The sequence below is a fragment of the Thermococcus celericrescens genome, assembly GCF_001484195.1.
Lineage (GTDB): Archaea > Methanobacteriota_B > Thermococci > Thermococcales > Thermococcaceae > Thermococcus > Thermococcus celericrescens.
This window is the reverse complement of record NZ_LLYW01000011.1, coordinates 1-42,874: the sequence shown is the minus strand read 5'-3', so window position 1 is coordinate 42,874 and position 42,874 is coordinate 1. Positions and strand designations below refer to the sequence as shown.

The 42,874-nt window shown below is 53.9% G+C and carries 47 protein-coding genes, 1 tRNA gene and 1 pseudogene; 32 read left to right on the top strand and 17 right to left on the bottom strand.

Annotated elements, in window-relative coordinates; all coding sequences use genetic code 11:
• From APY94_RS03650 to APY94_RS03635, 4 genes are all read right to left on the bottom strand, one after another.
• Positions 1 to 287, bottom strand: a 287-nt coding sequence (locus APY94_RS03650) for a thiolase family protein (protein WP_449353210.1), incomplete at its 3' end; no start/stop codon positions are given.
• 10 nt (positions 288 to 297) lie between these two features.
• Positions 298 to 1,350, bottom strand: a complete 1,053-nt coding sequence (locus tag APY94_RS03645) for a hydroxymethylglutaryl-CoA synthase (RefSeq protein WP_058938343.1) — start codon at positions 1,348 to 1,350, stop codon at positions 298 to 300.
• 129 nt (positions 1,351 to 1,479) lie between these two features.
• Positions 1,480 to 2,160, bottom strand: a complete 681-nt coding sequence (locus tag APY94_RS03640; protein WP_058938342.1) for a fibrillarin-like rRNA/tRNA 2'-O-methyltransferase — start codon at positions 2,158 to 2,160, stop codon at positions 1,480 to 1,482.
• Positions 2,161 to 2,165: 5 nt separating this feature from the next.
• Complete coding sequence (locus tag APY94_RS03635; RefSeq protein ID WP_058938341.1) at positions 2,166 to 3,443, bottom strand: C/D box methylation guide ribonucleoprotein complex aNOP56 subunit; 1,278 nt, start codon at positions 3,441 to 3,443, stop codon at positions 2,166 to 2,168.
• A 299-nt stretch (positions 3,444 to 3,742) separates the two neighbouring features.
• Here APY94_RS03635 and APY94_RS03630 point away from each other — a divergent pair, with 299 nt between their 5' ends.
• The 3 genes from APY94_RS03630 (at position 3,743) to APY94_RS03620 (ending at position 7,477) form a co-directional block, all read left to right on the top strand.
• Positions 3,743 to 5,020: a cysteine peptidase family C39 domain-containing protein gene (locus tag APY94_RS03630; protein WP_058938340.1), complete on the top strand. Its 1,278-nt coding sequence runs from the start codon at positions 3,743 to 3,745 to the stop codon at positions 5,018 to 5,020.
• Positions 5,017 to 5,973: a hypothetical protein gene (locus tag APY94_RS03625; protein WP_058938339.1), complete on the top strand. Its 957-nt coding sequence runs from the start codon at positions 5,017 to 5,019 to the stop codon at positions 5,971 to 5,973. Before APY94_RS03630 ends, APY94_RS03625 begins: the two co-directional genes overlap by 4 nt.
• Before the next feature lie 124 nt (positions 5,974 to 6,097).
• Positions 6,098 to 7,477: an NCS2 family permease gene (locus tag APY94_RS03620; protein WP_058938338.1), complete on the top strand. Its 1,380-nt coding sequence runs from the start codon at positions 6,098 to 6,100 to the stop codon at positions 7,475 to 7,477.
• Positions 7,478 to 7,518: 41 nt separating this feature from the next.
• On the opposite strand, the gene APY94_RS03615 is transcribed toward APY94_RS03620, so the two are convergent.
• Together APY94_RS03615 and APY94_RS13610 are read right to left on the bottom strand one after the other, a co-directional pair.
• Positions 7,519 to 7,956 carry a metal-dependent transcriptional regulator gene (locus tag APY94_RS03615; protein WP_058938337.1) on the bottom strand — a complete coding sequence of 146 codons (438 nt, stop codon included), beginning with the start codon at positions 7,954 to 7,956 and terminating at the stop codon, positions 7,519 to 7,521.
• A gap of 238 nt (positions 7,957 to 8,194) precedes the next feature.
• Positions 8,195 to 8,356 (bottom strand): hypothetical protein, encoded by a 162-nt coding sequence (locus tag APY94_RS13610; RefSeq protein ID WP_245610402.1) that lies wholly within the window; start codon positions 8,354 to 8,356, stop codon positions 8,195 to 8,197.
• 200 nt (positions 8,357 to 8,556) lie between these two features.
• On the opposite strand from APY94_RS13610, the gene APY94_RS03605 reads away from it, so the two are divergent.
• From APY94_RS03605 to APY94_RS03530, 16 genes are all read left to right on the top strand, one after another.
• Positions 8,557 to 8,632: transfer RNA gene (locus APY94_RS03605), tRNA-Gln, on the top strand.
• A 405-nt stretch (positions 8,633 to 9,037) separates the two neighbouring features.
• Positions 9,038 to 9,253 (top strand): hypothetical protein, encoded by a 216-nt coding sequence (locus APY94_RS03600; protein WP_058938336.1) that lies wholly within the window; start codon positions 9,038 to 9,040, stop codon positions 9,251 to 9,253.
• A 4-nt stretch (positions 9,254 to 9,257) separates the two neighbouring features.
• Positions 9,258 to 9,692 carry a DUF7344 domain-containing protein gene (locus APY94_RS03595; RefSeq protein ID WP_058938335.1) on the top strand — a complete coding sequence of 145 codons (435 nt, stop codon included), beginning with the start codon at positions 9,258 to 9,260 and terminating at the stop codon, positions 9,690 to 9,692.
• Positions 9,693 to 9,822: 130 nt separating this feature from the next.
• Positions 9,823 to 10,521, top strand: a complete 699-nt coding sequence (locus APY94_RS03590) for a DUF1102 domain-containing protein (RefSeq protein WP_245610401.1) — start codon at positions 9,823 to 9,825, stop codon at positions 10,519 to 10,521.
• Positions 10,522 to 10,526: 5 nt separating this feature from the next.
• Complete coding sequence (locus APY94_RS03585; RefSeq protein WP_058938333.1) at positions 10,527 to 11,063, top strand: DUF1102 domain-containing protein; 537 nt, start codon at positions 10,527 to 10,529, stop codon at positions 11,061 to 11,063.
• A 68-nt stretch (positions 11,064 to 11,131) separates the two neighbouring features.
• Complete coding sequence (locus APY94_RS03580) at positions 11,132 to 11,641, top strand: DUF1102 domain-containing protein (protein WP_058938332.1); 510 nt, start codon at positions 11,132 to 11,134, stop codon at positions 11,639 to 11,641.
• On the top strand, positions 11,638 to 12,702 hold the full coding sequence (locus tag APY94_RS03575; RefSeq protein WP_058938331.1) for a signal peptidase I: 1,065 nt from the start codon (positions 11,638 to 11,640) through the stop codon (positions 12,700 to 12,702). Before APY94_RS03580 ends, APY94_RS03575 begins: the two co-directional genes overlap by 4 nt.
• A complete protein-coding gene (locus tag APY94_RS03570) occupies positions 12,699 to 14,075 on the top strand; it encodes a COG1470 family protein (RefSeq protein ID WP_058938330.1) in 1,377 nt (458 codons plus the stop codon). The genes APY94_RS03575 and APY94_RS03570 overlap by 4 nt, the downstream gene beginning before the upstream one ends.
• Positions 14,076 to 14,131: 56 nt before the next feature.
• Complete coding sequence (locus APY94_RS03565) at positions 14,132 to 15,094, top strand: DUF5305 family protein (RefSeq protein WP_245610400.1); 963 nt, start codon at positions 14,132 to 14,134, stop codon at positions 15,092 to 15,094.
• Between the two features lie 109 nt (positions 15,095 to 15,203).
• Complete coding sequence (locus APY94_RS03560) at positions 15,204 to 15,740, top strand: inorganic diphosphatase (protein WP_058938328.1); 537 nt, start codon at positions 15,204 to 15,206, stop codon at positions 15,738 to 15,740.
• 37 nt (positions 15,741 to 15,777) lie between these two features.
• Complete coding sequence (locus tag APY94_RS03555; protein WP_058938327.1) at positions 15,778 to 16,338, top strand: DNA-directed RNA polymerase; 561 nt, start codon at positions 15,778 to 15,780, stop codon at positions 16,336 to 16,338.
• Positions 16,338 to 16,526 carry a transcription elongation factor subunit Spt4 gene (spt4, locus tag APY94_RS03550; protein WP_058938326.1) on the top strand — a complete coding sequence of 63 codons (189 nt, stop codon included), beginning with the start codon at positions 16,338 to 16,340 and terminating at the stop codon, positions 16,524 to 16,526. The genes APY94_RS03555 and spt4 overlap by 1 nt, the downstream gene beginning before the upstream one ends.
• Positions 16,526 to 17,056 (top strand): GTP-dependent dephospho-CoA kinase, encoded by a 531-nt coding sequence (locus APY94_RS03545; protein ID WP_083500607.1) that lies wholly within the window; start codon positions 16,526 to 16,528, stop codon positions 17,054 to 17,056. Before spt4 ends, APY94_RS03545 begins: the two co-directional genes overlap by 1 nt.
• Entirely contained in the window at positions 17,046 to 17,342 is a 297-nt protein-coding gene (locus APY94_RS03540) for a 30S ribosomal protein S24e (RefSeq protein ID WP_014012711.1), read from the top strand. Before APY94_RS03545 ends, APY94_RS03540 begins: the two co-directional genes overlap by 11 nt.
• Before the next feature lie 10 nt (positions 17,343 to 17,352).
• Positions 17,353 to 17,526, top strand: a complete 174-nt coding sequence (locus APY94_RS03535) for a 30S ribosomal protein S27ae (protein WP_014012712.1) — start codon at positions 17,353 to 17,355, stop codon at positions 17,524 to 17,526.
• A 72-nt stretch (positions 17,527 to 17,598) separates the two neighbouring features.
• Entirely contained in the window at positions 17,599 to 18,189 is a 591-nt protein-coding gene (locus APY94_RS03530) for a HemK2/MTQ2 family protein methyltransferase (RefSeq protein ID WP_058938324.1), read from the top strand.
• On the opposite strand, the gene APY94_RS13325 is transcribed toward APY94_RS03530, so the two are convergent.
• Entirely contained in the window at positions 18,167 to 18,304 is a 138-nt protein-coding gene (locus APY94_RS13325; protein WP_168188361.1) for a hypothetical protein, read from the bottom strand. The genes APY94_RS03530 and APY94_RS13325 overlap by 23 nt on opposite strands.
• Positions 18,305 to 18,467: 163 nt before the next feature.
• Here APY94_RS13325 and twy1 point away from each other — a divergent pair, with 163 nt between their 5' ends.
• From twy1 to APY94_RS03475, 11 genes are all read left to right on the top strand, one after another.
• Entirely contained in the window at positions 18,468 to 19,469 is a 1,002-nt protein-coding gene (twy1, locus tag APY94_RS03525; RefSeq protein WP_058938323.1) for a 4-demethylwyosine synthase TYW1, read from the top strand.
• Between the two features lie 83 nt (positions 19,470 to 19,552).
• Entirely contained in the window at positions 19,553 to 21,796 is a 2,244-nt protein-coding gene (locus APY94_RS03520; RefSeq protein WP_058938322.1) for a prenyltransferase/squalene oxidase repeat-containing protein, read from the top strand.
• 7 nt (positions 21,797 to 21,803) lie between these two features.
• Positions 21,804 to 22,976 carry an FtsZ/tubulin family protein gene (locus tag APY94_RS03515; protein ID WP_058938321.1) on the top strand — a complete coding sequence of 391 codons (1,173 nt, stop codon included), beginning with the start codon at positions 21,804 to 21,806 and terminating at the stop codon, positions 22,974 to 22,976.
• Positions 22,969 to 23,598, top strand: a complete 630-nt coding sequence (locus APY94_RS03510) for a hypothetical protein (protein WP_058938320.1) — start codon at positions 22,969 to 22,971, stop codon at positions 23,596 to 23,598. The genes APY94_RS03515 and APY94_RS03510 overlap by 8 nt, the downstream gene beginning before the upstream one ends.
• Positions 23,599 to 23,636: 38 nt before the next feature.
• Positions 23,637 to 24,344 (top strand): class III signal peptide-containing protein, encoded by a 708-nt coding sequence (locus APY94_RS03505; RefSeq protein WP_058938319.1) that lies wholly within the window; start codon positions 23,637 to 23,639, stop codon positions 24,342 to 24,344.
• Position 24,345: 1 nt separating this feature from the next.
• A complete protein-coding gene (locus APY94_RS03500) occupies positions 24,346 to 24,795 on the top strand; it encodes a hypothetical protein (RefSeq protein WP_058938318.1) in 450 nt (149 codons plus the stop codon).
• Positions 24,770 to 25,276: a class III signal peptide-containing protein gene (locus tag APY94_RS03495; protein WP_058938317.1), complete on the top strand. Its 507-nt coding sequence runs from the start codon at positions 24,770 to 24,772 to the stop codon at positions 25,274 to 25,276. The genes APY94_RS03500 and APY94_RS03495 overlap by 26 nt, the downstream gene beginning before the upstream one ends.
• Positions 25,273 to 27,162: a hypothetical protein gene (locus tag APY94_RS03490; RefSeq protein WP_058938316.1), complete on the top strand. Its 1,890-nt coding sequence runs from the start codon at positions 25,273 to 25,275 to the stop codon at positions 27,160 to 27,162. The genes APY94_RS03495 and APY94_RS03490 overlap by 4 nt, the downstream gene beginning before the upstream one ends.
• Positions 27,147 to 29,774: a hypothetical protein gene (locus APY94_RS03485; RefSeq protein ID WP_157065456.1), complete on the top strand. Its 2,628-nt coding sequence runs from the start codon at positions 27,147 to 27,149 to the stop codon at positions 29,772 to 29,774. Before APY94_RS03490 ends, APY94_RS03485 begins: the two co-directional genes overlap by 16 nt.
• On the top strand, positions 29,774 to 30,871 hold the full coding sequence (locus APY94_RS03480; RefSeq protein WP_058938314.1) for a hypothetical protein: 1,098 nt from the start codon (positions 29,774 to 29,776) through the stop codon (positions 30,869 to 30,871). Before APY94_RS03485 ends, APY94_RS03480 begins: the two co-directional genes overlap by 1 nt.
• An 18-nt stretch (positions 30,872 to 30,889) precedes the next feature.
• Positions 30,890 to 31,648: a DUF2101 family protein gene (locus tag APY94_RS03475; protein WP_058938313.1), complete on the top strand. Its 759-nt coding sequence runs from the start codon at positions 30,890 to 30,892 to the stop codon at positions 31,646 to 31,648.
• Here APY94_RS03475 and APY94_RS03470 read toward each other — a convergent pair.
• The 9 genes from APY94_RS03470 to purD form a co-directional block, all read right to left on the bottom strand.
• Positions 31,603 to 31,890 (bottom strand): TonB-dependent receptor, encoded by a 288-nt coding sequence (locus tag APY94_RS03470; protein WP_245610399.1) that lies wholly within the window; start codon positions 31,888 to 31,890, stop codon positions 31,603 to 31,605. The genes APY94_RS03475 and APY94_RS03470 overlap by 46 nt on opposite strands.
• A gap of 148 nt (positions 31,891 to 32,038) precedes the next feature.
• A complete protein-coding gene (locus APY94_RS03465; protein ID WP_058938311.1) occupies positions 32,039 to 32,608 on the bottom strand; it encodes a GMP synthase subunit A in 570 nt (189 codons plus the stop codon).
• 9 nt (positions 32,609 to 32,617) lie between these two features.
• The gene (guaA, locus tag APY94_RS03460; RefSeq protein WP_211259695.1) at positions 32,618 to 33,544 is read right to left on the bottom strand and encodes a glutamine-hydrolyzing GMP synthase; all 927 of its coding nucleotides are present in this window, start codon (positions 33,542 to 33,544) and stop codon (positions 32,618 to 32,620) included.
• Positions 33,545 to 33,612: 68 nt separating this feature from the next.
• Positions 33,613 to 34,608, bottom strand: coding sequence for a formate--phosphoribosylaminoimidazolecarboxamide ligase (locus tag APY94_RS03455; RefSeq protein ID WP_058938309.1), 996 nt, complete (start codon positions 34,606 to 34,608; stop codon positions 33,613 to 33,615).
• Complete coding sequence (gene purL / locus APY94_RS03450; protein ID WP_058938308.1) at positions 34,605 to 36,746, bottom strand: phosphoribosylformylglycinamidine synthase subunit PurL; 2,142 nt, start codon at positions 36,744 to 36,746, stop codon at positions 34,605 to 34,607. Before purL ends, APY94_RS03455 begins: the two co-directional genes overlap by 4 nt.
• Positions 36,747 to 36,750: 4 nt before the next feature.
• Positions 36,751 to 37,422 (bottom strand): phosphoribosylformylglycinamidine synthase I, encoded by a 672-nt coding sequence (gene purQ, locus APY94_RS03445; RefSeq protein WP_058938307.1) that lies wholly within the window; start codon positions 37,420 to 37,422, stop codon positions 36,751 to 36,753.
• Position 37,423: 1 nt separating this feature from the next.
• Positions 37,424 to 37,666 (bottom strand): phosphoribosylformylglycinamidine synthase subunit PurS, encoded by a 243-nt coding sequence (purS, locus tag APY94_RS03440; protein ID WP_058938306.1) that lies wholly within the window; start codon positions 37,664 to 37,666, stop codon positions 37,424 to 37,426.
• Positions 37,667 to 37,676: 10 nt separating this feature from the next.
• The gene (locus APY94_RS03435) at positions 37,677 to 38,819 is read right to left on the bottom strand and encodes a formate--phosphoribosylaminoimidazolecarboxamide ligase family protein (RefSeq protein ID WP_058938305.1); all 1,143 of its coding nucleotides are present in this window, start codon (positions 38,817 to 38,819) and stop codon (positions 37,677 to 37,679) included.
• A gap of 10 nt (positions 38,820 to 38,829) precedes the next feature.
• Entirely contained in the window at positions 38,830 to 40,146 is a 1,317-nt protein-coding gene (purD, locus tag APY94_RS03430; RefSeq protein ID WP_058938304.1) for a phosphoribosylamine--glycine ligase, read from the bottom strand.
• A gap of 105 nt (positions 40,147 to 40,251) precedes the next feature.
• Here purD and purE point away from each other — a divergent pair, with 105 nt between their 5' ends.
• Entirely contained in the window at positions 40,252 to 40,683 is a 432-nt protein-coding gene (purE, locus tag APY94_RS03425; protein WP_058938303.1) for a 5-(carboxyamino)imidazole ribonucleotide mutase, read from the top strand.
• A gap of 240 nt (positions 40,684 to 40,923) precedes the next feature.
• Here purE and purT read toward each other — a convergent pair whose 3' ends face one another.
• On the bottom strand, positions 40,924 to 42,219 hold the full coding sequence (gene purT / locus APY94_RS03420; protein ID WP_058938302.1) for a phosphoribosylglycinamide formyltransferase 2: 1,296 nt from the start codon (positions 42,217 to 42,219) through the stop codon (positions 40,924 to 40,926).
• A gap of 230 nt (positions 42,220 to 42,449) precedes the next feature.
• Between purT and APY94_RS03415 the strand changes: the two are divergent.
• Positions 42,450 to 42,874 (top strand): annotated as a pseudogene (locus APY94_RS03415) (DUF4855 domain-containing protein); the annotation flags it as partial.

The window sequence follows — 42,874 nt, the reverse complement described above, 5'->3', positions numbered from 1 at the left end:
GCCTTAGCACCTTCCTGCACCGCGGCACCGCCGCTGGCACAGGCGGCCTCGACCTTAACGGCGGGGATGTTCCCGAGTCCGGCCCAGTCCGCTATGAGCGCACCGAGGTTCTCCTGCTCGACGAAGGAGCCGGACGCCATATTTCCAACGTACAGGGAGTCAACCTTATCGATTCCGGCGTCGTCCATCGCGTTGAGGAGGGCCTCAACTGCAATGTCCCTAAGTGAGAGCTTCCAGTGCTCGCCAACCGGAACCATTCCGGCACCAATTATGACCGCCTTCCTCATCTCGACCACCTCAGACGATGTACTTCCTCCTCGCCTTCGCGTAGAGGGCATAGTCGATGTACTTCTTCCTGTTCACGTAGTCCATCGTCTTTGGAGCCAGATCCCTCTTTTCCTCGATGGCGTCCTGCACGACGAGACTGAAGGCGTCGCTTCCGGCACCGCTTCCGAAGCTCACCCAGAGAATCCTGTCGCCGGGCTTGGCTATGTCGAGGACGGCTGAGACACCGACGAGGGTCGCGCCGCTGTAGGTGTTGCCGATGACTCCACTGAGGAGTCCCGGAAGAACCTTCTCCTTCGGGATTCCAAGGATCTTGGCGGCAGTGAGCGGGAACTTGACGTTCGGCTGGTGGAAGACGGCGTAGTCAAAGTCGCTCGGGCTGTAGCCCATCTCGTCCATTAGGGCCTTGGCGGCGCTTATTATCTGGTGGAAGTAGGCCGGCTCACCGGTGAAGCGGTTGCCGTGCCTCGGATAGTGCTCGTGCTGCCTCCTCCAGAAGTCTGGCGTGTCTGTAACATAGGAGTAGCTCGCCTCGAAGTAAGCGAGGGTGTCGGAGCTCTTCGGGCCGACTATGTAAGCGGCACCACCCGCTGAGGCCGTGAACTCCAGATGGTCGCCGGGCCTCCCCTGTGAAGTGTCCGCACCGATCGCCATCGCGTAGTCAGCCATTCCAGAACCGACAAATCCTATGGCCGCCTGGAGAGCCTCGGTTCCAGCCTTGCAGGCAAACTCAAAATCTGCTGCGTTGAGGTCTGGGGTGGCACCGATGGCCTCCGCTATAACGGTTCCGCTCGGCTTGACCGCGTAGGGCTTGCTCTCGGTTCCTAGCCAGATGGCTCTTATCAGCTTGGGATCAATCTTAGCCCTCTTGAGGGCGTTCCTCGCCGCTTCAATTCCAATGGTTATCGTGTCCTCGTCGAGACCCGGAACGGACTTCTCCTGGATGGGGTAGCTGCTGACCCCCCAGACCCTTCCGATCTCCTCGGCCTTGATTCTATACATCGGCACGTAGGCACCGTAGCCGACGATACCAACCTCACGGTTTGGCTTCAGGAGTTTTCCCATGGGACATCACCTACAAAAGTTGAACATAACTTCGCCTAAGGTTAAAGGGGGAGTTATAAAAGCCTTTCGGTAAAAGTAAAAGAGTTTTTCGACAATAAGCGATAAAAATGGCAAAAACGGGTAAAACTTTCACGGCTTCCTGACAACGAAGAGCGCGTGGTCCTTCTCGTAGGGTTCCAGTGAGAGCCTCTCCACGACCTCGAAGTAGGTCGAAAGCTCCTTCTCGACGTCCCTGAAGACCTGCTCGGGCTCCTTCGTGACGTCGATGCTCCTGCTCTTAACCGATATCATGGCATAGCCGCCACTCTTCAGGAAGACCTTCGCGTTGTCTATGAGTATCTTCGCCTGCGTCGGCTGGGCGACATCTTCGAAGATAACGTCGACCTTGGGAACCAGCGCGCGGTAGCCCTCCGGCTTGGTGGCGTCGCCGAGTATCGGGACGAGGTTCCTGCGCTCCTCCACGAGGGGCACCAGCTCCCTCAGGACGCGCGGGGAGAACTCAACGCCGAATACCTTACCCTCCCAGCCAACGACGTCGCTGACGTGGCTGGCGGTGGTTCCGCTCGCGACTCCGAGGTAGAGAACCTTTGAGCCTGGCTTTATCGGGAAGTTCTCGAGACCGTTCAGTATGGCCGCACCGAGCTTCGACCTGCTCGGATTCCATATCCTGTACTCCTCACCCTCAGACTTTATCAGCCTCTCGCCGTAGACCTTCTGGCCCGGAACGAGGTTCTTGGTGGCTATCCTCTCGCTCCCGTCCTCATCAACGAAGACGTAAACACCGGGGAACTTGTGCTTCTTAATCCTCATCTACCTCACCTCTTGCCGCCCTTCTTCTTTTTCTTTCCGCCCTTCTCGCCCTTCTTACCCTTTCCGGCCTTTTCCTTCTTCTTGCCGCCGAAGCCCTTACCCTTCTTCTCCTTGCCCTTGAACTTCTTCTTTTTCTTCTTCTTTTCAGGCTTGGCCTTCCTCTTGGGCGGGTTCGGGTACTTCTGCTTTATCTCCTGGATGCGCTGCTCTATCTCCTGCTTCAGCTCCTCTGCTATGTACTCGCCGGAGAAGTAGTCAACGCGCGCCGCTATGGCGAGCTTTCCTGCCAAAGCTCTCGCGATCTTACCCCTCTGCCACCACGGCGAGCGGTTTATAGCTGGATACTGGAAGATGACGCCGTGCTTCGGAGGTTTGGCACCGCTCCTCAGGTGCCTGAAGAGGGCCTTCTCGGCACCGAGGACCTGTATCGTCGAGGCGGGCATTATGGCGAGCTCCTTGAGACCTCCCGCGAGGCTCATAAGGCGGGCGGCGAGCTTGGCACCGACTAAAGCTTTCAGGTTCGGTGCGACCTCGTCCATGGCCATCTCCAGGTAGTCCTCTATCTCCTTCCTGAGCTTGTAGAGGTCGTTTATCTCGCTGGCCAGCTTCATTATGATGTCGCTGTCGAACTTGCCGAGCGGAGCACCCATTGACGTTTCCGCAGCCTTCAGTATCTTCTCCACCTTGGAATCCGGGAAACCAAGGCTCCTGAGCCTCTCCTCGCTGACGTTGTCCCTCGAGCCAACGGTCTTGACGAACGCCACGTACTGCTCGTGCCTCGGGAGTATCTCATCGAGCTCCGGGAAGTGCAGGCCGTACCACTCCCTCAATCTGGAGACGAGGAGGTTGGTGACCTTGTCTATGTCGTCAAGGGCCTCGATGGCCTGGATTATCATCTTGTCCCTTGCCCCGCTCTGCTCCTGTATGCGGAGCCTGGTCAAGGAGACGCCAACCCCAAAGTACTCGTCGAACCAGTTCTCGCCGAGGAACTCCTCCGGGCTTGAGCGGAGCTTCTCTCCGGCGATGTTCGGGAACTCGGCGGTTGCGTTGTAGCCGAGCTCCTTCAGCGCCCTTCCCAGCTCAGAGTCCTCCACAACAAACTCGTCGTAGCCCCTCTCCCTAAGCTCGTCAAGGAAAGAAACCAGCTCGTCGCTTGGCTCGCCCCTCAAAAGCCTGTCGAGGCTCACCTCCGGCCTTCCGGAGAAGACCTTCTGATCAATGAGATTACCGCTCTCGTCAAAGGCATAGATGCCCCTGACGTTCTCAGCCACGTAAGCTTTCATCATCATCACCCTCTCAGTTTTTGTTTCCGAAGTATAAAAGGGTTAGGCGTTTTAAACCCTTGCGTGTATTCGTTCGGTATTAACCTTTGTGGGGATGCGCCGGGCATTTGAGAAATCCGGTTGGTCCGGGTTTTTAAGGGGGCATTAATCCACATCACACAAGGTTACATATGTGCAACGGTCTGATGTTCATACTAGTATAACTTGGTTTTGGCTGGAGTTTCACTTCGAGTGATAGAAAGGGTTAAATAATCCAACAGTATATTTTGTAATGCAATTTTCCATTGGAGGTGCAGGTTATGAACTGGAAGGCCCCTGTGGTGTTACTCATCGGACTTCTTTTGTTAGAGGGGGTCGTGACGGCAGTCCCATTTGACAAGCCAGAGGCAGTGCCCTTAGCCACGGTTAAAGCACTCGCACTCAGGGAACTCCACAAGTTCCCTGAATTCAACGGGGCAATCCCAACCAACCCAACACCCCTCTACTTCCCCGACGGTAGATTAGCAGCTTACGAATTCAGAATGGTCAAGAATGGAAAAACCATAGGCTACATAATAGTGTCAGCCAACAGGAACCTACCACCGGCAATCCTGGAGGCAGGCTTTGGCGAGAAGACCCCAAGCGACCTAATGAAAGAACTCGCCACGAGAAAAGGAGTAAAAACCTACCGCCCCGCATACTTCAGCGGACTGAACTACGGCATTTTAACTGGAGACAAGATTGTGGACATGAAGGGCAGGGAATACAGAAAACCAAGCAGATACACTTTGGCTTTGGAAAACAAAGCAGAGGACAATCAGAAGCAGTGGGTAACTGTTGAAACGTTAACCTCAACTGACAAAATCGACTACATTGCACCACTGGCAACAATAACTTCCCAAAAGATAATCTACGGCGTCCCAGCATGGACATCAACTGATCTGGGGACAAAGTCCAACATTCCCCAACCTCGCGATGCTGACCCGTGGGAGTACATAGGACCCGCCGAAGATCCATGGAAGGATTGGGACGGTTGTGCACCGATAGCAGCATCAATGATAGTTGGATACTATGAGATCCAATACCGAAGTGATTGGTATAGAGAAGCAATAATAGATATTCTCCACCGTACAATGAAAACAAGTGATGACATCGAGGCAAGAACTGCTACCTCAAATATAGGACCAGGAATTGAGAACTTTTATTGGGAGGCCAAAGAAGTGTTACCAGATCCTCCTAGGTATCTCTACACTACTACAACGTACAATGACTTGAATGAAAACAGTGTATTTTCAATAATAAAAAACGAAGTTGATATGGGAAGACCAGGGATTCTGAGTGCATATCACTTTAATTTCGTGAATGAGCTGCCAGTTAACGACTTTCATTCAGTAACTTTCGCTGGATATCGTGAGTACAGTGATGGCACCCGTTATATTTACGTTCATACTACATGGGCACCGTGGCTTAATGGCAGACCAACTTCCGACTGGGTGATCGTTGACAGCCTACCGGGAGCAACAATAGTTACTGTCAAACCAAATTCCTGTCCATCAGGAATATGCCCAACTTCACTGGAGGAGGTACCCCGAAAATGAATAAGACTCTTTATATTATTTCAGTGCTTTTTGTTATTTTTATTCTGACTATTACTTACGCAGATCACGAAGCGAGTAACAATAACGTCTCCAGTCATGGTAGTCTGCCAAGCCAGATTAATGTTTCCCAAAGTCAAGGCCATCAGAGTGAGAAGCACTATCTGATGGAAAATCAATGCAAAAATGATGTGAATACTATCCCAAGATTAAACTCTTTTGGGAACATTATTATATCAGAGAGACTTCCCAATAATTCAGCTGTAAGATTTAATGAAAACATAATAATAATTCCAAAGACAGACCTAAATAAATCCATAACAACAGGAAAGATGTACCTTCAAAACTGGACTCATGAAATTGGGATAACCGTTCCATGTTACATCCAAGGAGGAGAAGCTACCCTAGATAACAACTCTACAAGTAAGGGTTTTCACGATTTGGGCCTATGCATATCAACCTCTTCCCAGATCGACCTTACAAACGAGAGATGCATATTTCTAAAAACTGTAAACTATGAATCAGAACTGCCACCCGGAAGGGTGCATATGGCAACATATGCCATTCCACTGGCTAATACTAGTTGGGACAAATGGGATCATGTTTATTGCAGTAAAGTAATCGACTATCTAAGTGTCTGTGGCCATCCAGAACTGTGGGTGAAGAACTTTACGAGCCCCTGTTACTGCAACAGCCACACAATTATCAAAAAGGTTTTGGACGAAATAGACGAGGCAGGTTTTAGCACGATGGTATCTAGTGAAAAGAGTACCCCCAACGAAATATTTTCACAAATAGAGATATACATATATCGCAAAGGCGACGAATACCTCTACGTGGAGTTCGCCCAGGTGAAGGGTCTGGACCTGGTCAGGGTTCTCATGATACTCGGTGAGGGAGAGGAAGTCGTGAAGGCCTACGCGGAAGGTTTCACCGCGGTGGGCGGTAAGGGTTAAGGTTCCGCCCGTCCAAACAGTGCCCACGCCCCATCTTCCCTTTCTTTTAACATTTTTCCGTCAAAAAATCTTTAAAAAACCAAGTTATTAGGCAGAAACAAGTCAAAACGATGGGGTGAAGCTCATGGGATGGTTCGAGAACTACTTCGAGTTTGATAGACACGGCACGGATATGAAGACCGAGATCCTGGCGGGCGTTACCACCTTCATGACGATGGCATACATTCTCTTCGTGAACCCCTCCATACTCAGCGATGCCATGGGTAAGGATGCCTTCAACTCCCTCGTGGCGGTTACCGCCCTGGCCGCTGGCTTCGCGACCATTCTGATGGGCCTCTATGCCAAGAAGCCCTTCGCCCTCGCGCCGGGAATGGGGTTAAACGCTTACTTCGCCTACAGCGTCGTCCTCGGTATGGGCTACGACTGGCGCGTTGCCCTCGCGGCGGTCTTCGTGGAGGGACTCATATTCATAGTCCTCAGCGTCACAAAGGTTAGGAGCGCGATAATCCACGCGATTCCACTGAGCCAGAAGTACGCGATAGGGGCAGGAATAGGGCTCTTCCTGACCTTCATAGGCCTCAACGACGTTGGCCTTCTCTCCGCCAAGGTCGTGGCCCCCCAGGGTTCAGAGCTTGTCATAGATGGCCAAACCCACCTGATAGGAACGCTCCAGTTCACCGGGTTGAACACCTCCGCTCTGGCGAGCGGCGACATACTGCTGTTCTTCTTCGGCCTCTTCCTCGCGATGGTTCTCATCGCGCTCCGCGTTAAGGGCTCGCTCCTGATATCCATCATAACTACGAGCGTCATCGGCTGGATCACCGGCGTCGCCCCCTGGCCCGAGCACCTGTTCTCGACCCCCGACATCAGCTACACATTCATGCAGATGGACCTCCAGGGCCTCCTCAACGTAGGGGCGCTGGGAGTTGTCTTCGCATTCTTCATGGTGGACTTCTTCGACACACTGGGAACGGTTACGGGTCTGAGCGCCAAGGCAGGCTTCATCACGAAGGACGGAAAGGTTCCCGATGCCGAGAAGGTTCTCCTCACCGATGCGATAGGCACGACCGTCGGAGCCATCCTCGGAACCTCAACGGTCACGACCTACATCGAGAGCGCAGCCGGAATAGAGGAGGGCGGTAGGACTGGAATGACGGCACTCGTTACCGGCCTGCTCTTCCTCGGCATAGGCCTCTTCATAGCGCCGCTGGCGGGGGCGATTCCGGCCTTTGCAACCGCTCCGACCCTCGTCATAGTCGGTTACTACATGCTCAGCGCCATAAAGGATGTGAACTTTGCCGACCACACCGAGGCCATCCCGGCCTTCCTCGTGCTCATAACCATACCATACACCTACTCGATAGCCGACGGAATAGGCATCGGCTTCATCAGCTACACGATACTCAAGCTCTTCAGCGGCAGAAGGGACGAGATACACCCGCTGATGTACGCCCTCTCGATAATCTTCCTGGCCTACTTCGCCTACCTGGGCGGGGCCTTCTGAGTTCTTTCATTTTATTAGACAAGAAGAGCAAAAAGGGAGCGTCACTCAGACTCCGCGTTCTCGGCCAGCTTCTCTTTGATGAACTGCTTGAGAACGTAGGGACACTGCTCCTGTATGTACTGGGCAAACTCCCTTATCCTCTGCACGGTTATCTCGCTGACGTAGTGCTCGAACTGGCATGCGTCGTGCTCGGCTATCTCCGGCGGGATGCCGAGGATGTCAATGAAGAACTGCGTGAGGAGCAGGTGCTTCGAGTAGGTTGCCCTGGCTATCTCCCTGCCGGCGTCCGTCAGCAGAATCCGGTCGTACTTCTCGTACTCCACCAGACCTTTATCCGAGAGCTTCTTCAGAGCATCGACGACGCTCGGTGGCTTGACGCGCATCATCTTGGCGATGTCCTTGACGCGGATAATCCCCTTGTTCTTGTGAAGGATGTACATGGTCTCGAGGTATTCCTCTTCCCTTTTGCTTACCTCCAACGACCTCACCTGATTAGGCTACCCAAAAATGTTTAAGTAGTTTTCGGGACAGTGCGGACTTCCCATCCACTGGAAGGACGAGCTTGAAAAAGAAATCTCACCAAGTTCGCGTCAAACATGGCTTACTGTATCCTCTACGTTTTATATACAGCTTAAACGTCGAATCAACCCCTGCGGCGCAGAATTTGATGTTACATTTTTTCTCCCGAAAGCCTCGCCCTTTAAGGCAGGGAGGATGTCAGTTTTCCTCGTTCCAGTCTTCAACGACATGGGTCTGTCTCGTCTTGTCGGCGAAATTCCAGAACTTCGGAACGACCATCCATGCAATGCCCACGGCGAGCACCAGCACCGCTATAACCGCGGCCGCAATGCCGCCACTGCTGAAAGCCCAGAAGGTCATCACGAAGGGCGCGAGGACTATCCCGAGTATTGCGGCCCCAAAACCAGCGCTAGAATCCTATAACCGTACCGCTCCACGAAGAGGGCGAAGTCCACGGGTCCCACCGGTTACTATTTTGGGTGAGGAAGATTATAAGCTTTCCGAACGGCCTGGGGAAGGATAAAATTTATAAATCCATACCGGAACCTATCAACGGGTGCAGCCCCGTGGTGTAGCGGCCAAGCATAGGGGACTCTGGATCCCTTGACCGGGGTTCGAATCCCCGCGGGGCTACCATTCAACTGGGCTCCAGACATTCGAACCCCGCTTTCTCCCCTATCCCAAGTTCTAGTTTCGAACTTCAAATTACACCGCAATGCGTATCATGTGCCATTGTTAGGATGTGCGTCCCTTTTTTAATATCAGGGGATTCCGCGAGATTGCAGAAAAATCGCTCATATTCTGCCGCAGATTAACTAAAGTATTGTAAAATATCCAAAAAATCCCGCAGAAACGACATTCGAAAGTCGAAGGAACGGAGACAGAAACCAGTTTTATCTGCTTGTAGGACCCATATCAACTGAATAAGCCATTAAACTACCGAAAATTCAAAAATCGAACTTTTCAGGAACCCTTAAATAGAATGTCACCCCACTTTTAAAGTGATGTTACACACCGATTGCCTAACATGGAGGTGAAGGCATGAGCAGCACCATCAGCTTGGAGAGTGAAATCACCAACCTGCTCAAGGTTCACGGTTCACTAAGCGTAGCGTTCATAACCAGGTTCCTCAACGAGATGGGACTTGATTGCACGCGGCAGAAGGTGGAGAGAACCCTGAGGAAAATGGTTGAACAAAAAAAGGTTGAAGCATTCTACACGAATGGAAATAAGCGCAAGCACTACAGGTTACGGTGATAGCATGGGGGCAACGACTGCAATACTCGGGAACGACAGACGGATGCTCATGATAGAGTTCCTACAGGAGAAGGACGGTCATGCGGAACTGCGGGACATAGTCGAGTATATAGCCGAAAAAGAAGGCGACACCGATAGAAGGCACAGGAAAAGCGTGTACGTCAGCCTGATGCAGACCCACATCCCGAAACTGGAGAGGGAGGGGGTTATAGCGTTCAACCACGGTGTCGTTACGCTCCTGAAAATACCGGACGATGTTACCGTTTACATGGAAGTGGTGAACAAACACGACATCAGCTGGAGTGCCTTCTACATGGGTACCTCGCTGATATTCATAGCCGCAGGGTGGTATCTGGAAAACCTGCCCCTGCTCCTCGCAGCCATCGTGTACCTGGCCATTAGCGTGGTGCATCACAGGAAGATAAGCAGGCTGATTTAGCCCAATGAGGCCCTAATTGGGTTTTTCTAATCAGTTGGAGCGGTTCTGCTTCAGGTAATGAGGCATTACCATGCAGTAACCCGGAATTTACTATATATCAGAAGCATCCTAATAAGGTACAAGTGTCTCGGTGACGTGCCGTCAAGTGACGGTGTCGAGGGATGCCAACTTTGATATTCGGGAGGAAAACACCATGAAGAAAATTTTGGCCCTCGGTATGCTGGGGCTGATGATCGCGGCGGCCTTTGCTTTGGGCACGAGCGCGACCTTCAGGGACTACCGCGTCCAGAGGAGCTCACACATTGCCGTCGTTCCTGACGACACCGAGCTCATTGACCTGACGCCGGTTCAGCCCTACGCCTACATCAACGATGGGGGGCAACTTGTTATTGACTTCTCAGAGAACAACCCGAACTGGCCCGGGCACGATGACCCGAACTGGGCAGAGTACCAGGGAGAACTTGAGGGATACATAGGCAAGGGAATCGGCCTGAGCCCACAGAGCAGGTACAACTTCGACCACGTTTTCAACGTGAGCAACCACCTTTGGGAGAACAAGGTTATAGTCGTCGAGATCATATCCTCGGATCCCGGCAGGGTCTCATTCTACGACCCTGAGGAGAACATGTACAGCACGTATGGCAACGCCATCCCGTACAACTCAGACACCGCAGTTGGGGACGTTTGCTTCTACCTTGAGCCCGGAGAGGCCCTCGGTGTTGGCATGGAGCTAGCGGCAGGAAACACCCTGGGCAGCTACGACGTGACCATAACCGTTAAGGCCTGGCCGGCTGACGACGCACCCATTGACTGCGGAGGGGGCAGGTGATCAAAATGAAAAAGATAATCGGACTTTTCGTCCTTATAGCAGGACTACTGATAGCGGTCACCGCCAGCAGTGCCAACTTCGCTTACTTTGAGGCAGACAGGAACGTTCATATCCAGATCGTCCCTGACGACAACGAGCTCATTGACCTGAGGCCAATCCAGCCCTACGCCTACATCAACGACAACGGAATGCTCGTCATAGACCTCAGCCACAACAACCCCAACTGGCAGGAAGGATTCGGTGAGGGCGTCAGCCCGAACAGCACCTACGTGTTCGAGGAAGTATTCGGCGTGAGCAACGACCTCTGGGAGCAGATGCCTATATGCATGGAGATCACCTACAGTGGAGGCGACGAGGTTACGTTCTTTGAGGGCGACTACGTGCCCGGCCAGACCGTCGGCACCAGCAGCCTTACCCTAACCGTTATGCCCGGCGATGTCGTCAGGATCGGAATGATCATCAACACCACCGGAATCAGCGCGCCCGACTCACTGGACGGCCAGATACAGTTCTACGCCGAGGCCGGCGAGTGCGAGAGCTGATTAAGCAGATAGAACTTTCATTATGGAGCGTTTGCTCCTCTTTCTAAATTCTTCAAGGGGGAAGAGAGATGGGGACAAAGACAGAGATCATTGCAGGCATTGGAATCATGATAATTCTGATCATAGGCGTCGCGGGATTCCATTCCTCCGGCCCGATTACGGTAGTTTACGCGACCCAGGATGGGGAAGAGTTCTCTGTGGACTCCCCCATCCCCCCGTATTCATATCTGGATAACGGAATTCTCGTCGTTGATATATCACCTGACAGCCCGTTCTATCCGGGCGATGGAGACGGATTGAGCGTTAACAGCACCTACGTTTTTGATGGGGTTTTCATGATAACGAACAACCAGAGTGAAACCGGTTACGAAACCATATGCGTGAGGATAAGTTCGGACTCCTCGAACCTGGGATTCTTTGAGGGCGCATTCGGCGGAAGCTGGGCGGACATCATTGAGGTCACCCTCGGGGCGGACGAGAGCGCCGAGATAGGCATGATGGTGAACACCACCGGGCTTCAGCTCGGGGATTACCTGAGTGAAATAACCATAGAGGCCTGGGGAGGAAGCTGCGGATGAATACCCTCGTGGAGTACGCGATCCTCGCGGTTCTCGGAATACTGGTCATAGGTTCTCTTGCCGGGGCCCTCCTTGACAGGCCAGTTTTTGTATCCTACGCTTACTCGGGGAGTATGACACCCACCATAGACAAGGGCGACCTGTTCTTCATCAATCCCCTCGCGAGAAATCCCGACATCGGGGATGTTATAGTGTTCAAGATGGGAAGCACGTGGACCGTCCACAGGGTAGTCGCAATAACCGAAGACGGATACATAACGAAGGGCGACAACAACGTGGCCAGCGACCAGCAGAGCCGCAACATACCCCCAATAAAGAAGGACCAGATCGGGGGGACCGTGATAGCCCCCGGCGGCCACGTGATAACCGTGCCTAAGGTCGGCAACTACATCGAGAGCGGTCTCTCGGACAGGGGCAAAATACTCCTGGGGGCCATTCTGATAGTCGCCGGAATACTAGCCTTCGGGGGCGGTGAGGCGGTGAGGAGAGGGAAGAGAAAGAGGTTCTTCACCGTGAAGTTCAGAACGCTCTTCATGCTCGCCTCGGTGTTCCTGCTGCTGATGGTGGCCGTATCCATCTTTGTCTCGTGGGAGGTCATACCGGTAGAGTACTCCGTAACCTCAGCCGGCGGGGCAAGGGAGGGCTGGTATCATCCGGGGGAAGAGTTCCAGACCGAAATTACAGTGAAGAACAACAACATGTACCCCATGAGGTACTACATCTCCGCCCCAGAGCCGGTCACAAAAATCTCGAGTGAGGATTTCAGTCTTCCCAGGGGCGGTGAAAAAGACTTCACTGTCACCATTGTGGCACCTCAGCAAACGGCCATGTACTCCACCAAGATTCGGGTAAACGCATATCCCCCCCTACTTCCGGGATCCGTGATGGACGCCCTCTACGAGGTGCACCCGATGGCACCCCTACTGGCGATCCTGGCCGTAGTTTCAGCGTTCCTCGGAACGATGTACATACTCTCTGGGATAGGGAACGAAGATGTTGTTAGAATCAGGAGGAAGAGGCATTCAAAACACAGGGGAATATCGGAGGTGTTTAAGGTATGAGGGGAATTATTGCAGTACTGATAACAATCGCACTGGCATCACTGGTTATCGTCAGCTCAAGCGGGACTTTTGTAAGCTTCGAGGCCACCAGAGAGGTCAAAGTCCAGGTGGTACCACACGAACAGGAGTATCTCGGCTTTGACTGCGAAGACGGCTACGCGGCGGTCATTGAGGTCAATAAAAATTCGGAGCTTGACTTCGATGCACTGACCATTAGAAACTATCTCAACGACAGGAAGGACGTCACGATTACGCTATATCCAGACTATTCGGGACTCCCCGCGGGGGTCACGATGTTCATAGAAACTGAGGATGGTGCGTCGAGAACTCTGGCATCCGAAGAGGAGTACACGTTCTTCGGAAACGTAACCGTGGGGGACGTGGGACCTGGGGAGTACATCGTCCCGGTTGATATGTACGCAACATGGAACGGCGGGGACGCATCGATATCCACCTGCCCCATAAAGCTGATCATCAAGGGAGGACCCACGATAGAGAAGGAGCTCCTGAGCGGACCGCTTGAGATTCCAACCCACACGTACGCGGAGTGGACATTCAGAATCACAGTGACGAACCCAGGAGAGGAGCAGACGCTTACGATAAAGGACGTGATCCCGGGGGAGTTCGAGATAGGGTCGATAGATCCAAGCGCCGGAACGTACACGGTAACACAGACCGGGGCGGCGCACCACATCACCTGGGAGGTCCACCTTGGGGCGGGTGAGAGCGCCCACATGAACGTGACGATATACACCAAACTCAACCCAGCGGGCAAGCAGGAGTTCACGTCCTGCGGAGACTACATCCTGAACGAGGGGGCCGAGCTGGTGGAATACGGCATCACGAGTGAGAGCATAACCGTCCACGCGACCTGTGAGGGGGACGGAGACTGCGACCTGTGCATAATGAACCGCTGGATCAGCGGGGCTAGACACCTCCCCAGGGATACTCCCGCAAACTACCACACCAGAATCGTAGTAAAGAACCGGGGAGACGAGAGGGACCTAGTCGTAACACAGTACATTGGCTCCCAGTTCACCCTCACAAACTACATACCAACGAGAGGTACCGTCTCAACAGAAGTCATGCCAAATGGAGAGACGCGCGTTACCTGGACACTCCACCTGGCCCACAATGAGGTTGCCAAGCTCAACCTCTACGAACATACGGATGGGATCCACACCAACTCACACAAGTACGTTATGCTGGTCAGCACCCCCTGCGTTGCCGGCTGTGAGTGTCATGGCTGCGCCAAGTACGTTCACGTCTACCCGTGCGGTTGCCATGGTAGCGGGGATGGTCCGGAGGTGCCCGACGTCTATGAAGTGGCTGAAATCGAATCTGACTGTTGCACGGAGGCATGTGAAGGATGAATAAAGAAGGTATTACAAAATTTATCAGAAGGAAGGAAGTGCTGGGGATATTCCTGGTGCTCTTCATAGTTTTCGGATTTTATTCCGTGAAGCTCATGAGCGCAAGCCCGTACATAGTCACCACGCATAAGATAGGAACGTATCGGGAAGAGGGAACGCTGAAACACGAGGCCTACCTCGAACCCAACGATCTCTACGGGTACAGATTGACAATGGACAACTACCCGATACCGCTGGTCGATCGGTTCCTGCTGACGTACACCTACAGATCACAGCCGCCCCTGAGCGAGGGGTCGTACCATATCGTTGTGAAGGCTGAGTACTACGTGAACAAAGGCAGCGAGGAGATAGTCCTCTGGGAGGAACCGCTCTTCGACGAGAGAGGAAACCTGACGGACGGCGGATTCACCGCGGAGTACGTTCTGGACATGAAGGGCTTCGAGAACACGAGCAAAAGGATCTCCAGCGAACTCGGTGTGAAGAGGCTGAAGAACAGGATAACCATTGAGACCACAGTGACGGGCACCGGAAGCGTCGGCGGCAGGGAGATAAGGGAGAACTTCGACCACACCGTCGAACTCGTTAGGGACTCAACGGCAGAGCTTTACTACTTCACGGACACCAGCAAGGCAGAGAAGAGAGCGCTCACCGAGACAGTAAGGACGGAGAAGGATGCAAGCGTTCTTGGCATAACAAGTGCCCTTGGAACGGCCCAGACCGTCACCACGGTACTGGCACTGCTGATGCTGATACCCCTGCTCGGCTACGTTTACACATCAAGGGCTCCTAAAGACGAGCTGGCGAAGATAAGGCCCTACGTGGTCAAAGGCGCTCCAGGCCCCGTTGAGAAGGTCGTTGAGCTTAAGACCCCCAAAGACCTGGAGACAACCTTTGAGCTCATAGATAAGCCAATCCTGCACTACATAGAGGGAGACGAGGAAGTCTACGCAATAATCGACAATGGGGTGTCATACGAGTACAGAAAGCTCCTGCCAGGGGAAGGGAAGGAGGCCAACTGAGGCCTTTCCTCTTCTCCCGCTTTTTTCCAATTTCCTTAACCAACAACTTTAAAAGCCCTATTCGAAAGCCTAAGCTAGAAGTTCTTAAAGAGGTAAGAGGTGGTTAGAGATGAACCCGTTCCACGAGCTTGAGCCCGGACCGGAGGTTCCAGAGGTCGTTTACGCTCTCATAGAGATTCCGAAGGGAAGCAGGAACAAGTACGAGCTCGACAAGAAGACCGGCCTTATAAAGCTCGATAGAGTGCTCTACAGCCCGTTCTTCTACCCGGTCGACTACGGAATAATCCCGCAGACCTGGTACGACGACGGCGACCCCTTCGACATCATGGTCATCATGCGCGAGCCAGTTTACCCGCTCACCCTCATAGAGGCGAGACCGATAGGCATAATGAAGATGGAGGACAGCGGCGACAAGGACTGGAAGGTCCTCGCCGTCCCCGTTGAGGACCCGTACTTCGACGACTGGAAGGACATAGACGACGTCCCGAAGGCCTTCCTCGATGAGGTTGCCCACTTCTTCCAGAGGTACAAGGAGCTCCAGGGCAAGGTCACCCAGATAGAGGGCTGGGGCAACGCCGAGGAGGCCAAGAGGGAGATCCTCCGCGCCATCGAGCTCTACAAGGAGAAGTTCGGCAAGAAGGAGTGATTTCTTTTCCCTCTTATTCCCCTAAGGAGGTTAAGGCATGTACAAGCTCCTCAAGATTAAGGACGTCGTTAGGATTCCGCCCAGGATGTTCACTATGGATCCCAAGGAGGCCGCCAAGATAGTCCTTCGTGAGGCCTACGAAGGGATCTACGACCGCGACGAGGGCGTTGTTCTAGCGGTCATGGACGTTGAGGACATCGGGCAGGGGGTTATCGTCCCCGGTGACGGGGCAACCTACCACGAGGTCGTCTTCAACGTCCTCGTCTGGAAGCCTGAGATGCACGAGGTCGTGGAGGGCGAGGTCATCGATGTTGCCCCATACGGTGCCTTCATCAGGATAGGCCCGATGGACGGTCTCGTCCACATCAGCCAGCTCATGGACGACTACGTCGTCTTCGACGAGAAGAACAAGCAGTTCATCGGTAAGGAGACCAACAGGATCCTCAAGCTCGGCGACGAGGCGAAGGCGAGGATAATAGCCATAAGCGTCAAGAGCCGCGTTATCAGGGAGAACAAGATAGGCCTCACCATGCGCCAGCCAGGCCTCGGAAAGAGGGACTGGGTGGAAAAGGAAAAGCGCAGGGAGGCTGAGGAGTAATGGCGAAGGAGCGCGCCTGCAGGCACTGCCACTACATAACCACGGAGGAGCGCTGCCCGGTCTGCGGCAGCAGGGATCTGAGCGACGAGTGGTTCGACCTGGTGATAATCACCGACCCCGAGAAGAGCATGATCGCCCAGAAGCTGGGGGTTAAAGTCCCCGGCAAATACGCCATAAGGGTCAGATGATGAGGTTCGTACTCACCCCCGAGCTTAGAAGGGAACTCAAAGACCCCCTCGGAGAGCTCATCCGGGGGGAGATCCCCGAGCCGTACATCAGGCTTAAGGGTGAGCTTGAGAGGGCCAGGCGCGTCGTTACGGTAGGCGACGTCGTCACGGAAAACGTCCTCAAGCTCGGGATAAGGCCGAGCATAGCCATATACGACCACAGAACCAAAAGACACGAGTACAACCCGGATATCGAGACGGGTTCGGTCGTGATGACCGTCCAGAACCCGGCCGGAACCATAACGAAAGCTTTATTAAACGCAATCAGAAAGGGCTTTGGACTGGCCGCGAGGGGCAGGCGTGTTTACATAAAGGTGTACGGAGAGGAGGACCTGGCGGCGATTCCCGCCGTGCTCTACGCCCCTGAGGGCACTCTCGTGCTCTACGGCCAGCCGGACGAGGGAGTAGTGCTTATAAAGGTAACCCCCGAATGCAAGCTCAAGTGTGGAAAGCTCATGTCGAAGATGGAGGTGATTCACGATGGAGATTAAGGTTACCGAGATAAGGGAGAACAAGCTCCTCGGAAGGAAGGAGATATACTTCGATGTCATCCACGAGGGAGAGGCCACCCCGAGCAGGGCCGACGTCAAGGGCAAGCTCGTTGCCATGCTCGACCTCAATCCGGAGACCGTGGTTCTCCAGTACATAAGGAGCTACTTCGGTAGTCGCGTCAGCAGGGGCTACGCCAAGGCCTACGAGAGCAGGGAGAGGATGCTCTACATCGAGCCGGAATACATCCTCGTTAGGGACGGCCTCATTCAGAAGGAGGAGGAGTGAGGTGGTTTAGATGGCTAAGGGAAAGAAGACCAGCCAGAAGTGGAAGCTCTACGAGGTTCAGGGTGGAAAGGTCAAGAGGAAGGGCAAGTTCTGCCCGCGCTGCGGTCCGGGCGTCTTCATGGCCGAGCACAAGGACCGCTGGAGCTGCGGCCGCTGCGGCTACACCGAGTGGAAGAGGAAGTGATTTCTTTTCTCTTCCAGCACAACTTTTTCTCCCCTCCAGCAGGTCGAAAAGAACCGCACGGCAGATGGTACCATGCCAACCTACTACGGCATCGAGCTCAAGCTCCACCCCCAGGTCTACGAGCCGGCGGAGGACACGTTCCTTCTGGCGGAGAACCTCGCGGTCAGGGAAGGCGACCTGGCCCTCGACGTCGGCACCGGAACGGGGCTTATAGCACTCCTGATGGCGAGAAAAGCCCGCTCCGTTCTGGGAGTGGACATCAACCCACTGGCCGTTGAGCTGGCGGGGGAGAACGCGAGGATAAACGGCATCAAAAACGTCGAGTTTCGCGTGAGCGACCTGTTTGAGAGGGTTGAGGGGAAATTTGACATCATAACCTTCAACGCCCCCTACCTGCCCGGAGAGCCGGAGGAGCCGATAGACCTGGCGCTGGTTGGCGGCGAGGGCGGAAGGGAAGTCCTCGACCGGTTCATTCGGGAGGTGCGGGATTACCTCAAACCCGGCGGAACCGTCCAGATAGTCCAGAGCTCGATAACCGGGGTGGAAGAAACGCTGAGAAGGCTGGAAGAAGTTGGTTTGATGGGAAAAATAGCGGCTAGGGTGCACGTCTTTTTTGAAGACATAGTGCTGATAAACGCCACTACGCAAGGCGGTGACGTTTGATCTCAAAGAGGAGCTTCACCTTTGGCCTCTCCGGGAAGCCCACGTCCTCCTCGAAGAAATCTATTTCAATCTCCCTTGCCTTAATCTCCTGGCGCGGTTTTATGTGTCCAAACATGGAGGTAGAATCAACGGGCAGCTTTTAAAATTTTCGCACATTGCCGAACTATTTTTCGACAATAAAATATTCCGGACGAAACGGCATCTCCACACACCCGACCCATCACCTTTTTAAAAGGCTCGTTCAAAGCCAACCCAGAGAGATGAATTAGGTGAGGCTAATGGCGTTAACGTTCAAGTCCAACCCGAACATGCCGGAGGAGATAGCGAGCCTCTTCAGGAAGCAGCACTACGCGCTCGTGGGCAGGCACAGCTCGGTAAAGCTCTGCCACTGGCTCAAGGAGAGCATAAAACACGACCGCTTCTGCTACAAGCAGAAGTTCTACAACATACACTCCCACCGCTGCCTGCAGATGACGCCGGTTACAGCGTGGTGCACCCACAACTGCATATTCTGCTGGCGCCCGATGGAGGGCTTCCTCGGCACGGAGCTCCCGGAGCCGTGGGACGACCCGGCCTTCATCGTCGAGGAGAGCATAAAGGCCCAGCGTAAGCTCCTCGTCGGCTACAAGGGCATGCCCGGCATAAACATGAAGAAGTTCGAGGAGGCGTGGAATCCAAAGCACGCCGCTATAAGTCTGTCCGGCGAGCCGATGCTGTACCCCTACATGGGCGACCTCGTCGAGGAGTTCCACAAGCGCGGTTTCACGACCTTCATCGTCACCAACGGCACCGTCCCGGAGAGACTTGAGGAGATGATAAAGGAGGACAAGCTACCGAGCCAGCTCTACGTCTCCCTCACCGCCCCGGATATCGAGACCTACAACAGGGTTAACGTCCCCATGGTTCCGGACGGCTGGGACAGGATAAAGGAGACGCTCAGGCTCATGAAGGACGCCCAGACCAGGACGGTGATAAGGCTCACCCTCGTCAAGGGGGAGAACATGAACAATCCAGAGGGCTACGCGAAGCTGATAAAGCTCGCCAACCCGATGTTCGTCGAGGCCAAGGCGTACATGTTCGTCGGCTTCTCGAGGCAGAGGCTCACCATCAACAACATGCCGCGGCACGAGGAGATCAAAGCCTTCGCCGAGGAGCTGGTGAAGCACCTACCTGGCTACCACATAGAGGACGAGTACGAGCCGAGCAGGGTCGTGCTCATAATGCGCGACGACGTCGATTCCCACAGAACCGGAATCGGCGGCAGATTCATAAAGCACTGACCTCCTTTCCTTTTTATTCCCTCGGGATATGGAAAAAGTTTATTTATTTTCATCCCCTAGGGGATAGTTAGAGGTGTACGGGAATGAGGAGGACGTTAACTGCCGTAATTCTGTTCATGCTCTTTGTGCTCCCTTATGCCAGTGCCGCAAGTGTAATAGATGAGTCCCTTGGATTCATCACATACACCGTGACGGACACAAACGAAGTCCCCGAAAAAGCCCTGCTTTTAACTGCCCTCGTTTCCACCGTCGGAAAGGCCCAGAACAGTACCGACGCGCTCTCCGCCGTAGTGAACGTCACGAAGGAGCTTCTCGAAATCCAGAACCCGGATGGGGGCTGGGGCCACTACCGGGGCGAGGTGAGCACTCCTCAGGATACTGCAACTGTTCTGATTGCCCTTGGGGCCGTTAGAGAGCTTACGAAGGAATACTATACCGGAATCAGCGAAAACGACATTGAAATAGCAATACGGGATGGCAGGACGTATCTTCTAACAGCGTTTAATGGGGAGGGATGGGGGTATCTGGCGGACTCCCCCACGGAGTTCTACCCGACCGCACTCTCGCTCTGGGCACTCGGGAGCATTGGTTTAACGCCCGAGAACAGCATCGCGGTCGAAGCCGGGGCCGAATACCTGGAGAAGGCCAGGAATTTGAGACCTGACTACCTGGCCCTGAGGCTCATAGCGTTTAAAGCCATCGGTTACGGAAACGTGACCGCGGATCTGGAGAGGTGCAAGGAACTCCTGTCCTCTGACGGACTCAACGAAAGGGAGAGGGCCATGCTCACCTACGCCCTGGTTCTCTACGAGCCGCTGAGCTTTGACACAGGGCGGGCGCTGACGGTTCTCGAACTGGTCGGCAACGACAACGGGACGTATTATCTAACCAGCAGTGAGGGCCCGTTCCTCGATACGGATTCCATCGCCCCCACCGCCTACGCGGTTATGGCATTCTCAAGCGTGGCTGACCGGCTCTCAGGAAACTTCACCAACCCCAAAGCGGAGCTGTGTTCAGCGCTGACCGAAAGCCAGAACCCCGACGGGAGCTGGGGAATCCACACCGGGGCCCGCGGATCGGCGAAGGCAACCTACTACGCGGTTCGGGCGCTGAAGACATGCACCCCCGTGCCGGAAAGTGTTGACCTGGCCATAGAATGGGCGCGGGAACACCTGACCGCCGCCAAGGACAATGCGGTACTCCACGGGACCGTAACCGAAGAGTATTACTACACAGTCAAGCTTCTCGCGGAGTTTGGCGATCTGAGCGACGACGAAAAGGAGGAACTCCTGAACTTCACGCGCTCTCTGGAGGTCTTTCCTGGCAGGTGGGCCGGGTACTTCTCCATACCCCAGCCGTACGAAACGGCGATGGGTCTTGACCTGCTGCTGGAGCTTGGCGCGAAGGGGGATGACATCAACGCCTCCAAGGAGTGGCTCCTGTCGGTGACCCCGGACGGATGGGGCATAATACTCAACCACCTGCTGAGTGTTATGGTTGGAAAGAACGTCCCAACCACAGTGACAGTTCTGGAGTCCCTCACGGGGATCACAGATATTGAGAAGCTGGGCCCGCACTCGGACTGGCTGATGGCCCAGAGACTCCACGACGGCTCCTGGGGACACTTTGGCAGAAGCGAAAACATGCTGGGAGAGGTTTCATTAGGAGTGAGTTCGATGGAGTACACCGTGCGGGCCGCGGAGGTCCTGGACGCCCTCGGATACGACGTAAAGGGCGACGCCCTAAAGTGGGTCATTGACAACCTCCACAACGGGACGAAGACGACCGTGGACACCGCCCTTGCCCTCGAGTTCATTAAGGACGTCAAGTTCCTGCCGGGAGTAACTCTCTACGAGACCATAAACGCCCTCCGCGGCGGATTGTGGGAACTTCACTACGCCGGGGAATACAGGGCGGTCTCCGAGACCATCGCGCCCCAACTCGAGGAATTCGGGTCAAGTGTGGACCTGAAGGAAGGGGTTTCCAATGTGGAGGATGGAAACCATATCTTCCTAGCCGCCCCCGGCGACATCAACGTCTCGAGGTACAACGGCGAGGTGACCCTCGAGGTCAAGGGTCAGCTGGTGACGGTAAACGGCAGAACATATCCCCTGGCCAGCACCATAGTCATAATACCCGGCAGGACTCAGGACGGCCACGTGCTGATGGTTCTCTTCGACGAGCAGAGCAGCGGGGCTGTGGAGCTCATATTCACCTCTGGCCTCTTCAAGTACTTCCACGGAAAATACCTGGTGCTCGAGGCGAAGGACTCCAACGGAAACGGTGTCATTGACCCCAACGAGATAAAGCTCCTGGACGCGGGGTGATAGAGAAGTGAGGGCTCTAATCATAGGGGTCGGCCAGTGCGGGACTAAAATCGCCGACCTCTTTTCCCTCGTCGATTTTGAGGCGCTCGCTGTGAACACATCCAGGGGCGACCTGGAGTACCTCAAGCATGTCCCCCATGAGCGGAGGATACTCATAGGCGAGAGCCTAACCGGCGGCAAGGGGGTCAACGCGAACCCAATACTCGGCAGGGAGGCCATGAAGCGCGATTTGCCCCTCGTCATGCGCAAGATAGGTTCAATAATCGGCTACGAGGATGTCGACATATTCTTCCTGACCTTCGGCTTCGGCGGCGGAACGGGCGCCGGAGGAACACCCGTCCTGGCCGAGGCGCTCAAAGAGGAGTACCCTGACTCCCTGGTGGTGGCCATCGGTGCACTCCCCCTCAAGGAGGAGGGGATAAGGCCCACAATCAACGCCGCGATAACAATCGACAAGCTCTCAAAGATAGCGGACTCGATAATAGCCATAGACAACAACAAGCTCAAGGAAGGGGGCGACGACATAAGCAAAGCCTACGAGAGGATAAACTACACGATAGTCGAGAGGATAGCGTCCCTTTTGGCCCTGGTTGACGTTCCAGGAGAGCAGACCCTCGACGCGAGCGACCTGAAGTTCGTCCTCAAGGCCTTTGGAAGCTTTGCAACGGTCGGCTACGCCAAGGCAGACGCGGGCAGGATAAAAAGCCTTTCAAGGCTCATCACCCGGTCCTTCGAGAGCGAGGGCCTGTACCTTGAGGCGAACATCGAATCGGCGCTGTACGGACTGGTCGCGATTCACGGGCCGCCGGAGGTTCTGAAGGCCGCCGACATATTCGAGGCGCTCAACTACCTCACCAATAAGATAAGGGGCAAGCAGATATTCCGCGGCTTCTACCCGGACCCGCGCGAGAGGGAAGTCGAGGTCGTTACGCTCCTCAGCGGCATCTACGAGAGCAGGAGCATCGAGGACATCATCATCACCGCCAAGCGGTACGCCCAGTCCTTCATGGAGGCAAAGGAGGAAGCGGAGAACAAAAAGAAGGAGCTCCTAAGCGGCCTGCCCGACTTCGATGACGTGTACGCCAGGGGAGGAAGTGAGCTCAAGGATATATTCCCCGACGGCGAGTATCCGGACATAGATAGGATAAGCAAAAAGCTCAGGAGGGAGAAGGATGAGTGAGCCAATAAAGGACTCCGTTGAGGTGGCCCTCGACCTCGACGAGAAGGAGGTCTACGCTCACATAGCACACGAGAGCGCCGAGGACATCATCAGGATTATCTCCTCCCTCGATGCCGAGCGGGCGAAGCTCCACGGGGAGGTCATCTACTACAAGGACGACTGGGACGACCTCATCAGGGAGAGGATAGCGAAGGGAAAGCGCCATACCGCATTTGATTTCTACAATCCAGCGCTCCTCGACATCTGGGAGGAAAAGGTCAGGGAAATCAAGGAAGCAAAGAAGAGGGAAAAGATAGCCTACGCAGTTATAGGGGCACTGATCGCCTCCACTGCAGCCGCAACGGCAATCCTGGGGCAGCCGTACTTTATCGCGGGGCTGGCAGCACTTCCAGTTGTCCTCTTCGTCCGAGACATCACCCGCGAGAGGCTCGACCTGGTATACTACGAGCTGACGCAGTTCTTCATCGACGAACTGGCCGGGCTAGTGGAAAAGCACTCCCTTCAGCCGGAGAGATACAGGTTCAAAATATTCAGCGGAGACTACTTCGGTGTTGAAACGAAACGGCTCGGAACTGGCCTTTTTGCCGTTGTAAACGCCGGAAAACCGAAGAGTAACGATTAAATAGATGTTCGTGGATATACCATTTGAGGGAGAGATGTATGATCAAGAAAAGCAACACTGGGAGGGCCCAGATATCCCTCGAGTTCCTGTTCATCTTCGGGCTGCTCACAATCCTCCTGATATACTCCGTGAGGAACGTCTCCTTCAGTGAGGGCTCACCATCGATTGAGAACCTGCGGATCCAGATTGCCCTTGAGGAGAAGAGCCTGGCGAACGCCATATCCAATACGATAAGCCAGGTGTACGCCCAGGGGCCGGGCTCAAAGGCGACGACCTACGTTAAGCTGACCTACCTGAAGAACATCGGATACGTTGAGAGGGCATCAGGGGTAAAGAACCCCGCCGTGTTCATAACGTACTGCAACATGTCGGGCAGACCCGGCACCTACGTGTTCATCACAAACAAAACGGCTCCCTTTGAACCCCTCACCACCGGAGACGACAAGAACGTGTTTCATGGCGCGGCAATCTACTCAAAAAAGCTCAGCAACAACAGCTCAATCTGGAGGATAATACCCTCCCCTCCATTCTCCCAGGTATCCATTGATAATCCCAGTGGGCAGTTCTCCAAGGAGTGCGGGGCCAAAAGCGGCTCCACGTACACCCTATACGGTATAATCGTGGAGCCAGCGGATTTGCCCTCTGAATTGAGAATCGTCGTTGAGTGGAACCCCAACAGAGGCGACTCGTGGTCATACAACACAACGGCCAAGGAGCTGAGGATAAACATCAACCCGGGTGGATGAGATGAGAAAAGCACAGCTGAGCCTCGACCTTCTCTTTGCGGTGACCCTCATGACGCTGACCGTGGTCAGCCTGATAAGCCTCGCAACCCACGAGGTTGAGGGGGCAAGGGCGTTCGACGCATCTACCAGGCTGAAGGTCTTCACAATCGACTTAAGGGACACCGTGACCAAGGTCTACGCCGCCGGCGATGGATTCGCGGTTAAGAAGACCGTCCCATTCGAGCTGAAAAGCGGGGAGTACGTAAGGGTCACACTGAACGAGACATCCAACGAACTGAAGGTCGAGGCGGAGATCAACGGGGGGAAATACACGACCGTCCAGAGGATTCCCGTGCCCCTCGTCTCAAACAGCACGGTTACCCTCACCCCCTCAAATAACGAACTCTGGATAGTTTGCCAATACAACGAGACCGCCGGTGGGATGGATGTCAAGGTTAGCGGGAAGCCGTAAGGGCCAAACCTCAGTCGAGATGCTCTTCATAGTTGGGATAATCCTCGCGGGGGTAGTTGTCATCATCCCGCTCTACACCCAGGAGAGCGGGGATTCCGTTATGCTGGCGGCGGTGAGGGACGCCGCGGCCCAGGCCGCCGTTTACATCGAGACAGGGGTGATCAGCGACAAACCTGAGTACGAGGCGTTGAATGATATCATAAAGAATTACACAGAATACGGAAGCGTGGGGTTCAGGTTCGCCGGACTTGGCGTAACCTCTGAAAGCGATGAGAAAGTTACGATAACCGTAAAATTCACGCATGACCTTTCTTCGAACTCCTCAAGGGACTCCAAAATAGCCAAGGGCATTGGGAGATTCTTCAGGGAGTACCTTAAAGACGTGAGGGGATTCCGGCTCGATGGTGGCCACCTGTATTACGCGGGCAGACTGGTGGAGTTCAACGTCACCGTTGGCGAGACGTGGGAGGTGGTATCGTGAGACGTGGCCAGCTCTTCTCAATGGACGCGCTCATCTCGATAGTTCTTGTAATTATGATACTCGGCACGGTCTCGGCGACCTCGGAGAGCCTGAGGAGCGAGATAGCCTCTATGGTCGGGTGGTATGAGAGGGCCAACATAGCGGACAACATGCTGGATGTCCTGACAAAGAGCCCCGGGGAACCGGAGAATTGGCATGTATCTTCCCAGAACATAAGGATGGTTGGACTGCAGGATTCCATTGAGGGCTATCTTGATTACACAAAACTCGAAACCTTAATGTCCATGGTATCCTCAGACAATAAATCAATAATAAACGCTTTGTGCAATCTTTCCAGCGGGAACAACTTCGAATTGGCAACTTACCTGACGGAATACACCCTAGAGGCTAGTTTGTTGAGAAATGTTCGGGGAGGGCTCCCGGGTTTTATTACAACATGCGATCCCACAGAACTGCCCACCGACAGTGACGTTACCGCATACTGCCCATCAGAGGAGTTTGAATTCCAGAGTTCCAGTGGAAGCCCCTGGGCCAACAATCAGTACGCAAACAGCGGCGGCTCGGTCTGCATTTTAAACCCAGTTTTCATAATTGGAAAGGGTCAGAACGGGGTTTATCAAGTCACCCTCAGCGCCGGCTACTTCGCGGTTGATGGAAATCTGGAACTAACAAAGTGGGCCCAACTTTCCGTTTCCGCCGGAGACGTTTACGTCAACGGAGATCTATACATCGAGATAAGAGGGAATCCCCAAGCCAGTTCCATAGCCGTAAGCGGACACAGTGTTTACGTGAACGGAACCGTTCAAGTGTATAAAGGAAATTTAACAATAAACGGAGGGTCCCTCTACATTTTCAACCCCGACGATTCGAGCCCAGCGATTTCCCTTGGCAGAGGACAAGGAACCTCACCAGGAGGGGATATAACTGCCGATGCTGTTTACATTCACTTTGATGGATACTGGTTTGCGATAACCGGAGACCCCCTAGAAGAATCCAGCTGGCATGTTAATGTAAACGGGGACTGGGTGCCTATAGCTCAGACGGATATTTGGTGGTATGTTTGGAATGATGATGTTTACATAAACAACGCTAAGATAATAGACAACGCCGACCGCCTCACAATCAACGGCGGAAGCTTGGACCAGTTCGATGATGGGTATTCGTTTGAGGACGTTGCACCCCCGTGCATCCTTTACGCGGGAGAATCCGGGGTAGAGCTAAGGATTTCGAGCATCAACGTAACCTACCAGCTCCCGTCGTTTTTTGACGTCTCAATCAACGGGGAAGAGGTAGCAGTCATAAACTGCACCTCAGTAACCGATGAGAAAACAATCCAAGGCTCGAAAAACTCAGCCCCATGGATTGAATATACGGAAAGACGGGTTCCAACGTTAAAAAAAGTCTATTCCCATAAGTACACATTAACGCCGGATGAATTGCCCAAGGAGGCATACTCCGGAACGATTGACCAGTACACTAGCGGTATGGTAAACATCACGTTCCCAGGTGGAGTGGATGAGGGAAACCTGACACTACTATCGGTGTTCACAACGCCGGATTACACGGGACATTCAATTGTGGCGTTCTTCAAGACACAGGACGGGTGGATTTATGGAGCTAACATGACTAAAATCTATCCGACGTACAACATCTCAGGAACACCGGAAAACTGCGAGATCGAGATTAACAATAACTATGCCACCATGTCGCTGTCCTGTCTCGTCCCCCCAGCAGAACTCGATAAAAGCGTTACATTCACAGTGTGGGCATACAGCCTTGAAGGATTTCCGGAGGTTACCATAGAGGACATCGGGAATCTCGACGCCTACCTTAAGCCCGTGAGACAGATGGGAGTTATAAGGCTCTGGGTGTGGCCGAGAAGGTGAGGCTAATGCGAAGGGGATTCATCTTCACGCTCGACGCTCTGCTCGCGGTAACGCTTGTGACGATAGTAGTCGTTGGCATAATAGGGGTAACCAGCAACGCTTCGGGCATTTACACGACCCAGATTCGGGGAGAAAACAAACAAGTGGCGGAGAATCTTCTGGAAGCCTTTAGAACCGTCCCATTAAGTAATTTAGTATCCCCCACCCAGATAGAGACTTGGATAAACGGGACAGACCCGGTTCTGGATCTGACCTACGTAAATCCCCAAATGCCACCGCTCCAGATAGTCGCAACGTACTGGGCGTTAAACTCAACGGATTATAAACAGAAAGCTGAGACCATAATGAAGTACCTCCTCGACAACCTCGCAGGCGGCTACAAGTACCAGCTGATAATAAACAACTACACCAGCCCGTATCTCACCTTCGACAACTCCTACGAGAACGCGAGCGACGTTGGCTCCGCAACTGTTATGGTCAGCGGATACGTCTCCAATGAGACGCCGAGGGGATACGTGGCGAAGGCGTACCTCACCAAGCTGGTAACGTCCCAGGAAAAGCTCGTTGGAATACAGAGGGTTCTAGCGGGGGGGTATTACTGTTCGAAGCCGGTTCAATCAGAGGATTACATAGACTACCCTCTAACGGTTTCGTCCCTTTATATTGAGTATCAGACTGTTCCAGGCGACAGCAGTACAGTCCAATCTGGGAGGTTCCAGCTCAGCGGTAGCTACAGCGGGGGAAGTGTGGACGTTGATAAGGATTTAAACGGGTGGAGTGTTTATTATGACAATATTTATGTGGATGGTTACGGATACGCTGGTCGCATTGTAATAAATGATGGAGTAAATACCATCAGATTGTACTTAAACAGTGAGTTCTCCCGTTCTACTACAAGTTATGAAGTCTGGGCCATAGTATACGAGGATGCCAGCGGGAACCAAGCAGTTGTGTACATTGACAGTGGGGTTTACATTGAGGCTAGCTGGGATTACTATTGGGTTATTTTTCCAATAATACGAAAGTGGTACATCTCCTCGTCAAGAGCGTACACGACCGTTCCAGACATTGACGATGCGGTCTACAGTGTTCTTATACCCTCGTATACATGTAGTATGTGGGATTATAATGATAACTCTCTTGATGTTAGTATTGGATTCAAACTTCCCCTCGACGCTTCAGACATAAGTGGACTGCTCAACTACGCCACTAGATTCGGTGAACCTGTAAGTTTTACCCTAAACGGGAATCCAGTTTGGTCTACGAACATATCCAACCAACTCATCGGAGGGGACAATCTCTTAGAGGCAGAGTTTACGAACCCTTATGGGGATGAAATGGGCTTTGGAAGCGGTAGCTGGATAAGCCTGAAGTACACGACCTCATCGCCTCAGGTCGATGACCCCGGTCTGGTTAAGCTCTACAACATAACAAGTAAGGGAACCGGAATATACTACCTCAACTCCCTCTTCGTCCCGGGCAACGTTACGGGCATAAACATAAAGCTCACCGTCGAAGGCGTCCACGAGGTCAGGGTCTATTACTCAAACGGGACTGGCCTGAACCTGATATACGAGAACACGAGCGTCTCACCTGGACTGAGCACAGTAACTATAGACAACGCCACACTCGTGGGCAATCTAACAAAGTATGTAACCCTGCAGGAGCTTAGTAAAAGAAACTTCAATCTGATAATCATGCTCGACGCCTACTATGACGCCAGCTATAGTCATCGCCCGGTGAGATATGCCGGCCAGGACTACAACTACAACTGGAACAACGAAAGGGTTCTCTACGGCTATCCAGACTCGTACATAAACATCACCTACATACCGAAGGTTACAACTACGAGGTTCACGATACCTATAGAAGAGACGCACGAACTCAGCTCAGACAGCGATACAGAGATGCATTTCGATTATTACCTGCCCGACAAAGCACAGCCGTGGTACGTTGATGTGTGGACGGCAATACTCTTCCAGGGCGATTATGTAGATACAGACAACTCAATTCATGTTTATGAAGGGCCCACTACACGGGAATTTCTAAGCTTTCCCATAGACCTCTATCTAATCAGGCTCGCCTACACCAAGATTGCAGACTACATCATGGTAAATGGGTCAACAAATACATTCAAAATTCTCAGCGATGACGATTACTATACGTTCAGGGTCGATGATAGCCGCGCCATCGTCCACTACTTCCTCAAAGGATACGCACCCTATGGAAACATCTTCACCTACTACGCCCAGGACAATGCCTGCGGCTACAACCTGACGTACTACTATAACCTCACAGGTACTCCACAATCGGGTACGGTTGTCATAGGGAACTGCCCACCAAGCGAGAGTCCAAAACCAATAACGACCTACGGCCTCAAACCATGGAAATATGCCCTGGACGATGCCATCTATCGCCTCTTTGTTCAACTGGGAGCAAAAGAGCATCCAGTAGATCAGATAAAACTCGATAACACCCTGATGCCAGGCACGGAAGAAAACCCCATCCGCATAGAGCTTAAAGGTCTGGCGGGTAAGGCGATTGGAATAAAGAACGTACCGGCAACGGGAGAAGCCATACAGGTGACCTTGCGGATATGGAGGGGTGACTGATGCGCAGGGGTTATCTGCTCAACGTCACGGTACTGCTTCTCATTATCCCCCTCCTCCTTCTCGCGGCCACGTACCAGGAGGCCTCCAGCTATATCATTACATCCCAATCCCAGAGAACCCTGGTCGAGAGGCAGTACTTCGGCATAAACAACATCCAGGATGACCTCCAGAACATTGTGGAGCTGAGCTTTAAAAGGGCCTATTTAACCCTAACGGAATACGTAATCAACAATAACTTCGTGAACAACGCGTCCCGGGAGCTTGAAAGCTTGATGGTTGAGGGAACCCTAAATGGGGTTTCCCAGAGCAGTATGGGGGACATCACGATAAGGGACTGGTTCATCAATACTGTTTCCTATCTCAACTCCATCGGAATGGATATAGAACCGTCTGATCCCGAGGAGTTCATAAACAGACACCTGGAAGTCACAGTTGGGCCCCTCGACTCGTTCCACGTCGCCGTCAGGGTGAAAATAAAGAACATAACAATCATAGATGGCTCTGGAGTCGTGCGGTACTCGGGAGATATTCCCGCGGGAAATGACAAGTACATATACTCAGTTGTCAGCATTGTCGGTTTTGAAGACCCCTTCATCGTCAGAGAGCTGAACGGACTGTACACGAGAGTTATAACCCCGTGCAAAATACCATTTCCAGGGGAAACCTACGGGTACTATAACATATCCAATCAAGGTGACGTGGATGGACTTGTCCTCGACTGGTGTTACGTTGGTCTCCCGGACAACTCATCGGCGGGGATGTATTATCCGACAATACTCGAGAGATTCGAGGGCAGTATGAACCAGCATGAGTACTACACAATCTTAGCTGAGGAGTTTCAGAGGGATTTAGGGTTTACCCAGACGCTTCCAGTTGGACTTGAAACTTTCATGGTTCCCGATCCGAGCATAGACCCAACACTGCTGGGTGCGCTGACAAGTATAGGGGCAAGCGTCCCCTCAAGTTATACCAGTGCTTCGTACTATTTCCTCAAATGTGCAGTCGAAGGCACCAACTGTATAATCGGTGACCCGGTACCACCGTATCCCTCGTTTAAACTCGATACAATCACAAAAAAGTTGATATTCGGACAGTAAAAGAGGGGGTCAAATAAAATGAACCTTGAAGACCATTTATATCAGCTAGGATTGGCCGCCGAAAGGTTCCCCAAATATCTAAAAGGAAAAGTCAAGGGATTCCTTATCCCCACTCCCTCTAATAATCCCCCGTCTCTTCGCCTGTCCCACCGGATCATTAAAGGCAAAAGGTTCACAATTCACGAACTCATCAGCCTCCACCTCCAGCTCTGCTTCGTGACTTACCTCGCGATCAACTTCGTTATTGTCTTCCTAACAGGCACTCCCCTCTACCTGCTGGCGGTTTCAATCCCATACTTCCTCTACCTCCGCCACTTCCTCATCCGCTACGGTAACTTTCTCATCGAAGAAAAACCATACAGGATTTTCTACTACGGAATTTCCGCCATCTCTTTTCTCGCCTTCCTCGGATACTCCCTGCTGGAGCTTGCCTCTCCAGAAATCTACCACTACTACGTCTACGTCGGGATAATAGCGCTGGCGGTTCTCCTCTTCCGCCATTACTTCAAGGCAACCTTTGGAAGGGATTACACCTACGGGACGGTCGAGGAAGTCAAGGGCGACATGGTCAGGGTCTTCATCCACGACGACATGGCGGCCAACATCAAGCCGGGCTTCTACTGGCTCCCGGCGGTCGAGGAAGCGGAGCCTGGAAGAGTTGTGAAGGTTCTCGTGGAGGATAGAACCTTCAGGAGCGCCAGACCCGTAAGGATACTGGAGGTCTATCTCGGTCAGTCCTCCCAGAGCTCGACTGAACCGAAAGAAGAAACCGAATGAAGCACGAGCAGATAGATAGAATGGCAGGGTTCAACGAGGTTTGTCTTGACGAATCCCCTACCCATCTTCTTTATCTCCAGGGGCTCGACACCGTAGCATTCAGGAAGGATTAGAACGGCGTCTTCTCCCTCAACAAAACGAAAGCTAAGCCCTTCGCAGACCTTTTCTAGGAACTCCTTGAATTCCTTCCAGCTATCAATCCTGGTGCGGTAGTACACCGTGTGCCCCAAGCTAACTATCACCAATAAGAGTAAACATTGAAATTTTAAAAAGTTTTCTGGAGGGCAATTTAAAGTCGTAACCAGCAAGACTTTTCAGAGGGGATTCCACATGCTGGACGGAGCGATGATGAAAGAACCCGTTGCAGAGAAAAGATGAGGAGAGAACCGACTAGCTGAGCTCCCCGCAAAGCTCAGCAAAGTTGCGGTATATCTCGGAGCCGTGCTCGGTGTGGGCAACCTCTGGATGGAACTGCACGCCGTAGATGGGAAGGCTCTCGTGCTTCATGGCCTCGACCGGGCAGGTCTCACTCCTGGCCAAGAGCCTGAAGCCATCAGGCAGCTCCTTCACCTCGTCCATGTGGCTCTCCCAGACCTTCAGCCTCCTTGGAAGCCCACGGAAGATCCCGTTCTCCTCCAGTATCTCCACCTCAACGAGGCTGTACTCGGCCTTTTCGCCCTTTCCAACCTTTCCGCCAAAGTGCTTCGCTATCAGCTGGTGACCCAGGCAGATGCCAAGAATTGGAACGTTGAACTCGTTGTAATGCTCCAAAATAGCGGAGCAGTTGCCGGTCCTCTCGATGTCCGGGCCGCCCGAGAAGATTATGCCCTTCGGTTTCATGGCCTTTATCTCCTCAAGCGGCGTCGTGTTGGGGATTATCTTTGCCTCGACGCCGAGGTACCTCAGAGTCCTCCAAATCCTGTGGACGTACTGGCCGCCGTTGTCCATGATGACTATCATGCGACCACCTCACTCAAACTCAATCGTTGCTGGAGGTTTGTTGGTGATGTCGTATAGCACCCTCCCAACCTCGGGAATCTCGCTCGTTATCCTGAAGGCTATCCTCTGGAGGACATCGAAGGGGACGGCCATCGCGTTCGCAGTCATGCCGTCGAGGCTCTCAACGACGCGAACGGCTATCGTTTCCTTGTAGGCCCTTATGTCCCCCTGAACGCCGACGGTCTTGACCCCGAGAAGAACGGCGAAGGCCTGCCAGGGTTTCAGTCCGGCCTTCTCAATCTCCTCCTCGACTATGGCATTAGCTTCTCTAACGATGGCAACCTTCTCCGGCGTAACCTCGCCGAGGACGCGGACGGCAAGGCCGGGCCCCGGGAAGGGCATGCGGTTGTATATCTTCTCCGGCAGACCAAGCTCCATGCCAAGCTCCCTGACCTCGTCTTTGTAGAGGTCACGGAGCGGCTCTATCAGCCTGAGGTTGAGCCTCTCGGGTAAGCCGCCAACGTTGTGGTGGCTCTTGATTTTCCCCTTGCTCTCGATCCAGTCGGGAGCGATAGTTCCCTGAATCAGGAACTCCGCGTCGATTTCCCTCGCAACCTCCTCGAACACCTCTATGAAGACCCTGCCTATTATCTTCCTCTTCTCCTCCGGGTCGGTAATGCACCTAAGCTCGCTGAAAAAGCGCTCGCTCGCATCAACGTAGTGGAGGTTGAGGCCAAACTCATCCCTGAAGGTCTTCACCACGAATTCCGGCTCGCCTTTCCGCATGAAACCTGTGTTGACGAAAACGGCGTGAAGCCTCTCACCTATTGCCTTGTGAGCCAAGATCGCCGCTGTTGAGCTGTCAACGCCACCGCTCAGTGCTATGATAGCCTTGCCATCGCCAACCGTATTTCTAATCTCCTCAACCTTCTCCTCTATAAAGCGCTCCCACATCACTACCATCCTCCTTTTGCCCCCATTTGGGCGTCAATTTATAAACTTATCCTGCAACATATTAAACAAATTTATGTCAAAACCTCCCCAAGCCTGTCCTCCTCCAAAGCCTGCCTCAGCTCCATGGCTATCCTCCTGCCGGTGCTCACCGGTTTGTCGTAGCGGAGCCAGCTGTATGGGGAACCGTGGACGAAGGGGTTCGTTCCGGCGACTATCCTGGCGGAAACCTCGAAGACGACGAACTCAAGCTCCTCGGTGAAGACTCCCTCCAGGCAGAAGGGGCCCCAGAGACCGCCCACGAGCTCCTCGGCAGCCTTGACCGTCCTCTCCCCGGCCTCGATGACGTCCATCAGCAGGCTCTCCCTCAGAACTATCGGGATGTTGCCTATCACCGTGTAGTTGGTGCCGAATTCGAGGTCGAGCTGCTCTTTGGCCGGAATCCTTCCTATCGCGTCAGCATTGGACTCGTAACGCCGGTCTATGCTCATCAGCTCCAGCTCTCGGTTGAGCTTCGAGTAAAAGTAGTGAGGGTAAACCGGGACGCCGAGGACGTACTCCTGAATCTGAACCCCTCCTAGGCCATCTTTGTCCCTCACGCCGAGCCTCTCGGCCTTCCTCCAGAAGTCCTCTGGGTCCTTGGCCAGGAAGTAGCCCTTTCCACCCTTCGCCCCGTGGGGCTTGACTATGACCGGTCCATCTATGTCGTCCGGATCTTCGTAAACCCTCGGAAGCCTTAAGCCGGCTTTCTCAAGCCACTTTCTCTCCAGTGAGCGGTCGCTCTCCCACTTCAGCACCTCTTTGTTGCCGTAATAGGGAACGCGCATCCTCTCAACAAGCTCGATTCCGAGGTGGGCGACGAACGAGCCTGTGGGTATAACGACTGCGTTTAACTCAAGCAGTCGCTCCTCGGGGTAAGTTCCTTCGATGAAATGGTCCGCAACCGGGAAGTACTTCGTGTAGAGCGGTTTAACTCGACTTTTTCCAAAGGCCACCGTCTCGAAGCCTTCCTCCTTTGCCCCCTTCAAAATTTGAAGGGCCGAGTGTGAAGCATAGGTCGCTACCCTCATTTCTCCTCACCCAAGAGCTTTGGCAGGGACTCATGGATTGCTCTAAGCTCTTCGGGGGGCTTTCTGAGGAGCTCCCTTCCGTGCCAGTAGAAGACCGCATCGCTTCCTCCTGCTTTCCCGATGACCCTGAAGTGCCTGAACATGGTCTTGAGCTCATCGAGGTTCTCTTCCGGGAAGGTAACTATGTAGCGGGAGTGGCTCTCGCTGAAGGCGACCTCGATTGGGTTAGAAGTTTCGGTGGGAACCTTTGAGAGGTCTGCTGTGAAGCCCGTGTTTCCAGATAGGGCCATCTCAGCGAGCGCCACTGCTATTCCGCCTCCGCCCACGTCGTGTACCGCCCTAACGAGGCCTTTCCGTATAGCCCTCAGAATCCCCTCGGCGTTGGCCTTCTCCTCGTCGAGGTTCACGCGCGGGGCAAAGCCGCCTTCGACGCCGAGCCTCGCGAACAGCTCCGAGCCGCCGAGTTCTGCCTTCGTTATCCCAACGACGCCTATGAGCAGCCCACCGCTCAGCCCCATCTCAGGGATTTCCTCAAGCTTAACCTTTCCGAGGCCAGCGACAACAGGCGTCGGCTTTATCGGTATCCCGGCAACTTCGTTGTAGAAGCTCACGTTCCCGCTGACGTATGCCAAACCGAAGGCCTTAGCCGCGTCCGCGAGGCCCTTAACGGTCTCGGCGAAGCTCCAGTAAACTTCGGGCCTCTCGGGCGAGGCAAAGTTGAGGTTGTCCACGAGGGCCAAAGGTTCAGCCCCGACGCTGACAAGGTTCCGCACAACTTCCGCAACGGCACCCATGGCACCGTGGTAGGGGTTGAGGTGACTGTGGTTAGGGTTGCCATCTGATGTAAAAGCCAAGCCGTACTCGTCGTTGAGCTTCAGTATCGCGGCATCGCGGCCGGGCTTGAGAACCGTCCTTCCCTGAACTTCATGGTCGTACTGCCCCCATATCCAGCGCTTGCTCAGGATGTTAGGACTGCCCCAGACGAGGTCGAAGGCCTTCTCGAAGGAAACCTCCGGAGTTTCAACAGGCTTTTCGGCTTTGTACGGCTCCATCTCCCACTCTATCGTCGGCACATCCGCGAGGAGCTCCACCGGAAGGTCCGCTACCTTTTCGCCCTTCCAGTATACTATAAAGCGCGGCTCCTCGATGACATCTCCAACAACCGTCCATTCGAGGCCGTACTTCTCGAAGATTCCCCCGAGGACATCGATATCGGCTTCGCTAACGGCGAAGAGCATCCTCTCCTGGCTCTCGGAAATCATGACCTCCTTTGGGGTCATCCCGGGCTCGCGGAGGGGAACCCTGTCGGCATAGACCACCGCACCAAAGCCCTTCTTGCCCGCCATCTCGGAGGCGGCGCAGGTCAATCCTCCACCGCCCAAATCCTTCAGCGCTTTCACCTTGCCCGTGTAGACTGCCTCAAGGGTCGCCTCGATGAGCAGCTTTTCAGTGAAGGGGTCGGGAATCTGAACCGCCGAGCGATCTTCCTCCTCCGCGTTCTCGCTCAGCTCTTCGCTCGCGAAGGTGACGCCGTGAATCCCGTCCCTGCCGGTCCTGTTGCCGACGAGGATTAGCTTGAGACCTGGCTCGGTTACGTAGCTGTGGACGAGGTGCTCAGGCTTCATAACTCCAACGCAGGCAACGTTAACGAGTGTGTAGTTATCTAAGCTCTCATCGAACTCCGTCTCGCCCCCAACGGTCGGGACGCCTATCCTGTTGCCGTAGTCAGCTATACCCTTGACGACGTACTCGAAGAGGTACCTGTTCCGCTCCTTCTCCAGCGGGCCGAAGCGTATGGGGTCGAGGAGCGCCATCGGCCTTGCACCCATACACAGAATATCCCTGACGATCCCGCCGACGCCTGTGGCGGCCCCGCCGTAGGGCTCAACTGCTGAAGGGTGGTTGTGGCTCTCGATTCCAACGACTATCCACGTTTCGTCGTCGAACTTCACTATCCCAGCGTCCTCGCCAGGGCCCAAAATAACGTGCTCGTTCTCCGTTGGAAGGAGCTTCAACCAGGGTCTGCTCGACTTGTAGGAGGCGTGCTCGCTCCACATAACTTCGAGCATCGCCCACTCAACTTCGTTCGGCTCCCTGCCGAGCCTTTCACGAATGAGCTTCTCCTCGTGCGGGAACATCTCCTCACCTCCTCGCCCACTCCACCATGCTCCTGAAGAGCCTCAGGCCGTCTTCACTGCCCAAAAAACGGTCGCTCGCGCGCTCTGGGTGGGGCATGGTTCCGAGAACGTTGCCCCTCTCGTTGACTATCGCCGCTATGTTGAGAACCGAACCGTTGGGGTTTGCTTCCTCGCTCACGTTTCCTTTCCCGTCGCTGTACTGGAAGACGGTTCTGACCTTCGATGGGTCGTCCACGTAGTAGTTGCCCTCCGCGTGGGCTATTGGCATCCTTATGACCTCCCCGGGTTCGTATAGCGAGGTGAACGGCGTTTCGACGTCGTTAACGCGAAGGTGCACCCACCTGCAGAGGAAGCGCGGAATCCTGTTCGGTCTCAGTGCCCCCGGAAGGAGACCCGTCTCTGTGAGGATTTGAAAGCCGTTGCATATCCCCAAAACAGGCCTTCCCTCCCGGGCAAACTCCCTCACCTTATCCATTATCTCCTGCCTTGCCGCTATGGCTCCAGCTCTGAGATAGTCTGCGTAGCTGAAGCCGCCGGGGAGGACGACGCCGTCGTAGTCTTTGAGTGAGGTCTTATACCACACCCTCTCGGCTTCCGCTCCCGCTTTCCTTATCGCCCTCTCAGTCTCGAAGTCGCAGTTTGTTCCAGGGAACACGACCACAGCGAAGCGGACCATCTCAGCTCACCGGCTCGATGCTGTACTCATAATCGTGGATGAGCGGGTTGGCAAGGAGCTTTCTGCACATCTCCTCGACCTCTTCCTCCGGTTCTTCGCTCTCCAGCTCGAACTCGAAGTGCTTGGGAACGCGCAGATTCTCCACCGCGTAGCCGAGGTTCCTGAGGGCGTTTCCGATGACCCTTCCTTCGGGGTCGTTGAGGCCTTCCTTGAGGCGAACGATGACGGTAACCTTCCACTTCATTTCAACCACCTCACGTGACAACCTTCCCAAGCTCGTCGAGCTCAAGGGCGCGCTTAATCTCAAGGGCAACTCTCCTTCCGGTGCTCATCGGCTTCCTCCAGAGGGCGTTTCCGTAGGGGTGCCCCACCGCCATGTGGATGTTGGTTCCCCCGCCGGTTCTTGGAGCGACGTCGTAGATGTAGAAGTTCAGGTCTTTATCAACGGCTGTCTGGAGGGTGAAGGGCCCGATGATTCCCGGGGAGTAGTACTCCTGAGTGGCCTTCACATAGCACTCGGCCATGTGGAAGACCTTCTCAAGAAGAGACTCCCTGAGGGTTGAAGAGGCATGACCGGTGACGGTGTATTCAGGCTCGAACTGGTGCTCCGGAAGGGTCAACTGCTGATGAGCGGGAAGCCTCACGTGGCCGTCCAGGCTCGTCTCAAAGCGCCAGTCTATGCCCAAAAGCTCAATCTCTCCGTCGATCGGCGAGTAGAAGAAGTCGAAGTTGAAGACCGGCCCAATGATGTAGCGCTCGATTCTGGCCTTCGCGAGGTCCTCCTCGGTGATTACGCCGAGCTTGATGAGCTTCTCGGCCTTCTCGCGGAACTCTTTGTAGCTTGCTGCCGTAAAGAAGCCGCGCTCAAGCCTCTTCTTGGCATGAGGGAGCTTGACGATGACGAGGCCAACCTCATCAATCTCCTCCGGCTTTACGGGTTCGGGATAGGGAAGCCTGGCCTTCTCAAGGAGCCAGTAGTAGCTCTTCTCCTCGCTCCTCTCCTCGCCCCTGAGGAGGTTCCTGCTGCCGAAGAGCGGAACGCGGAAGTCGTTCTCAACCCTATCAATGCCAGTGTAGACCACGAAGGAGCGGTTCGGGACGAAGATAACGTTCCTCTTTACCAGCTCCTCCTGGACGTTAACGATTTGGGCGAACTTCTCAAGGACCATAACCTCGTCAATGAAGCCCTTGGTCAAGCCATCCCTCGTCTTCCGAAGCTTGAAGTACTCGGCGTAGGTCCTGTGCCTGCCCCTCTGGGCGACAACGAGAACCGGAAGACCTTCCTCCTTTGCCCCGTCGGCTATATCCAGCGCGGAGTGGCTTCCTATGACTCCAACGGTGATTTTCTCCGGATCGTATCTTTCAAGAACGCTCAAGATCTCATCGCGGCTTATCATCCCAACCACCTCAGCATGAATTCGGCTCGAACTCCTTTCCAAACTCCCTCATCAGCCTAATCCTCTTCTCAACGCTCTCCCTCGTGCCCACGTCTCTGCGATAGAACAGCTCACCTTTCACGTAACCGACGGCATTCTGGGCCATCTTCTCCGCCTCTTCGAGCGTATCGGCGATTCCAACGACCGCTATGGCACGGGAGCCGAGGAGCGTGAAGTTCTCGTCAATGGAGGCGTAGTAGAGCTTCGCTCTCGCCTCTTCCACCGCCTTATCGTCCACCTGAACTTTAACCCCCTTAACCGGGCCCAGGGGATAGCCCTTTGGAGCGAGGTACTTGACAACGGTGGCTTTGTTCTCAAACTCCGCCTTCCTAAGGTTGCCGTCAACGATTCCCTCAGCGATCTCAAGCAGGCCCGTCCTGAGGAGGGGGAGAACGTTCATGGCCTCGGGGTCGCCGAAGCGGGCGTTGTACTCGATTATGACGGGACCGTCTTTGGAGAGCATGAACTGGCCGTAGAGGATCCCCTTGTAGGGCGTTCCGTTCTTCCGCATGGCTTCAACGGTCGCTTTCAAAGTTTCAAGGGCCTTTTCATAGTCCTCTCTCGGAACGAAGGGGAGAACGTGGCTTGAACATGAGTAGCTCCCCATGCCGCCGGTTATGGGGCCCTTATCGTCCTCGTAGGCGTGGGGATAGTCCTGGGCGAGGGGCATCGGGATTACCCTCTTCCCGTCCGTGAAGACCTGGAAGGTGAACTCAACGCCGTCGGTTCTTTCCTCAATGAGAACCCTTCCATCCTTCCTGATGAGCTCCTCGGCGTAGGCCTTGGCCTCTTCGTTGTCCCTCAGCTGGTAGCCGACCACTTTAACGCCCTTTCCACCGGTGAGACCGAGGGGCTTCACAACGACCGGCCTTCCAAAGTCGTCTATCCACGAACGCATCTCAGAGACGTCCTCAAAGACACGGAAGAGCTTCCTGCCGGGGATTTCATACTTCTCCATGAGGGAGCGGGCAAAGGCCTTGTTGGTCTCAATCTGGGCGGCATCCTTAGTCGGTCCAACCGCGGGGATGCCCTCACGCTCAAGGGAATCAACTATACCTTTCTCAAGTGGCGCCTCCGGGCCTATGAAGGCAAGTTCTATTCCCCATCCCCTGGCGAGTTCGATAACTTTCTCGATATCCGTTTCCCTGGCCAGACTGTAGTCCTTTGCGAGCCTTGCCAGCCCGGGGTTTCTGTGCTTCGAAACGACGTACATCTCGGCGCCGCTTCTCACGAGCGCCTCACCGATGGCGTTCTCCCTACCGCCGCCTCCAACGAGCAGAACCTTCATGAGCTTCACCATATATTTGTCAAAAACTTAAGTTTTTAAGCTTTGTTTTTACATTGAAATGGCAAAATTTATAAAGGCCGAAGTGAACTTCCTCCGGTGGAGTCCATGAAGGTGCTTGTAGTGATGGGAAGCAGGAGCGATTCCCATATAGCGGAGAAGGTTACGGCAGTTCTCGACGAGTTCGGCGTTGAGTACGACGTTGAGGTCGCCTCGGCCCACAGGAACCCAAAAAAGGTTGAGGAGCTGGCCAAGAAAGACTACGACGTTTTCATCGCCATCGCAGGTCTGAGCGCCGCGCTGCCAGGTGTGATAGCGGCCCACACAGTTAAGCCCGTTATAGGAGTCCCCGTTTCGGCGAAGCTCAACGGCCTCGACGCCCTCCTCAGCATAGCCCAGATGCCGCCCGGAGTTCCGGTTGCTGCAGTGGGGATAGACAACGGAAAGAACGCGGCCCTGCTGGCGGTTGAGATCCTGGCGCTAGGGGATGAAAAGCTTAGAAAAAAGCTTGAGGAATACCGCGAAAAGGGAAGAATGTAGCCAAAATATAATGAAATGAGGGGAAACCCCCCGATTCCAATATTTTAACCCGCACAACGTATTATTCCACACGACTTGTTTCATCCATATATTTAAATCGGCCCATCATTCAAGCATCTTATTCCAGCAAACACCAGACGCGTGTAGTTGGAATACTAAAATTTAAATTTTTCGGATTTTATCCAAACTATTGGACCGATTGTATGCATTGGTGCATACCCTAAACAAAGAGAGGAGGGGCTAGAACCCGCAGAGATGACCGGCTTTTTCATAATCCTGGGAGTGCCACTCTGAACTCCTGGTTCTAAGCTCAACCATATGCGCCACCATCTCGGCACGTCTCTTTGCCTCCCCGATATCCCTGTCCCACGCGAGCGCAACACCCAGCCTTCTGCCAGGGTATGCCTCAGGCTTTCCAAAGAGACGAATCGTCGAGTTGGGGACGCTCATGGCTCTAGCCAAGCCGCGGAAGCGTGGGGAGTAACCTGAAACGTCGGCCTTGATTACGTGAGTAGCTGCGGGCGTTAGGATAGGGAACAGACGGTACTCTTCGACCCACTCTCCGGGAATCGGAAGTCCAAGAACCGCTCTGAGATGCAGTCCGAACTCGGAGAAGCCCGTTGGGTGGGAGGCAAGGGTCACCATTCCCGTGTCGTGGGGTCTCGGCGAAACCTCGTTGGCCCAGACCTTATCGCCCTTAACGAACATCTCGACGCCGAACAGTCCGAGGCCGCCGAGGACGTCGGTTATACGCTTGGCTATCCTGTAAACCTCGCGCTCGGCCTTTTCGCTTATCTCAGCCGGCTGCCAGCTGGAATGATAATCCCCGTCAATCTGGTAGTGGCCGACCGGCTTCGGGAAGGTCGTGACGATTTCACCGTTCTCATCGTAGTGCCTCACAGCAAGCTCGGTCATCTCAACGTCAAAGTCAATGTGCTCCTCGACGATTATCTTGTCCGCGCTACCGCGAGCCTTCTTCTTGGCCTCTTCCCAGGCCTTCGGGACATCTTCTGGCCCCTTAACGAAGTATGAACCCTTGCCGGAGGAACTCATTATGGCCTTTGTGTGGCAAGGGTAACCTATCCTCTCGCAGGCCTCGTAGAGTTCGTCTAGAGTAGTCGCGTAGGCGTAGCGTGACGTCGGAACTTTGGCTTCCTTCGCGAGGGTCTCCCGCGTCCTCTCGCGGTGCATCGCTATCCACGTGGCCCTGGCGTTCGGGACAACGAAGTAGCCGTCCTTCTCCAGCTCGAAGAGAGCGTCGAGATTTATCGCCTCTATCTCGGGGATTATGGCATCGGGTTTTTCACGCTCAATCACGGAAAACAGAAAGTCGGCATCCCTCATGTTTCCCACGTAGGAGCGGTGAGCAACCTGCATCGCCGGGGCGTTGGCGTAGCGGTCAACGGCGATGACTTCCACACCCAGCCTCTGAGCCTCGATGGCTATCTCCTTTCCCAGCTCGCCGCTTCCGAGGAGGAGTATCTTCTGGGCAGAATCCGTTGTGGCCGTTCCGAGTTCATCCCGGGGCTTGATCATAACAATCACCTCAGATTTTGACGTTAAAATGTTAAAAACTTATGATATTTAAGCCTTTTTTGACAGAAAAATGGTGAACAATCCTACACTTCTTCATGGATACCGGGGAGTAATCGGTTACTATCCCATGATTTTGACTTATTTTGGAACTTTTGGGGTGTTTTTAATGGTTTTGTTTAACCAAAAGGTTTTTATATGGGCTATTAACTACTCGTAGTTGGTGATTTCTTATGTCGAAGTTTGGTCTGTGGTGGGTGGAGTGGAATGAGGATGCTGGAACTTATGAGTCGAGGATGACCTTTGGAGGGGAACGGCCAACTTCTTATGATGAAGCCGTCCAGTGGTTCAAGAAGAGGGGTTTTGACAGGGTAGTCTTCCTCAGTGGAGAAGGAAAGGGAATCAATTACACTGGAAACGGTTATGATGATGGGCTTCGCATGGCTTTGTGGCTCTCATCAAGGGTAGGCAGTATGAATTACTACGTGCCGATTCCGTTCTACAAGTACGGGAGTAAAAAACCGAGGGATAACCCGTCCAAGGGATTCAATAATTCCTACTGGAAGGACTGGATTGACGGTGTCCTTAGTGTCGTTGACAGCAACAGGCTCGGCTTCTACTGGAGCTACGAGAGTTGCCTTCAGGCAACTCCCAATGA

Coding starts and splice junctions, on each gene's coding strand:
- APY94_RS03495 (WP_058938317.1), top strand. CDS start 24,770: ATGTCAAGGTTAGCGGGAAGCCGTAAGGGCCAAACCTCAGTCGAGATG.
- APY94_RS03645 (WP_058938343.1), bottom strand. CDS start 1,350: ATGGGAAAACTCCTGAAGCCAAACCGTGAGGTTGGTATCGTCGGCTAC.
- APY94_RS13610 (WP_245610402.1), bottom strand. CDS start 8,356: ATGACCTTCTGGGCTTTCAGCAGTGGCGGCATTGCGGCCGCGGTTATA.
- APY94_RS03595 (WP_058938335.1), top strand. CDS start 9,258: ATGGGGGCAACGACTGCAATACTCGGGAACGACAGACGGATGCTCATG.
- APY94_RS03475 (WP_058938313.1), top strand. CDS start 30,890: ATGAACCTTGAAGACCATTTATATCAGCTAGGATTGGCCGCCGAAAGG.
- APY94_RS03575 (WP_058938331.1), top strand. CDS start 11,638: ATGAATACCCTCGTGGAGTACGCGATCCTCGCGGTTCTCGGAATACTG.
- APY94_RS03535 (WP_014012712.1), top strand. CDS start 17,353: ATGGCTAAGGGAAAGAAGACCAGCCAGAAGTGGAAGCTCTACGAGGTT.
- APY94_RS03480 (WP_058938314.1), top strand. CDS start 29,774: ATGCGCAGGGGTTATCTGCTCAACGTCACGGTACTGCTTCTCATTATC.
- APY94_RS03620 (WP_058938338.1), top strand. CDS start 6,098: ATGGGATGGTTCGAGAACTACTTCGAGTTTGATAGACACGGCACGGAT.
- APY94_RS03465 (WP_058938311.1), bottom strand. CDS start 32,608: ATGATAGTCATCATGGACAACGGCGGCCAGTACGTCCACAGGATTTGG.
- APY94_RS03560 (WP_058938328.1), top strand. CDS start 15,204: ATGAACCCGTTCCACGAGCTTGAGCCCGGACCGGAGGTTCCAGAGGTC.
- APY94_RS03625 (WP_058938339.1), top strand. CDS start 5,017: ATGAATAAGACTCTTTATATTATTTCAGTGCTTTTTGTTATTTTTATT.
- twy1 (WP_058938323.1), top strand. CDS start 18,468: ATGGCGTTAACGTTCAAGTCCAACCCGAACATGCCGGAGGAGATAGCG.
- purL (WP_058938308.1), bottom strand. CDS start 36,746: ATGTTCCCGCACGAGGAGAAGCTCATTCGTGAAAGGCTCGGCAGGGAG.
- APY94_RS03580 (WP_058938332.1), top strand. CDS start 11,132: ATGGGGACAAAGACAGAGATCATTGCAGGCATTGGAATCATGATAATT.
- APY94_RS03520 (WP_058938322.1), top strand. CDS start 19,553: ATGAGGAGGACGTTAACTGCCGTAATTCTGTTCATGCTCTTTGTGCTC.
- APY94_RS03435 (WP_058938305.1), bottom strand. CDS start 38,819: ATGATAAGCCGCGATGAGATCTTGAGCGTTCTTGAAAGATACGATCCG.
- APY94_RS03545 (WP_083500607.1), top strand. CDS start 16,526: ATGAGGTTCGTACTCACCCCCGAGCTTAGAAGGGAACTCAAAGACCCC.
- APY94_RS03510 (WP_058938320.1), top strand. CDS start 22,969: ATGAGTGAGCCAATAAAGGACTCCGTTGAGGTGGCCCTCGACCTCGAC.
- APY94_RS03455 (WP_058938309.1), bottom strand. CDS start 34,608: ATGAGGGTAGCGACCTATGCTTCACACTCGGCCCTTCAAATTTTGAAG.
- APY94_RS03585 (WP_058938333.1), top strand. CDS start 10,527: ATGAAAAAGATAATCGGACTTTTCGTCCTTATAGCAGGACTACTGATA.
- APY94_RS03500 (WP_058938318.1), top strand. CDS start 24,346: ATGAGAAAAGCACAGCTGAGCCTCGACCTTCTCTTTGCGGTGACCCTC.
- APY94_RS03570 (WP_058938330.1), top strand. CDS start 12,699: ATGAGGGGAATTATTGCAGTACTGATAACAATCGCACTGGCATCACTG.
- APY94_RS03555 (WP_058938327.1), top strand. CDS start 15,778: ATGTACAAGCTCCTCAAGATTAAGGACGTCGTTAGGATTCCGCCCAGG.
- purE (WP_058938303.1), top strand. CDS start 40,252: ATGAAGGTGCTTGTAGTGATGGGAAGCAGGAGCGATTCCCATATAGCG.
- APY94_RS03630 (WP_058938340.1), top strand. CDS start 3,743: ATGAACTGGAAGGCCCCTGTGGTGTTACTCATCGGACTTCTTTTGTTA.
- purD (WP_058938304.1), bottom strand. CDS start 40,146: ATGAAGGTTCTGCTCGTTGGAGGCGGCGGTAGGGAGAACGCCATCGGT.
- APY94_RS03540 (WP_014012711.1), top strand. CDS start 17,046: ATGGAGATTAAGGTTACCGAGATAAGGGAGAACAAGCTCCTCGGAAGG.
- APY94_RS13325 (WP_168188361.1), bottom strand. CDS start 18,304: ATGTTTGGACACATAAAACCGCGCCAGGAGATTAAGGCAAGGGAGATT.
- APY94_RS03635 (WP_058938341.1), bottom strand. CDS start 3,443: ATGAAAGCTTACGTGGCTGAGAACGTCAGGGGCATCTATGCCTTTGAC.
- purS (WP_058938306.1), bottom strand. CDS start 37,666: ATGAAGTGGAAGGTTACCGTCATCGTTCGCCTCAAGGAAGGCCTCAAC.
- APY94_RS03640 (WP_058938342.1), bottom strand. CDS start 2,160: ATGAGGATTAAGAAGCACAAGTTCCCCGGTGTTTACGTCTTCGTTGAT.
- purQ (WP_058938307.1), bottom strand. CDS start 37,422: ATGGTCCGCTTCGCTGTGGTCGTGTTCCCTGGAACAAACTGCGACTTC.
- APY94_RS03505 (WP_058938319.1), top strand. CDS start 23,637: ATGATCAAGAAAAGCAACACTGGGAGGGCCCAGATATCCCTCGAGTTC.
- APY94_RS03530 (WP_058938324.1), top strand. CDS start 17,599: ATGCCAACCTACTACGGCATCGAGCTCAAGCTCCACCCCCAGGTCTAC.
- spt4 (WP_058938326.1), top strand. CDS start 16,338: ATGGCGAAGGAGCGCGCCTGCAGGCACTGCCACTACATAACCACGGAG.
- APY94_RS03600 (WP_058938336.1), top strand. CDS start 9,038: ATGAGCAGCACCATCAGCTTGGAGAGTGAAATCACCAACCTGCTCAAG.
- purT (WP_058938302.1), bottom strand. CDS start 42,219: ATGATCAAGCCCCGGGATGAACTCGGAACGGCCACAACGGATTCTGCC.